The organism is Sphingobacterium olei (assembly GCF_005048855.1).
Lineage (GTDB): Bacteria > Bacteroidota > Bacteroidia > Sphingobacteriales > Sphingobacteriaceae > Sphingobacterium > Sphingobacterium olei.
This window is the reverse complement of sequence record NZ_SUME01000005.1, coordinates 461371-519041: the sequence shown is the minus strand read 5'-3', so window position 1 is coordinate 519041 and position 57671 is coordinate 461371. Positions and strand designations below refer to the sequence as shown.

Annotated in this window: 57 protein-coding genes (2 of these 57 only partly in view); 20 read left to right on the top strand and 37 right to left on the bottom strand. The window is 39.9% G+C overall.

Annotation, left to right across the window (positions count from 1 at the left end; genetic code table 11):
* On the bottom strand, positions 1–591 hold the 5' portion of the coding sequence (locus FAZ15_RS14495; protein WP_136902028.1) for a LytTR family transcriptional regulator DNA-binding domain-containing protein. It extends 438 nt beyond the left edge of the window; 591 of the gene's 1029 nt are visible here — the first part of the coding sequence; it begins with the start codon at positions 589–591; the stop codon falls past the left edge of the window.
* 342 nt (positions 592–933) lie between these two features.
* Here FAZ15_RS14495 and FAZ15_RS14490 point away from each other — a divergent pair, with 342 nt between their 5' ends.
* Together FAZ15_RS14490 and FAZ15_RS14485 are read left to right on the top strand one after the other, a co-directional pair.
* The gene (locus FAZ15_RS14490) at positions 934–1380 is read left to right on the top strand and encodes a hypothetical protein (RefSeq protein WP_136902027.1); all 447 of its coding nucleotides are present in this window, start codon (positions 934–936) and stop codon (positions 1378–1380) included.
* Positions 1381–1444: 64 nt separating this feature from the next.
* Complete coding sequence (locus tag FAZ15_RS14485) at positions 1445–2542, top strand: hypothetical protein (protein WP_136902026.1); 1098 nt, start codon at positions 1445–1447, stop codon at positions 2540–2542.
* 12 nt (positions 2543–2554) lie between these two features.
* Here FAZ15_RS14485 and FAZ15_RS14480 read toward each other — a convergent pair whose 3' ends face one another.
* From FAZ15_RS14480 to FAZ15_RS14455, 7 genes are all read right to left on the bottom strand, one after another.
* Positions 2555–3001 carry a GNAT family N-acetyltransferase gene (locus FAZ15_RS14480; protein WP_136902025.1) on the bottom strand — a complete coding sequence of 149 codons (447 nt, stop codon included), beginning with the start codon at positions 2999–3001 and terminating at the stop codon, positions 2555–2557.
* 92 nt (positions 3002–3093) lie between these two features.
* Positions 3094–3591 carry a VOC family protein gene (locus FAZ15_RS14475; protein WP_202912403.1) on the bottom strand — a complete coding sequence of 166 codons (498 nt, stop codon included), beginning with the start codon at positions 3589–3591 and terminating at the stop codon, positions 3094–3096.
* 78 nt (positions 3592–3669) lie between these two features.
* Positions 3670–4557, bottom strand: a complete 888-nt coding sequence (locus FAZ15_RS14470) for a helix-turn-helix domain-containing protein (protein ID WP_136902024.1) — start codon at positions 4555–4557, stop codon at positions 3670–3672.
* Between the two features lie 51 nt (positions 4558–4608).
* Positions 4609–4731 carry a hypothetical protein gene (locus FAZ15_RS23000; RefSeq protein WP_262709306.1) on the bottom strand — a complete coding sequence of 41 codons (123 nt, stop codon included), beginning with the start codon at positions 4729–4731 and terminating at the stop codon, positions 4609–4611.
* 87 nt (positions 4732–4818) lie between these two features.
* On the bottom strand, positions 4819–5049 hold the full coding sequence (locus FAZ15_RS14465) for a thioredoxin family protein (protein ID WP_136902023.1): 231 nt from the start codon (positions 5047–5049) through the stop codon (positions 4819–4821).
* Between the two features lie 23 nt (positions 5050–5072).
* Positions 5073–5972, bottom strand: a complete 900-nt coding sequence (locus FAZ15_RS14460) for a dihydrodipicolinate synthase family protein (RefSeq protein ID WP_136902022.1) — start codon at positions 5970–5972, stop codon at positions 5073–5075.
* A gap of 20 nt (positions 5973–5992) precedes the next feature.
* Positions 5993–6493, bottom strand: coding sequence for a cupin domain-containing protein (locus FAZ15_RS14455; protein ID WP_136902021.1), 501 nt, complete (start codon positions 6491–6493; stop codon positions 5993–5995).
* A gap of 102 nt (positions 6494–6595) precedes the next feature.
* On the opposite strand from FAZ15_RS14455, the gene pdxR reads away from it, so the two are divergent.
* Positions 6596–8017, top strand: coding sequence for a MocR-like pyridoxine biosynthesis transcription factor PdxR (gene pdxR / locus FAZ15_RS14450; RefSeq protein ID WP_136902020.1), 1422 nt, complete (start codon positions 6596–6598; stop codon positions 8015–8017).
* A 295-nt stretch (positions 8018–8312) separates the two neighbouring features.
* Here pdxR and FAZ15_RS14445 read toward each other — a convergent pair whose 3' ends face one another.
* The 10 genes from FAZ15_RS14445 to mobA form a co-directional block, all read right to left on the bottom strand.
* Positions 8313–10460, bottom strand: coding sequence for a cation:proton antiporter (locus FAZ15_RS14445; protein ID WP_136902019.1), 2148 nt, complete (start codon positions 10458–10460; stop codon positions 8313–8315).
* Between the two features lie 570 nt (positions 10461–11030).
* On the bottom strand, positions 11031–13307 hold the full coding sequence (locus FAZ15_RS14440; protein ID WP_136902018.1) for a cation:proton antiporter domain-containing protein: 2277 nt from the start codon (positions 13305–13307) through the stop codon (positions 11031–11033).
* Positions 13294–13497 (bottom strand): hypothetical protein, encoded by a 204-nt coding sequence (locus FAZ15_RS14435; RefSeq protein ID WP_136902017.1) that lies wholly within the window; start codon positions 13495–13497, stop codon positions 13294–13296. Before FAZ15_RS14435 ends, FAZ15_RS14440 begins: the two co-directional genes overlap by 14 nt.
* A gap of 13 nt (positions 13498–13510) precedes the next feature.
* Positions 13511–13915 carry a hypothetical protein gene (locus FAZ15_RS14430; RefSeq protein WP_136902016.1) on the bottom strand — a complete coding sequence of 135 codons (405 nt, stop codon included), beginning with the start codon at positions 13913–13915 and terminating at the stop codon, positions 13511–13513.
* A gap of 17 nt (positions 13916–13932) precedes the next feature.
* Positions 13933–14214 (bottom strand): hypothetical protein, encoded by a 282-nt coding sequence (locus FAZ15_RS14425; RefSeq protein WP_136902015.1) that lies wholly within the window; start codon positions 14212–14214, stop codon positions 13933–13935.
* A gap of 10 nt (positions 14215–14224) precedes the next feature.
* Positions 14225–14947 (bottom strand): hypothetical protein, encoded by a 723-nt coding sequence (locus FAZ15_RS14420; protein ID WP_136902014.1) that lies wholly within the window; start codon positions 14945–14947, stop codon positions 14225–14227.
* 137 nt (positions 14948–15084) lie between these two features.
* Entirely contained in the window at positions 15085–15810 is a 726-nt protein-coding gene (locus FAZ15_RS14415; RefSeq protein WP_136902013.1) for a LytR/AlgR family response regulator transcription factor, read from the bottom strand.
* The gene (locus FAZ15_RS14410) at positions 15776–16540 is read right to left on the bottom strand and encodes a sensor histidine kinase (RefSeq protein WP_136902012.1); all 765 of its coding nucleotides are present in this window, start codon (positions 16538–16540) and stop codon (positions 15776–15778) included. The genes FAZ15_RS14415 and FAZ15_RS14410 overlap by 35 nt, the downstream gene beginning before the upstream one ends.
* 826 nt (positions 16541–17366) lie before the next feature.
* Positions 17367–18638, bottom strand: a complete 1272-nt coding sequence (mobB, locus tag FAZ15_RS14405) for a conjugal transfer protein MobB (RefSeq protein WP_136902011.1) — start codon at positions 18636–18638, stop codon at positions 17367–17369.
* A 4-nt stretch (positions 18639–18642) separates the two neighbouring features.
* Positions 18643–19077, bottom strand: coding sequence for a conjugal transfer protein MobA (gene mobA / locus FAZ15_RS14400; protein WP_136902010.1), 435 nt, complete (start codon positions 19075–19077; stop codon positions 18643–18645).
* A gap of 546 nt (positions 19078–19623) precedes the next feature.
* Between mobA and FAZ15_RS14395 the strand changes: the two genes are divergently transcribed.
* The 5 genes from FAZ15_RS14395 (at position 19624) to FAZ15_RS14375 (ending at position 21686) form a co-directional block, all read left to right on the top strand.
* Complete coding sequence (locus FAZ15_RS14395) at positions 19624–20115, top strand: DUF3408 domain-containing protein (RefSeq protein ID WP_136902009.1); 492 nt, start codon at positions 19624–19626, stop codon at positions 20113–20115.
* A gap of 103 nt (positions 20116–20218) precedes the next feature.
* The gene (locus tag FAZ15_RS14390) at positions 20219–20518 is read left to right on the top strand and encodes a hypothetical protein (RefSeq protein WP_136902008.1); all 300 of its coding nucleotides are present in this window, start codon (positions 20219–20221) and stop codon (positions 20516–20518) included.
* Between the two features lie 109 nt (positions 20519–20627).
* Complete coding sequence (locus FAZ15_RS14385) at positions 20628–21011, top strand: hypothetical protein (protein WP_136902007.1); 384 nt, start codon at positions 20628–20630, stop codon at positions 21009–21011.
* A gap of 100 nt (positions 21012–21111) precedes the next feature.
* The gene (locus tag FAZ15_RS14380) at positions 21112–21408 is read left to right on the top strand and encodes a helix-turn-helix domain-containing protein (protein ID WP_136902006.1); all 297 of its coding nucleotides are present in this window, start codon (positions 21112–21114) and stop codon (positions 21406–21408) included.
* Positions 21405–21686, top strand: a complete 282-nt coding sequence (locus FAZ15_RS14375; protein WP_136902005.1) for a helix-turn-helix domain-containing protein — start codon at positions 21405–21407, stop codon at positions 21684–21686. Before FAZ15_RS14380 ends, FAZ15_RS14375 begins: the two co-directional genes overlap by 4 nt.
* Positions 21687–21690: 4 nt before the next feature.
* Here the strand turns inward: FAZ15_RS14375 and FAZ15_RS14370 are convergent, their stop codons facing one another.
* From FAZ15_RS14370 to FAZ15_RS22520, 4 genes are all read right to left on the bottom strand, one after another.
* On the bottom strand, positions 21691–22485 hold the full coding sequence (locus tag FAZ15_RS14370) for an LEM-3-like GIY-YIG domain-containing protein (protein ID WP_136902004.1): 795 nt from the start codon (positions 22483–22485) through the stop codon (positions 21691–21693).
* Between the two features lie 83 nt (positions 22486–22568).
* Positions 22569–23021, bottom strand: coding sequence for a site-specific integrase (locus FAZ15_RS22880; protein WP_238387266.1), 453 nt, complete (start codon positions 23019–23021; stop codon positions 22569–22571).
* Complete coding sequence (locus FAZ15_RS22875) at positions 23018–23416, bottom strand: Arm DNA-binding domain-containing protein (protein ID WP_238387265.1); 399 nt, start codon at positions 23414–23416, stop codon at positions 23018–23020. Before FAZ15_RS22875 ends, FAZ15_RS22880 begins: the two co-directional genes overlap by 4 nt.
* A 305-nt stretch (positions 23417–23721) precedes the next feature.
* Positions 23722–23922, bottom strand: a complete 201-nt coding sequence (locus tag FAZ15_RS22520; RefSeq protein ID WP_162304957.1) for a hypothetical protein — start codon at positions 23920–23922, stop codon at positions 23722–23724.
* Between the two features lie 52 nt (positions 23923–23974).
* Between FAZ15_RS22520 and FAZ15_RS14360 the strand changes: the two genes are divergently transcribed.
* The 3 genes from FAZ15_RS14360 to FAZ15_RS14355 are packed head-to-tail and all read left to right on the top strand — an operon-like array spanning position 23975 to position 25054.
* Positions 23975–24517 carry a MauE/DoxX family redox-associated membrane protein gene (locus FAZ15_RS14360; RefSeq protein WP_202912402.1) on the top strand — a complete coding sequence of 181 codons (543 nt, stop codon included), beginning with the start codon at positions 23975–23977 and terminating at the stop codon, positions 24515–24517.
* A gap of 21 nt (positions 24518–24538) precedes the next feature.
* Positions 24539–24688, top strand: coding sequence for a hypothetical protein (locus tag FAZ15_RS22870; protein ID WP_238387264.1), 150 nt, complete (start codon positions 24539–24541; stop codon positions 24686–24688).
* A gap of 21 nt (positions 24689–24709) precedes the next feature.
* Positions 24710–25054, top strand: a complete 345-nt coding sequence (locus FAZ15_RS14355; RefSeq protein WP_136822881.1) for a hypothetical protein — start codon at positions 24710–24712, stop codon at positions 25052–25054.
* Between the two features lie 50 nt (positions 25055–25104).
* Here the strand turns inward: FAZ15_RS14355 and FAZ15_RS14350 are convergent, their stop codons facing one another.
* From FAZ15_RS14350 to FAZ15_RS14340, 3 genes are read right to left on the bottom strand one after another with little or no spacing between them, the layout of a single operon-like run.
* Entirely contained in the window at positions 25105–26451 is a 1347-nt protein-coding gene (locus tag FAZ15_RS14350; protein WP_162304956.1) for a RagB/SusD family nutrient uptake outer membrane protein, read from the bottom strand.
* Positions 26452–26453: 2 nt separating this feature from the next.
* Positions 26454–29657, bottom strand: a complete 3204-nt coding sequence (locus FAZ15_RS14345) for a SusC/RagA family TonB-linked outer membrane protein (RefSeq protein ID WP_136902002.1) — start codon at positions 29655–29657, stop codon at positions 26454–26456.
* A complete protein-coding gene (locus FAZ15_RS14340) occupies positions 29647–30429 on the bottom strand; it encodes a TlpA family protein disulfide reductase (RefSeq protein WP_136902001.1) in 783 nt (260 codons plus the stop codon). The genes FAZ15_RS14345 and FAZ15_RS14340 overlap by 11 nt, the downstream gene beginning before the upstream one ends.
* Before the next feature lie 449 nt (positions 30430–30878).
* Between FAZ15_RS14340 and FAZ15_RS22515 the strand changes: the two genes are divergently transcribed.
* Together FAZ15_RS22515 and FAZ15_RS14335 are read left to right on the top strand one after the other, a co-directional pair.
* Entirely contained in the window at positions 30879–31022 is a 144-nt protein-coding gene (locus FAZ15_RS22515; RefSeq protein WP_162304955.1) for a hypothetical protein, read from the top strand.
* Between the two features lie 407 nt (positions 31023–31429).
* On the top strand, positions 31430–31894 hold the full coding sequence (locus tag FAZ15_RS14335) for a helix-turn-helix domain-containing protein (RefSeq protein WP_136902000.1): 465 nt from the start codon (positions 31430–31432) through the stop codon (positions 31892–31894).
* Between the two features lie 154 nt (positions 31895–32048).
* On the opposite strand, the gene FAZ15_RS14330 is transcribed toward FAZ15_RS14335, so the two are convergent.
* The 4 genes from FAZ15_RS14330 to FAZ15_RS14315 all read right to left on the bottom strand — a co-directional run bounded on the left by FAZ15_RS14330 (position 32049) and on the right by FAZ15_RS14315 (position 37017).
* On the bottom strand, positions 32049–32423 hold the full coding sequence (locus FAZ15_RS14330) for a hypothetical protein (RefSeq protein ID WP_136901999.1): 375 nt from the start codon (positions 32421–32423) through the stop codon (positions 32049–32051).
* 97 nt (positions 32424–32520) lie between these two features.
* Complete coding sequence (locus tag FAZ15_RS14325) at positions 32521–33015, bottom strand: hypothetical protein (RefSeq protein ID WP_136901998.1); 495 nt, start codon at positions 33013–33015, stop codon at positions 32521–32523.
* A gap of 121 nt (positions 33016–33136) precedes the next feature.
* Positions 33137–33571 carry a hypothetical protein gene (locus tag FAZ15_RS14320; protein ID WP_136901997.1) on the bottom strand — a complete coding sequence of 145 codons (435 nt, stop codon included), beginning with the start codon at positions 33569–33571 and terminating at the stop codon, positions 33137–33139.
* Positions 33562–37017 carry a DUF6443 domain-containing protein gene (locus tag FAZ15_RS14315; protein ID WP_162304954.1) on the bottom strand — a complete coding sequence of 1152 codons (3456 nt, stop codon included), beginning with the start codon at positions 37015–37017 and terminating at the stop codon, positions 33562–33564. The genes FAZ15_RS14320 and FAZ15_RS14315 overlap by 10 nt, the downstream gene beginning before the upstream one ends.
* Before the next feature lie 409 nt (positions 37018–37426).
* Here FAZ15_RS14315 and FAZ15_RS14310 point away from each other — a divergent pair, with 409 nt between their 5' ends.
* Positions 37427–41980, top strand: coding sequence for a hypothetical protein (locus FAZ15_RS14310; RefSeq protein ID WP_136901995.1), 4554 nt, complete (start codon positions 37427–37429; stop codon positions 41978–41980).
* Positions 41981–42303: 323 nt separating this feature from the next.
* On the top strand, positions 42304–42459 hold the full coding sequence (locus FAZ15_RS22510) for a hypothetical protein (protein WP_162304953.1): 156 nt from the start codon (positions 42304–42306) through the stop codon (positions 42457–42459).
* Positions 42460–42598: 139 nt separating this feature from the next.
* On the opposite strand, the gene FAZ15_RS14305 is transcribed toward FAZ15_RS22510, so the two are convergent.
* From FAZ15_RS14305 to FAZ15_RS14295, 3 genes are all read right to left on the bottom strand, one after another.
* A complete protein-coding gene (locus FAZ15_RS14305; protein ID WP_136901994.1) occupies positions 42599–43069 on the bottom strand; it encodes a hypothetical protein in 471 nt (156 codons plus the stop codon).
* A gap of 87 nt (positions 43070–43156) precedes the next feature.
* Positions 43157–44410 (bottom strand): serpin family protein, encoded by a 1254-nt coding sequence (locus FAZ15_RS14300; protein WP_136901993.1) that lies wholly within the window; start codon positions 44408–44410, stop codon positions 43157–43159.
* Between the two features lie 293 nt (positions 44411–44703).
* On the bottom strand, positions 44704–45006 hold the full coding sequence (locus FAZ15_RS14295) for a winged helix-turn-helix transcriptional regulator (RefSeq protein WP_136901992.1): 303 nt from the start codon (positions 45004–45006) through the stop codon (positions 44704–44706).
* A 221-nt stretch (positions 45007–45227) separates the two neighbouring features.
* Between FAZ15_RS14295 and FAZ15_RS14290 the strand changes: the two genes are divergently transcribed.
* The 5 genes from FAZ15_RS14290 (at position 45228) to FAZ15_RS14270 (ending at position 50937) form a co-directional block, all read left to right on the top strand.
* Positions 45228–45611 carry a DoxX family protein gene (locus FAZ15_RS14290; protein WP_136901991.1) on the top strand — a complete coding sequence of 128 codons (384 nt, stop codon included), beginning with the start codon at positions 45228–45230 and terminating at the stop codon, positions 45609–45611.
* 128 nt (positions 45612–45739) lie between these two features.
* Entirely contained in the window at positions 45740–48235 is a 2496-nt protein-coding gene (locus FAZ15_RS14285) for a cation-translocating P-type ATPase (RefSeq protein WP_136901990.1), read from the top strand.
* 85 nt (positions 48236–48320) lie between these two features.
* Positions 48321–49751 carry an L-lactate permease gene (locus tag FAZ15_RS14280; protein ID WP_136901989.1) on the top strand — a complete coding sequence of 477 codons (1431 nt, stop codon included), beginning with the start codon at positions 48321–48323 and terminating at the stop codon, positions 49749–49751.
* Positions 49752–49994: 243 nt separating this feature from the next.
* Positions 49995–50435, top strand: a complete 441-nt coding sequence (locus FAZ15_RS14275) for a tellurite resistance TerB family protein (protein WP_136901988.1) — start codon at positions 49995–49997, stop codon at positions 50433–50435.
* Positions 50436–50499: 64 nt separating this feature from the next.
* Complete coding sequence (locus tag FAZ15_RS14270) at positions 50500–50937, top strand: pyridoxamine 5'-phosphate oxidase family protein (RefSeq protein ID WP_136901987.1); 438 nt, start codon at positions 50500–50502, stop codon at positions 50935–50937.
* A gap of 511 nt (positions 50938–51448) precedes the next feature.
* Here the strand turns inward: FAZ15_RS14270 and FAZ15_RS14265 are convergent.
* The 5 genes in view from FAZ15_RS14265 to FAZ15_RS14245 are tightly spaced (at most 49 nt apart) and all read right to left on the bottom strand, a layout consistent with a single transcriptional unit that may run on beyond the window.
* Positions 51449–53047 carry a beta-N-acetylhexosaminidase gene (locus tag FAZ15_RS14265; RefSeq protein WP_136901986.1) on the bottom strand — a complete coding sequence of 533 codons (1599 nt, stop codon included), beginning with the start codon at positions 53045–53047 and terminating at the stop codon, positions 51449–51451.
* 10 nt (positions 53048–53057) lie between these two features.
* Positions 53058–53954, bottom strand: coding sequence for an alpha/beta hydrolase (locus tag FAZ15_RS14260; RefSeq protein WP_162304952.1), 897 nt, complete (start codon positions 53952–53954; stop codon positions 53058–53060).
* A gap of 49 nt (positions 53955–54003) precedes the next feature.
* Entirely contained in the window at positions 54004–55263 is a 1260-nt protein-coding gene (locus FAZ15_RS14255) for a cellulase family glycosylhydrolase (RefSeq protein WP_136901984.1), read from the bottom strand.
* 9 nt (positions 55264–55272) lie between these two features.
* The gene (locus FAZ15_RS14250) at positions 55273–56925 is read right to left on the bottom strand and encodes a RagB/SusD family nutrient uptake outer membrane protein (protein WP_136901983.1); all 1653 of its coding nucleotides are present in this window, start codon (positions 56923–56925) and stop codon (positions 55273–55275) included.
* Positions 56926–56950: 25 nt separating this feature from the next.
* Positions 56951–57671 carry the 3' portion of a SusC/RagA family TonB-linked outer membrane protein gene (locus FAZ15_RS14245; RefSeq protein ID WP_136901982.1) on the bottom strand. It continues 2357 nt past the right edge of the window, so only the last 721 of its 3078 coding nucleotides appear in the window; its start codon lies off the right edge, out of view — the gene reads right to left on this strand; it ends in the stop codon at positions 56951–56953.

Sequence of the window (57671 nt, the reverse complement as noted above, 5' to 3'; positions counted from 1 at the left end):
ATTATTTTCCCCCATTTGCCTGTGTAATTCTACGCTTTTGGCATCTGATGTACTGAGATTCTGGCGTAATTCCACTTCACGCAAAGATGAGTTCTCAAGCTGCTGGGTCAAGGTGTCGATCGTATGCTTGTTGCGCTTGTTCTCTTCGCGCCAATACAAAGCATAGTGGTATATATTGACACAGATTACACAGCACATCACCACCACAAAATCGCGTTCCAGATAGGCCGAGTTCCATAGATCTATATCTAAAAAATACCAATACACCAAACACACGGTTTGAAAAGCGATAAAGCCAAGGGTCAGTATGCCGAGTCCAATCTGATATAAGGTCCTTGATGTCTCATGCTGTATCCAGTCCATTTCCCGATCGAGTCTCAATGATAAGTGCCCCATGAGCAAGAACAGCAAAAACATCAATACAATCGTCATCAATAATGTAGAAAAATGATCCATCGAAGTAAAGCTATCCAAAAGCGATCCTTCGGTCGTATAAAATGTAATGATAAAAGCAGATAACCCAGTCTGTATTGCTAATCGAGATGGCAGACCGTAAGACGAGCGAAATATTCCGGCAAATAAATTTCTCATGTTTAGTATTAGTTTTTGTTGATAATCGACAAACTACAAAAAACATTAAATGTTTCAAAGACATTTGCTGAATATTTTTTTCTCGCTTTCTAACTTGCTATTTCTATAAGTCGTAAATTCCGTTTCATGGAATTTGGCGTCATTTCACCGATTTAAAAACCCTCTTTAAACGCTTAAAAGACACATTCTAATCCGTTTCACGGAAAATCACGAACATTTCACGGAAAACCCATCTCTAAAATTTGTTATTTTTTTGAAGGCTACTTTACCTTTGTTGTATCCTGGCCGGGGAACTAACGGAGCTTGCGAAGCCCCAATTAATCATTTATAAATAATAAATCAATGAAAGAATATTATTTCGACGCCGATGGCGTACAACAATGGCAGAACGACCTATACGCCTCAAGCCTACAGGCTCAACAGGCAGAGTATAATTTTATCGCCGCTAATTTCCCTTATTGGATCATCATGCGGTTTGGTTTAAGCGATGACCAGATAGACTATCTCAATCGTTTAGACGACTGCTTCATTATCGATGTGCAATGGAAGATCCTCTTTGCGATCGACCACCACCTGCCGATTAGACTAGAAAAGGAAACAGATGCAGAGACCACTACAAAAGTAGCCGAGAGCGAAGATTCTGTTAAGGTAACTGAGGTCAAAAACCGCGCTACGCAAACAGCAGAACAGCCCGCCGATGATGACGAGGAGTCCAGTGGAGAGGTTAGCAGCTGTAGCTACTCTACCGAAGGTGAAGTGGTAATCCGAATTTACTACCGCAAGGTATAAACAAAAACAAAAAGCGTCTATGGCACCATACCTTCAGCCATAGGCGCTTTATCTTCCATTTGCCATGATGACCACACTATTACCCCTAGAAAACGCCATAGATCAGCACCTGCGCAGCAATGGATCAGCCGCAGCACCAACCTTGGAAACTTTCACCACGCTATGTCAGCAGGTGCTCGTTGATATGTCCGTGGTGTACAAACAACATATGAGCAAAGCAGTGCTAGACCAGTCGACCAACCAAGCGCACCTGATACTCACACACCTCAGCGATAAATTATCAGATACAACTGCTGCACCCAATCATATGCGGGTCTTGCAGACACTAATCAACCAATTTGAACAGTACTATGGCCAGCATATCAAAGCCGAAAATCCTATCGCTCACTACCAGTCGCAGCAGTTGCAGACGTTGGTAGCAAGGCGGCTGCCCGACATCACTACGCAGTTGAAAAGAAAAGCCATACCCATCCCCTACCTCGATGAGTTAGTCTATGCGATGGCCTCACTTTTCCAGCCCGGCAAGCTACCCGAGTTGCAGCACTATCACCGCAGCTACATTACAAGGCTGCTCGATGCCCTGGAACATATGGCCAACGACCAGCGGGATAAGCCCTGGCCCGAACGCTTTATCTCGCTTTTGGTTAATATCGATTTCAATTACATGGGCTTTTATAACCGCTGGGCAGACCTACAAAATGCGCAATTGGATATTGCCTTAACCCAAGGGAATGTAGCCGCCATATTGATGCAGATGGATATGAAACTCGCCTGGTACCGTACCAAAACGCAACTTGCATACGATCCATACAACAGGTCGCTGCTTCATTACATGCAGGAATACTTACGTTTCAAAAAGAAAGAGATTAAGCTTAGCACGGAAAGCCAAGCATCAAGTGCCTACGCATTTATTCCGCTCCAGCTTAACGGCAACCAGGCGAAGCTCTTTTTTCATGCCTGTTATGCCGTCGGCTTATACGATGCCTCCAGTAAAGAAGAAGCCGCGAAATTTGTCGCCCAGCATATACGGACCGATTTCGGTACCGTCCTCAGTCCGCACAGCCTGCGTAAGTACGACAAGGATAAGCTGGCGCCCCATGCCGATTTTGTTATCCGGAAACTCAAAGCGATGACCAAGTACCTCGAAGACGATTTCAGGTAGGTTTAGTATTAGTTACTTCCACCAATAGTAATAATTGTGATTACCGTCGTATTCAAATCCGCAACGTGGATATAATTTGTTTCCGATGTCGTTTGTCTTTTCCGTTTCCAACATCAATCCGCAAGCTCCTGTTTCATCGCACCATTGTTTTGCCCGGTCTATCAGTGCTACCGAAAGTCCTTTACCTCTGTAATCAGGATGAACGAACAAATCACTCAATAGCCATTGCTTTTGAAGTTTGATGTAATGATAGAGCTTGTACAATTGTACGAAACCGACGGCCTTGTCTTCAACAAAAACAATGAAGATGTTAGATTGCTCATTGTCTAATCGTTCCTGTAAGAACTTTTTGCATTTTTCGTAATCCTCCTCCTGACGGTAAAATACCCGATAGAGATTAAATAATTCCGCTGTAGTGTCTAAATCTTTTAGCCCTACTTTTTTGATATTGTAATCCATTGCTTTTAACTATTTTGATTAATAGCACAAAAGTATCAGATTACAGGATCAGCTTGATGGTACAGTTTAGGGATAAGTAGGTAGTCCAATATTTACGGATTATATACTCCATTAAATAGAATAACCCGCCAACCGTCCGGGTCTTCGTATGTTTCGCTTTTGCCTTTCCAATAGGGATTTTCGGGTTCAACAGGCATTGTTCCTGCTTCTTGTATTCGTTCATTGGCTTTTTTATATTCGTTCGGATTGTCATAATAAAATACCAATAAATTCTCTTTTGTAGGCTCGGGCAAAGGTGTTTTATCTACGTGTTGGGTAAACTCCAAATGATATGTTTTATCGGGCATTCCCAACATTACACCATCATAACCTAAATGGTCTTCAAATTTGCCCAAAACCTCTAACCTTAATGCCTCGTGGTAAAATTTTACAACTTCTGTAAGGTTGTTGGTGGGTCTTGCTATTCTGAACTGTACAGCTTTCATTTCGTTTTCGTTATTAGAAGTTTTTGAAGCGGTTTGATTGTTACAGGAAGTAACAAAGGCTAACGCAAGAGCGGTCGCTATAACACTTAATGATTTTCGTTTCATAAAATTTGCTTTCATATTACGGGGCAAAATTCCGAACGAAAACTACATTAAACAATTACAGAAATTCGGTTTGTGTTGTCAATTTTCCTGTTTGCTCTGATAATGAACAGGAGATACACCTTTTATTCCTTTAAAAAAACGAGAAAAAGTTGAAGTAGAAGCGAAACCTAATTTATCGGAAACACATTTTATGGAGAGTTGGTAATATTTTAATAACAATTCGGCTTCCAAGACAATTCGGTTCTGAATGAGTGTCAAAGCTGATACACCTGTTTGATTTTTCACACATTCGCTGACGTACTTTGACGATAAGCACATCAAGTCTGCATATTCCTTTACTGTTTTGAACCGATGGAAATTCTTGTCTACCAATTTCCTAAACTCATACATTACTTTATACTGTCTGTTAATGAGCTTATCAGCGTTCAATAGGCATATTTCACAAACTCTGTTATAATCATAAAGTATCTGCAACACGTACAGTCGTGAAACTTCAAGGCAAAATGGTGATTGATTTTCTGTTTCTTCTTTTATTTTTCTGAATTTGTACCGTGTATCATTGAAGTCTTTTTCCTCCAAATTGAAAATTGGTGGATAATCGGGATTGATAAACAGCAATTCTTCCATAATCTCACTTTTTACAAATCCTTTCTTTACAAAATCAGATTTAAAAAGTAAGAAATACGCATCAAAATCATTGGAAAAATGTTTAACAGAAAAAACGGTATGTGGCGGAACAATAGAAATCGCAGATGATTCTATCGAAAAATCGTGATGACCAACCGTAATATCACATTTACCTTTTGTGCTTAAAATAACTAAATGAAAATTGAGTTTAACCGCATCAATAGGTTTCAAACATTCATTCACACGAAAGACCGAACAACTTGTATCTTCCGCATCGCCTGGCTGAAAACACAAGTGCTTTTTTATGAAATCTTCTATTTCGAAAAATTTTACAATCATATTCTACGCACTGAATATTACAAAGATACAAATTGCAGTATCTGCTGTCTGTCAATTTATCTGTTTGTTCCATTGGATATGTTTTGTATTGCCGTTCAATGTCAAGGTTTCTTCCACGTTTTCCGATTGCTCGTCTTGGGCTTCGGCAAGTTTGGTTTCTTCTTTAAGGTTCATATTATAATTTGCTTGTTTAACTTATCACTGAAACAATAATGTATAAAGCCCGAAAGTCTTTACTGCTTTCGGGCTGTTAGATGGTGGTTACTTTAAATCTTCGATGGAAGCACCAAAGTTGATATGTAACACGTTACCGTTAGACAAAACCAATGCAGGAACAGATTTTACACCTGCACCCGCTGCATCTTTTACTTTTGATTTGTCCGTTCCCAAATGGATTACTTCAACCTGATTTTCAGGTATGAGATTTAAAATGTCCGTTTCTGCACTTACGCAAACAGGACAACCTGCGTGATAAAAAATTGCTTTTGTCATTTTACTTTGTTTTAGAATTATATTTAATGTTGATAAACTTCGCCTTCAATAGCCGAAAGTATGCTGTCCAGTTTGGCTATTTCATTTTCATTAAGTGGTTTTAAAGGGCTTTTAAAATCACCTCCGCCAACTCCTAATATGTCTAAACCTGCCTTTATGGAGCGTGGAAGACCTTTTGCCTCAATGAATTTCAACAAATCAATCTGTTTGTAGAATATTCTTTGGGCTGTCTTCAAATCGTTTCCCTGTATGGCATCGTAAAGGGCAATGTTGAGTTCTGGTATCAGATTGGACGAAGCGGTACACCAACCCCGTGCACCTGCCGAAAAAGCGGACAATGCCAACGGATTGGAGCCATTGAAAAACGCTGCTTCGTCGCCCAGCTCTTTTCTCAAATAATGCATACGCTGAATATCACCTGTACTTTCCTTTATCATCGTCACGTTCGGAATTTCCAATAAGCGTTTCAGCAAGGCAGGCGACATATCTACACCGCCTGTGGCGGGATTGTTGTATGCCATGATGGGAATGGAAATTTTGGAAGCAACGGCATCGTAATGTTGCACAATTTCGTCATCGGTCAATTTCCAATAACTCATTGGGATAATCATTACCGCCGTTGCACCTGCTTTTTCGGCAAATTTTGCGTGATAAATAGTTCTCTCCGTCGTCAGGTTTGAAACCCCAACCAATGTGGGAACCCTACCTGCTACCTGTTGCATAGTCGCTTCGGTTATGGCTTCTTTCTCGGTATCGTTAAGATAAGGCATTACACCTGTACTTCCCAATGGGGCAATACCGTGAGTGCCTGCCGAAACCAAGCGTTCAACTTGTTTTTTGAATAATGGAATATCAACGTTTTCGTTGTTGTCGAATGGTGTGATCGGATATGCGATTACACCTTTAAATGGTACTTTGTCCATGTATTATCCTGTTTTAAAAGTTAAAAATCTCTTCCCTCTTCTTCACGTAATGCTACCCCTAAATTTTGCAGTTGCGGTGCATTTTCACAAGCAATGTATTTTGCACTTTCTGTTTCGCTTGTGTTTTGGTGCTGATGCCAAGCCCAAGACGGAATGTAAATAGCATCACCCGCTTCCCATTCTACAATTTCCTCTTCAACTTTAGTCCAACCTTTGCCCTCGATGACATACAAAACGGTTTCGTAGGTATGGCGGTGCAAATGTGTTTTCTGTCCCGGCAATAAACCACCAATGGTCATACTTACATTTTTGCTCGGTAAGTCCACAAAGAAAACAGGGTGCTTTCTTTCTTCCGAGAATTGGTTGTGTACGCCTGCGTTTTCAACGTTTTTGTGAATAACGTGTGACGGCTTCACATACGTGGGTCTTGCAAACGTCTGATGAAAATCTTTAGAACTGAATTGTTTTTGCTCTTCATGGATGGACTTTTTTACTTCTGTTGCTGTTTCTAATTTTGACATAACTGAAATCTTTTTATTGTTTTCTTGCATTATTGCGATACAAAAGTATTGTATCTTTGGACTGTCATAATGATACAGTTTTTACAAAAATAGATAGTCCAGATGTTGAGAAAATGGAATTTCGAAATACAGTTAGACCAGCAATCAGATAAAGCCATTTATCTGCAAATAGCCGATGCCATAATAAAAGATATTCATTCGGGCAGGTTAAAGCCCGGTGATGCTTTGCCCGGTAGTAGAAACCTTGCACAGCTTTTAAAAATCAACCGGAATACGGTTGTAGAAGCCCTAAATGTACTGCTTATTGAAGGTTGGCTTATTTCTAAAGAACGGCAGGGTACTTTTGTTGCTGATGCATTGCCTGATTTCAAAAGCGTACAAAAATCCAATCGAGGAACAGCTGCTATAGAAAATACGGCAATCAAACATTTTCATTTGCAGATTGATGACGGAAGCCCTGATAGTAAAATTGCACCTATTACAGAACTGGCAAGAGCATACCGCCAAATATTTAACCAAAAAGCGAGGTGGCAGATGATGGGCTACGGTAATGAATTGGGCGACTTGGAATTCAGAAAATCCATTATACAAATGCTCAATCATCAAAGAGGTATGCAGGTGAACGAACAAAATATCTGCATCACTCGTGGTAGTCAAATGGCCATGTATCTGACGGCTCAATGTCTGTTTACCAAAGATGATTATGTAATGATTGAAAATCCCGGATATAAACCCGCTTGGAAAGCGTTTGAAAGTGCGGGTGCAAAGCTATTGCCTGTAAGCGTAGATAAAGATGGTTTGCTGATTGACGGTGTTATTTCTTATCTGAAAGCCCATAAAAAAATTAAGGCAATTTACGTTACTCCACACCGCCAATATCCAACTACTGCAACATTGAGTTTGAAAAGAAGATTGGAATTGATAAGGCTTTCCAACAAATACGGTTTTACGATTATTGAAGATGATTACGATAATGAGTTTCATTTTGGGTATCGCCCTGTCTTGCCTTTGTCAAGTTTTACGGAACTGAAAAACTACGTTTACATTGGTACAATGAGCAAGGTTGTTGCACCTGCTCTGCGTATCGGTTATTTGGCAAGTAAGGACAGTTCTTTGATTGAAAAGGTAGGCAGTTTGCGAAAGATTATTGATGTGCAAAGCGACAGCATAATGGAACAGGCTGTTTTGCAACTGATCAAAGACGGTACAATAAAACGGCATATCAGAAAATCAACTAACCATTACAAAGCCAAAAGAGATTTTACAGCAACTATGCTTAATCAATACCTCAAGGACAAAGCAACATATGTTGTTCCCGATGGCGGTTTGGCATTTTGGATTGTTCCAAATAAGCAAATTGACTGGTTGCAGGTTTCCAAAAAACTAAAAAACAGAGGCATCACAATCATTAGGCCTGATACTTACAGCTTAGATAAAACCATAAACGGTATAAGATTAGGCTATGGCTCACTTTCCGAAAAAGAGTTAGAAGAGGGCATTATTGCTTTGTCTAAGCTGCTGTGATTTTAGAGCAGTATTGTCTTAAAAACTAACTTATATACTTTATCTGTTTTCAATCTTCGGTCTATATTTACTGAGAATTTATTTTAAAGTATTCAGGAAAAAGCTGTATCGATTGAATACTAGGCTTTTATAGTGGGTATCAAAGATAGTCAGGTAACGATTTGGTAACGGTGCTTATTGCTTTGCTTTTCAATGTGTTTCCGCTAGCTCATAGCAAATATACAAAATTATATTGCATTCCAAAATGGTAGAAGCATCGGTGAAAGTTCGACAGTTGCTTTTGCTCGTCTGGGTATTATTTTCGTCTGAATAATTTTGCAATCGTTTTTCCAATTTCATCTAGTTTCTCAAACGGTTCTATAAACGTTGGGTTTTTCAAGTCAATTTGTGAGGTGTCAGTTACTCCTGCCTGCATTGGGTAAATTAATATGTAACTCGTCTCTTTAAAATATTTGTTTAGATATAATGGTATTTTTATCATATTCCTATTGTATGAAGGTTTATCCTTTCTGCTTAATACAATTATAAGATTGTCGTCTTTCTGAAAATTTCTTGCAAGTATTAAAAAGTCGTCCCAATCATTAAAATCTTCAAATTCACATTCTATGGGGTGTTTAGATTGAATTTCTTGTATAAATTTTAGCGTTTCTTTTGTAGCATAAAAAACAAGTTTAGCACCTGAATTTCTTGCTATGTTCCATACTTTAATTATCCAAAACGGGAATCCAATTTCTTTTTCTGCATTTTCAGGGACTATTATAATGTGTCTTTTAAGTGTCGAAAAAGGTTGTGCAGCTTTGTATATCAATGTTGTTGTGTTGCATTTTGTCAAAATACCTTCGGTCAAGTTTCCTAAAAAAGAGTCGGAAATACCTTTGCTTATATGCAGTCCCAATATTAAATCTGTGATTTTATGTTCTTTAGCTACACTAGTAATTCCGTTCACAATATTTAGGTCGTAGCGTAGTAATTCGTGTATTACATTATCTGTTGCAGAAGCTGTAACTGCCGCTTTGCTTAATATTTTTTTGGCTTGTTTATCTGACGAGCCGTCCATTTTGTTATGGTCAACAATACTTAAAGCAAACAAACCATCTTTATTCTTCTTTGATTTTATAGTAACTCCCAAATTGATAAGTTCGTCTGTTGTTTCAATGTTACTTATTGGAATTAAAATTTTTTCCCGACTTTCTTCGTCATCAATTGTTGTGTCTGTACTATCCAAAAGTGCAATATTTTTAGCTCCTTTTTGAGCTACAAACGAAGCAATGGTGCAAGTGAAAAGTATCATCAAAATAGTTCCGTTCAAGATACTTTCACTCAATAGTCTGATTGGTTCGCCTGTTTCTGTTACTCCAACAACGATGTTGTAGCCAACTAAAACGGCTGCTAAGGTTGCGGCTGCTTGTGCGTTACTTAATCCAAAAATCAATCTTCGCTCGTCAACTGAAAACTTGTAGGTCTTTTGAGTTATCCAAGCTGCAAGAAATTTGGCTGTGGTAGCAACAACAATCATTACTGATGCTACCTTTATTGTCTCAAAATCTTTAAAAAATGCTCTATAATCAATAAGCATTCCTACGCCAATAAGAAAGAATGGAATAAAAATAGCGTTACCAACAAATTCAATTCTGTTCATTAAGGGTGATGTATGCGGAATCAATCGGTTAAGAGCCAATCCTGATAAAAAAGCTCCAATAATTGCTTCAATACCTGCCATTTCTGCGAGAACAGCACCAAGGTAAACCATTACCAAAACAAAAATATATTGGGAAACATTATCGTCAAATCGCTTGAAGAACCAACGTCCGATAATTGGAAAAAGCAACATTACAATCAATCCAAAAATGATGATAGAAACAGATAATCTTACCCAAAATTCAGTATTAACTTCTCCGGTTGTCATTCCTACAATTACTGCAAGAACCAAGAGGGCTAAAGTGTCCGTAATCATTGTGCCCCCCACTGTAATATTGACCGCTTTGTTTTTTGCTACACCCATTTTACTAATTAATGGGTAGGCAATGAGCGTATGAGAGGCAAACATACTCGCTAATAAAACAGAAGTAGCTAAGGAAAATTCTAATACATAAAGTCCTGCTAATGTTCCTAAAGTCATTGGAATAAGGAAAGTGTATAAGCCGAATACTACACTTTTTTTGCTGTTTTTCTTAAAGTCTGCTAAATCTATTTCCAAACCTGCAAGGAACATAATGTATAAAAGTCCTGCCGTGCCTGAAAGAATGATACTACTGTCTCTTTGCATTAGGTTAATTCCATTCGGTCCGATGACTGCACCTGCTATAATCAGTCCGAGAAGATGTGGAATTTTTATTTTGTTTAGAATTATCGGAGCGAACAGAATTATTACCAATATCAAAAGGAATTTCAATACCGGATTTGTCAGGGGTAAGGTTGTTTCAAATATGTTCAATAATATCATTCTTTACAGTTTTTCGTTTTTTTGTCGATTAATTGTAAGCTTCCCAAAACAAGCACTATATATTGGTCAAAAATATTCAATTAAAAGCTAACAATGACACCCTTTTTAGCTTTTAATTTTGCTTACGGTAATAAATGTCATATTATTTAAGGATATTACGAGTTCTGATATGGTTATAATTTTTCAGTTATATCCCTGACCTGATTTAGGTTTTAAAAAAAAAGCTTAAAAAACCGCGTCTGTAACTTGCGTTAATGTGTTCTATAAAGGCTATTGAGTGTATCTGCTGCGCTCAATTCCTTATCTGTTAATGATGGTTCAATTCAGGTTCTTTATCCACCCTGAATTTTGAGGGTTTGCTTTTTGTGGTTTAATACCCAAACTGTAAGGTTTGCCAGAAATTAAAATCTACTTCTAATCTACATCTATATGCCGTGTATTCTGGTGGTAATAATCAATTACAGTGAAAAGCTTAAAAACGCTTTTTGGTCTCCAATACCTACCAACAAAATAAAACACAAGCATATGAAAACAAAGTATAATTATTTCAATATGTTCGATTTGTTTGTATTATACACTTTCTTTTAAAATTAATGTTGATGGAATGTCAGAAAGCCAAAGACTTTTATAGTTAACTAATTTTTTCCAACTTTCTATGCTGACAATCATCAAATGTTGGCTTGCTAAAAATTCTTTGTCAATTATTCTTTCGTTAAGTAAGTTGATATGATTGGGAGCTTTTTGTTCAATGGCTCTTACTTTTTCTTTTAGTTCAGGATTGTTCTTGACTTGTCCTGCCACATCCAAAATGGTGATTTGTGATTCTGAATTTTTGATGAGTTTTTGAGCAAATTGAATTAAAAAAGTGTCATTCTCTGAAAATATCGGAATAAAAACAGTTGCAGCACTTGAAAAATCCTTGTCTAGCAGAATACCCACCGGAACTTTGCTCTTGCTTATAATATTACGGGTTCTTTCGTCAAACGGTGAGTTTTCAAACAAACTTTCCTTACCTGTTACCTGATTGAGTAGTTTTTCCGGGTTGATAAATCGAGTAGTGAAGCCCAAAATTTTTCCTAGTAAACTGCCTTCAAATATGGATTGCCCTAAACCAATCAACAGTAAGTCATAATCGCCTTTGTTGGCTACTTCTGTTATATCTGAATCGATGTCACTTGAGGTTTTAAATAATGTAGTAATTTTTTGATTTAGGTTTTCTGATTCTTCAATGATAGGAGTAAAACTTTCCTTTTCGTATTCTGCGACATTATAATGATGCAACTCGTTTGTAGGTGAAAGATGCATTGCCGTTATAGCAGCATTTCCGTTGAGATTTTTGATAAAGCTATTTGCCAATCTTAAAAGTGATATGCTACGTTCTGGATTTGCGAACGAAACTAACACCTTGAATTTATTGATTTGACTAATTTCTTGTGGGATTTCCTCTTGTTTTGATTTGAAAGCCCAATTAATCAAATCCAAAGCGGGGCCAGTCATAAAGGTTGTAACCAAGGCCATAATTACTGCCATTGTAAATATTTCGGGTGATAAAACACCAAGGTCATAACCAATATTTAGAACAACCAATTCCATTAAACCCCGTGTATTCATTAATGCTCCAATAGAGAGGCTATCTTTCCAATTTTGACCTACAAATTTTGCCGCTAAAGCACTACCTACAAATTTACCAACTATGGCAACTAGAATAATTAAACCTGTTACTTTCCATAAATATGGGTCGTTCAACAGTCCGATTTCAGTTCGTAAACCAGTAAAAACGAAGAATAACGGAAGTAGTAGAACCAAGGCAACATCTTCTACTTTTTCAATGAAAATATTTCTGAACTTAATGTTTTCAGGCATAATAGCACCAGCCATAAACGCCCCAAAAAGTGCATGAATGCCGATTACTTCAGTTGCGTAAGATGAAATAATCAACGTCAAAAAGAAAATAGCAACGATAGGTTTGCTCAAGCTCTCCTTTGTCTGATATAAATTTCCAATTCGAGCCAAAAATGGACGAACCACCTTTATCATCAGAAATACATAAAGCACAGCCAAGCCAATAACATACAAAGCACTTACAAAAGAACCTGCTTTTACAATAGCAATAACGGCAGCTAATATACACCAAGCGGTAATATCATCGGCAGCAGCACAGGTAATTACCACAGTTCCTAAACGGGTTTTACTTAAACCGCGTTCTTGTACAATTCGTGCTAAAACCGGAAAGGCGGTAATACTCATAGCAATCCCCATAAACAAGCCGAAGGATAAAAATTGCACGCCTTGTGGGGCAAAAGATTCATAGACGAAATAAGACAATCCCATACCCAAGGCAAAAGGAATAATGATACTTGCGTGACTGATGACTACTGCATCATGAGCTTTATTTCTTAGCACTTTTAAGTCCAATTCCATTCCAATAACGAACATAAAAAGTATCAAGCCTATTTGGCTAAGAAACTGTAAATTACCTAATGATGCCGTTGGAAAAAGAGTTGCAGAAAATTCAGGAAAGTACATTCCAATTAACGATGGCCCTAAAATGATACCTGCAATAATTTCACCAATTACAGTAGGTTGTCCGATTTTTTTGCAAATCCATCCAAATAAGCGAGCCGCAAAAATAATGGTAACAATTTGAGCCAAAAGAATAGCTAACGGATGTTCTAAATTATGAATGAGCGAATCAATAAATTCCTGCCATTGTGTTCTTCCTGTTTCGGGAATAACAATGTTTCTGCCTTGCTCTAATTTTGCACCTAGCAAAACAATCCAATACATCAATGCAGTGAACCCCCCGATGACACCTACATAAAAAAAGCTGCTTTTAAACTTCTTCATCTTTATTGCCTTTAGTTTTTAAATTATTCCCATTAATAGTATCTCTAAAATTAGATTGCTGCCACTCAATCAACTTTTCACTCTCTTTATCTGAAAGCATTGTTACAAATTTTTTATACTCTCTTTTGAAAATTTCCTTATCAAAAGAGACTTTTTTTAATATTGTTTTGGCATATTCGAGCATATTCATTTCTGTATGTTTTTCATTTTTTCTCCTGCCTTTTCCATTCATTTAATCTTAACCCTACTCCCAATCCCACGTGCCACTGACCGTTTTGTGTTGCGGTTTTTGCATTGTAATAAAGTGGAATTTGAACAGCCCACATCTTGTAACTGTAAGTAAATCCAATTCCAAGATTAGGAGTTACAAAAGCATTTTTGGGCGTTCCTTTGTCTTCTTTGAATCGAAGAGAAGGCAACATTCCAAGGATGAATTTTGAATTTTTGTAAGTCGCATTGATATTCGGACCCGTAAAATTCAAAAAAGCTCCATTTTCCACATACCCACTTATGAAAATGCCATCATATAAAGCGAACGATACTTTATCTTCTTGAGCAAAAGTTGATGTAGAGCTTAAAACTGTCATTATAAAAAGTATTTTTTTCATTTCAAGAAAAGTATTGATTAAATGACTTTGAAAATTCTTCTGTTCGGAATTACAAGACCTTGTTTTAGAATAACACTTTCATCTGTAACGCCCCAAATTGTGGTTTCAACGAATAGTTTATCTTTATCATCTTCAAAGTATATTTTTACTTTTACTTGTTCCAAATTGCCCAAAGCCATTGCTCTTTCTAATTCACTTTGGCGTTGTATTTGTTTCTTTTCCATTTTCACAATGTCATCCATAGGAAAATTCAATTTCCCTATATTCTCTTTGTCTATTTCCTTAAATTTCGTTTCCATAATCATCATATTAGAAGAGGTTCACTGTGTTTTTCAATTTGTTAATTCCTGACCTATATTGACTCATAATTGATTTGAACAATTCCCCACTTGATGGTGGTGTCAATACTATGGCATCTGCTCCCGATCTAATTGAAGTTTGGATATTTTCAATGGTTTTTCCACCCGTTGCAATTATGGGAAAACAAGGTACAGCAAAGTTGATGTGCTCAATTATTGAAGCCGTATTCGGACCACCTGTTACGTGAAAAATATCTACTCCCGCATTTACCCTGTCTTTGAATGAAAGCTCTTTGAGGGAAACGCTAGAAATAATTGGGATATTAATTTTTCGTTTAATCGCTTCAATATGATTGTTCTGAAATGGTTGATTAACGATGATAGCCGCTGCACCCAAACCTTCTGCTACTAATGCCATTTCTAAAGAAACTTTACCCTGAGTTAAACCACCGCCAACGCCACAAATCACAGGTTTCTCTGAAAAATCAATAAGTGATTTCATAATTTTCTGTGAGGGAGAAAATGGATAAACTGCTAAAACTGCATCAGCATCATTGTTTTCAATTAATGCCATATCGGTTGAAAATATAAATGATTTAATTGTTGTATTTCCAAATAATACGCCATTACATTTTTCAGCAATAACATTAGGCGTTGCAATTTTTTTGCTTTGGGTTTTGATGCAGAAAATACTTTTCCGAAAAATGAGGTTTTCTGCTTTCTCGTTTCCCAAATAGACCCAGTATTAATGTTTTCATCCATAGTAATGTAATTTTACATTACAAAGATGATGATTTATAAAGGTTGAAAAATCGTTAATGAGATGAAAGCCGTTCGAATTGTAATAAGACTGAAAAAGTTTGTAATGAATCAGATTTTGACTTTTTGAAGAAATTCGTTTCTATAATTCTCGCTTAAAGAAAGTTTGATATTTTTACCGTGTTCACTTATTAAATTAGTAGTGATTTTATCAAATGAAAATACTTGAACTGCTTTAATGGAAAGTATTTCTTTTTTGTTCACTCTGCAAAAATCACTTGTTGGAAGTAGTTCAGTCAGCTTATCAAATGTGATGTTTTTCAAAACGAATTCTTCTTTGTCAAATAGTCGGGCAACCTTGTCACGGCTATCAGTTTCAGATGCTTTGATGTATGCGATTTTATCAAAAAAAAGAATGGCTTTGCCTTTGTTAGTGTTTAGTTGAATGTATGTTTTATGATTTAATTCTTTTGAGCTCCCAATATGTTTTTTTGCTTTGTCAACTGCTTGCTTTAATCGGTCAATTTTTATTGGTTTCCTAATGTAATCAATTGCATTCAGGTCAAATGCTTCTGCGGCATAATCTTTATAAGCTGTCGCGAAAATTACAGGTTTGCCATTCAATAAATTGGCAATTTGTAAACCATTCATTTCAGGCATTTCAATGTCTAAAATACAAATGTCAAAATCTAATTTTGATGCTTCTTTAAGGAAAATATTAGGATTGTTAAATGCTTTTACAACTTCCAAATCAGGAAGCTGTTCGCAGAGCATTTTCAAGTAAGTTAGTCCTGGCAGCTCATCATCTAAGAGCAAGCATTTTAGCTTTGTGTTCAAGTAAATTAATTTTTAAATGTGCTATGTAAATATCTCCTTCCGTAAACCGGTCGAGTTTGAAATTGTCCGTATATATAATTTTTAACCGTTGTTCCAGAGTTTCAACACCAATGCCGCCTTTTTCTTTCTTCATTGCTTTTTTAGCAGACATTTTATTTGAAACGGTCAACGAAAAAACATTTTCCTTGAATTCAAAAACAACCGCAATAAAAGCGTCAGCACTTTGTAAATCAGCGTGTTTAAAAGCGTTTTCAATGAAATCTATGGAAACTAGCGGGGCTAATAATCTTTGTTCAAGCAAAGGTTCAGATTCATTTATTTTGGTTTTAATCTTCAATTCGAACAAAGGACTGATCTTTATTTTGTTGATTTCAATAAGATTTAAAGCAAAGTCTATCTCTTCTCTTGGTGTTACAAATTTGTTTCGGCTTTCATACAGAATGTAGTCCAAAACATTCGCCAATTTGTCAAGTGCAAAATAGGTCTGATAAGCGTGGGACTGAATGGAATTAAGAATGTTCTTAAATAGATGCGGATTAAGTTTTGATTCAAGGGTTTGTAACTCCAACTTGTTGATTTTGCTTTCTAATAGCTGAAATTTGTCGTCAGATTCCTTTCTTCTTTTCTCCGCTTTGGTCAGTCTGAAAATTAAGTAAAAAATTGTGAAAAGAAAGACTGTCCCAATTATTGAGATTAAAACTTCATTTGAAATGTTTGTTAAATTGGTCATTCAGTTGCAAAGTTAATTACTCAAGTCGACTTTCTGTCCGAGTATTGTTAAAAAGTTGCTTTGTCCGTTTTACTCACGGCATAAATTGATTTTAAATGGTATTCGTGATTGCTTCGCGGTTCTGAAGCGTTGGCAAATGTGTCGGAAAAAGCTAAATGTGCCTTTTGTTATTTTATCTCTCTTTAGTTTCTGTAATTTTCTCTTTAATATTGGCGATAACGCACAAATATCAGAAATTCTTACAAAATACACAAAGTTTACATCTATCAATTTGTTAATGACTGATGGTTTTACAGTAAGCGAAAACATCAATCACAAACTTGTTTTGCGATTATGTTATGGAATGGGTTTGCTTATAAGCTAAATCGTAAATTCAAAATTTACGGACATCGACAGGTGGGATATAAAAGTCCACATTCCTAGAGGAAATTGTAAAAAAGACTAGTCTGTAAATCCGCTACATTCGGTTTTAGAAAATTTACGTATTTATTATAAAGAATATCGTTCGAAAGATTTCCTTTTTGAAAGGCAATATGGTTTACATATATACCGTACAAAGTTCACAGCGCGTTTTCAAAAATAAAATAAAAAGGCAATAATAAACAAAAACATAGGCATTCATGAATTGAAGTACATCTTTAATACACATCTTTTGGGTCTTTAACGATATCCCTACCACACAGATTTATCTCAAGGATTTTGGACACATTTCTTGCTAAATTCGTTTCGCCTTTAGGCAGGATGTGAAAATCAAAGCTCTAAGTTTGAAATATCGAATATTGTAGCAGTGCCTAAAATATTTTAGATATAACAATAAAATGAATTTTTACCTCCTTTTCCTGATATATCGTTTAATTTTCTTTTGCATTTGATTAGCAAACTGTTCTTCTTCGTAATCCTCGCCTTGTGCATCTGGTAGCAAGCAGAACAATCCCAAATCATAATTAAGCGAATGTTCCTGCGAGGTAAACTCAAAAAGCTCTTTCGTTGGTAGATTGTCTATTGCGTTTGTATTGGAAACAGGGCTATCCTGTATCTTGGGTTCGGGTTTGTTTCCGTTGTTCCACCAATCGTTAAACAAATTTGCCGACAAGTTTCTATCTAACGCCGAACCGTTCCAAACGCTACGGCTTTCATGGTCGATAAAGGTCATACCGTAAATCCGTCTCTCATTGTTTCTGCGTACAACGGTATTGATGCCCTGCTCGGTCAATTGCTTTCTAAATTCACTTTCGCTGTTTGTCGTGTGTATGGCAAGCTCAACAGTATTTTTCAGAACTGACCTTGCAGGATCGCTTTTCATTTTTTCTTTGAACTGTTCAAAGTGTTTTTGAAGCTGTGCAACTCCTGCATCTTTTCCGAACAGCGATGCCTTGAACGGATTGCCTGCCTTATTTCCGTTTTCATCCAATGCCACATAGACCAATCCGTTTACGTTTTGTCCGTTCCGCTCGCCTTTGACTTCTTCTGCCGTGATGTTGAATAGCGACAATAGAGCATTATAACTTCCCATCGTCGGAAAGCTGTAATACTTCGGCAGATGACGGACTACCGAAGCGATCTGGCTTTTGATGTCTCCAACCTTATAATCCACAGGCCTGAAAACTTTGTGACTCTGATTTTGTTCTTTTTCGGTTGCTTTTTGTAGGTTGTATTTCGTTTCCAGATCACGGCAAATTGCCATTGAACGCGGATAGTCGTAATCATCGGGGATTTTTCTGCCGTCAATGCCCACGCAGGTCGAAACGATGTGTATATGCGTGCGGTCAATGTCTGTATGCTTGAAAACAATATAGGGCTGATTGCCGTAGCCCATACGCTTCATATACTCCTGTGCCATTGCTGTAAATTGCTCATCGCTTACCTTGTCTTTCGGGTCGGGATTCAATGAAATATGCCGTACTGTTTTTTCCGTTTTGATGTTTGCCGACAGATACGGCTCAAAATACTGATTAAAATACTGGGTGGAATACCTACTGTCCACCGTGTCAGGTATCTTGTTCAGCAACAAAACCGCTCCGTTTTCCTTTTCAACTTTCTGCTGATTGTACAAAATCGCACCGTACATATTGCTTCCTTTTCCGATTTTTGCAATCATAATTTTACGCTTTTTTCAGATACTTTGCTTCAAATTCTGTGGTCAGGGCAACAACTTTCAGCAACAGTTCTTTCATTTCTACTGTCTGTTTTTCCAATTTGTAGAGGTATGTGGACGCTTTTTTCTCCGAAAAATTGGTATTCAACAGCTTAACAAGCTGATTATAATTGGTTGCTATTCCCCTGAACTGACTGAAAAACCGGGTCAGCCCTGCATGATATTCAACTGCATCCATATCAATTTTTACGGTCTTAACCGTCTTTTGAAAGATACAAGCCGTAATAAAATGAGCCATTACTTTCATTCCCGATTGGTCAAAGAGGGCAAGAAATTTGGCGTTTTCCTCTGCATTCAGGTTAATGGAATACCGATTGACCGCAGGGTCAATCTTTGGTTTCCTTCCTGTTTTCCTAATCTGTTTTCTGTTTTTCTCTTCCATAATAAATCCATTTTAATTTTAAACAAACGGGCGACTTCGGAGCCGTTTCCAGCTCCCTGCAAGGGCAAGTGCCTTTGAGTGCCGAAATTCATTTCGAGGACCTCAAAGGATAACTTGCTCTGAACACGGGTTCAGAAAATCCGTTTTGCAAACGGATTGGAATTAGCAGGGAAAACCCATCGCTTCCGATTACAAAGTTCGATAAGACTATTTGAATAACAGTCACTTACAATTACGTCAAATAAAGCCAATGAACGCCAAATAGTACCACCTCTATACGGATTGGGACTGCTTTCATTTCTTTTGTATATAGTTAGTTGGCTGATTGGTTATATCCTTATTAAAGTAACTAAACAGCATAAATCCCGACAGCTAATCTGCGTGATTGAATGCAGACGAATTACAGTTTTTTGAGTTAATGAACTAGCCAATTAAGGGTATGCAGGTGCGTAGATAAATAGGTGGTTACATAGATACACCAGTATATACAGCTGAATACTTAACTAGGGAAACAGCTAATTGGATATAATATTAAAATTGAGAAATATGATACACGAAGAAAACAAAAATCAGCAACCCGAAAAAGAGGATTTTATGGAAATGATTATCGGTAACGATAAGAAAAATCCCCAACAGGAAAAACAAACATTAACAAATCGGGACGACTTTGCCAAACCCGATGTGGATGAGGAAGCCTTTATGCAGGTAATAGCAGGGGACGAACCTGCGGAAACCGAAACGGAACAAACCAAACCTTCAGCGAAGACCACGAAAAAAAGTACCTCCAAGCCAAAGAAGCTGAACAAAGAGGATTATTGCGAACAGTTTTTTAAAATCCCGAACACAACGGCAAGCAAAGGAAAATCGGTCTATGTACGGCAGGAACACCACGATAGGTTTAACAGGCTTACCAACATTATGGGCATTGACAAGCTGACAATTTATGCGTATCTCGACAACATTATCGAATACCACTTTCAGGAGTTCGGTGAATTGATTAGTGAAATCTATAACGAGAAACACAAACCGTTGTTTTGATTGTGGTGCGGTGTCGGGCGTGGTGCGGAGCTCCTCCTTAAAATTATTTTCCAAAACAAAAAAAAACAGAAAAAAAAGAAAGCCATTCAAACAAGGCGGACAGGTGTTAAAACCAAAAGGAAACGGAATAAGTCCCGAAGGGTGGCAGGACAAACAGAACAACTCGGCGAAGCCACCATATTTGCCCTGCCATTATGCCGTAAGCTTTTGGTTGGGCGGTGCGGTGGCTGTCCGCCTTATCTTTGCTTCCTTTTGTTCTTTTTTTAATCCCATTCCAATAAATGAAAGGTTACTAAAACACGTATGGGCTAAGGAATTGGGTGTTTTTGGTATGCTTTCCCTTATCCGTACAAAACTTTTTAAATGTGAAGGGGCTTTGCGAGGAAAATTTAAAGTGTTTTGAGGATTGCTTTCCATTTATATTGTGCCAACACAAGCCAAAGACTGCCACTAAATGCCATAGGGAAACAAAGCGATTCCTTGTGTTCTATATTGGGCAAAATTTTGAACCTATGGCACAAAAAGCAACAACCGACAAAGAGCGAAAAGAGAAAGAGCAACTCACGAAAAAAGAGCATAACCCTTTGATACAGGTTGATAAGCACGGCGACCCGATTTCCAATTTCATCGCCAACTTTAAACGCCAATTCAGGGAAGCAAAAGGATTATTAAATTGGGACAAGCTGTTCGGTGGCAAACGTACTGAACCGCCAAAACAACCTGCCGAACCCGAAAGCGTGATAGGTGCAACAAAAATGGTTATCCGTTCGGATTACGAAAACGCTGACAACAGTCAAGCTGTAAAAGTCAATAAAAAGCCTGCGTTGAGAATGGGCAATACAATCAAAACGCAACAGGCTCGCCCGAAAAACAACAAACCAAAGTTGGGATTATAGCCGAGTATTTGGCAACTGAACGCCAAATACCGCCACTGAACGCAACATTAGAATAACCTATGTGAATAGCTTTTATTTTCGAAGTTTAAATGACGTGGATATGGAAATAACAGTTTTAGACATTCAGATTTTAAAGGCACTGCATAGGGAAGCAAGGGAAGTCTCCAATTTGATTAAGGAAATGACCGCACCCTACAAGGCATTGCAACAGGCAACGAAATGGCTCGACCAGCAGGAAGCCTGCCAACTGCTGAACATCAGCAAACGGACATTGCAGACATACAGGGCAAAGGGTATTCTTGGGGCAACGCAGATCAATCGGAAGACGTATTTCAGATTGTCCGAAGTGGAATTACTGATGCAAGGAGAGCGACCATTAAAAAAGCAAAAGAAATGAAACAGATTGGAGATTCAAACGAAGATATGCTTGCCTTGCTGGAAGCTGTGGTAGGCATCAAAAATGAACTGCTGTATATCAGGGAGTATTTCCATCCTTTATTAAAAGGGGAAATCTATCTGTCAGGCGAACAGGTCTGCGAGATGTTACACATCAGCAAACGAACGTTGCAACAGTACAGGGATGACGGACTACTACCTTTTATCAAGCTCGAACGGAAAATCCTTTTCCGAGAAAGCGATATTGTGAAAGTGTTAGAAGATAATTATCAGCGTTAGTCGATTAACGCCCGTTATTTGTAGTGGGGATTTTTTCAAAATAGCGAATTGGATTTGCCATTCCTCTAATTTTAGAAACTTCTTTATTCATATATATATCAAGAATTTCTTTTGAAGTAACTTCTGAACCTTCAAATCCCCATCTTTTTACACCTCTATTTTCAATATCCTGAACCCATTTTTCAGGTTTAAATACCGCTCTAATTACACCTTTATATTCTGCTAAAACAAAATCTGAATTTTCTGCTCTGTTTTTGTCTAATACCCACCAACCTCTAGTTGCTTCATAAATATTTGGTCTGTCATAAATTGGGTTCTCACTTTTCTTTTTTCGTTTATTATCGTATGTTTTGTTTATATTGATTACCAAAATGTTATGTTTAATATCTTCATTTTTTAATACTTCACAATTGTAAAGTATTTCACACTCATTAACAGTTTTTATCCCTTGATTAAACGAATAATGTCCTGCAACAATATTTGAAATTTTCGCAATCTCCGCAAAATCCTTAAAAGTTAAAAAATCAATTAAAACAGATTCAACTATTAGTGCTTCATTTTCTTCTAATCCGTGTCTAACTATAAAGTGTTTTACTTTTAGATTTTCTAATTTAATCGCTCTTATAATCTCTAATTTTTCAGTTCCGCTTGGGTTGAATATCGCTTCATTAATATGAAAAAAAACACGATTTCCATAACCTTTTCCGACATAGAATATTTTATTATCTCTTGGGTCTATTAAAATATAAACATAAGATTTTAATTCTTCTTGCGCCTTTTGTGAAAATTGTTCAATCATATTTTGATGTTTTATTGACTTCAAAAATACAAAAAAGCCAATGCAGTTTCTTGCATTGGCTTTCTTTAATCACTTCATTGGTTTTATAGTTGCGAAACAAAAGACTGTTCCATACCCTTGAATTTATGCGATACCTTTTGCATATCCTTACCAACTTTCTCATTAAGTATCTTGGCATAAATCTGTGTGGTGGCAATGTTTTTATGCCCTAGCATTTTGCTCAAACTCTCCAATGGAACACCCTCGCTCAAAAACAATGTTGCGAAGGTATGACGTGCTAAATGAAAGGTTACTTTCTTTTCTTTAAGGCAATCAATCAATTGAGATATTCTTTTTAAGCTGTCATTACAAACCGTATTTGATGGTACAGGAAATACCTTTCCGTCCTTTGACAATCCTGCATATTTTTCAATAATCATTTTTGGAATATCTAAGAGCATCACGTTTGATGACGTAGCTGTTTTCTTTCTTCGCACAATAATCCACTGGTTACCGTCAAAGAAATCTTGAAGATTGCTGTTTTTAAGCCCTTTCATATCTGAATATTGACCTTTTTCTCATAGTCGGATAAGAACTGTTCATAGAACTTAAAAAAGGTCAGTTCTCCGCTTTCCATTCCAAGAAAAGCGTTTTTGAGTTTAGCACTGTTTACAGTGCCCTCGTTCTTCAGGGTTTTGGAATAGCAATCTTCTATACCCAAACGTATCTTGTCAAGTTTGCCGTTCGTGTCTTGGGCTTCTCGGCTTTTACCTAAAACCCTTCCGTACTTCAAATCCCAATTTGTTGCGGAAATATCCAGCTTTGTACTGAATGCAGACTGTTTGCCGTTTACGGTAATCCTGCACATAACCGTAACTTTTCCGTTTTTCTTTGGGGCGTTCTTTTTAAGGTAGAACAATACCTTAAATGTTGATTTTTTTGTCGTTTCCATACTCACAATTCTTAATGATAAAATTAAACCTATGTGAGCTACGGAACAATATGAGAAACTATGCAGAAAGCTGAAATACAGTATTTTAAAACGATTGTTTCTAATGTTTAAAAGTAACGTTTTAGTAACCTTACTTTTGCCAAACCTCGCTTTTTACTGCTTTTTACCTCATTACCAAAAAATCATAAAACGGCTGTAAAGCCTTTATTTACAACCGTTTTGCCTGTTATTAATCTTTGATGTATTTTTACTGAAACTTTATTTTAAAAAACTAGGGGACTCCCCCCAGCTCCCCCCTTAAGCCGCTACCCATTAGGCACCAAAAACAGTGCGCATACCACCAAAAACCCAAATATCAATAAGAATCCAGATACTCCCAAAAATAGCCTAAATTTCCCCCTACGCCTAGGCACACCCTTCCTCATTGCCCAGAAACGGCGGTACACCTCTGAAATCTGTCCCCCCGCATCCCCACTTTCATGCTCTACCTTTGATTTATCAAACACAATAAAAGGCAAATCTGCGGATTAACAAATTCGCACATCAGCAACAACGCATATGAGAACACGACAATACATAGTACAAGCAATCACCGTAGCCTTACTCCTACTGTGGATCCCCGTATCGATCGATAAATTAATAAATTTTCAACAGTTTAAATACGGAATCCTTCAGCAACCATTAAGCTATACCATTGCTTGGATAGTTATCTACACCTTGCCTGTTTTAGAAATTTCGATAGTCATTTTGCTGGTGATACAGAATCTCCGTCATTCAGCGAAACGAAGTAACGTGGGAATCTGGAGATTTCATTTAACAAATCCCTTTCTCCTATCGTCCGTGTTGATGGCAGCCTTTACCGGTTATGTCGGGTTGGCTCTTTTAGGCGCATGGGGCAAGGTACCCTGTGCATGCGGATCGGTGATCAGCGGGATGAGCTGGATGCAGCACTTTTGGTTTAACTTACTCTTTCTAACCATCAGCATTACAGGCGTTATACTACACAAGAGTCTAACATTTTTTTCATCGCCTTTGCGAGATGTGAATTCGAACGGAGGTGAGAACACAAACATAAAGCCCGATAGGCTTCAAAGAGAATAGCACAACTATTTACAGCGGAACTTGGATTCTAGGTTAGTCCGGGCAAAGGGTTTGTCGCCAAAAGACATTTCAGACTATCCCAAGCGCTTGCCCCGGCACCGTACAGAAAATGGGCAAGCGCAGGATAGGAAGGATCTAGGGAACACAGCTGTTCCCTACCAAAAACAGTAAAAACAAATAAACACAAGCAAAATGCTTAAAACACTCAAAAAAAATGCAATGGCCTTAGCAGCTATGGCGATTGCAGCAACAAGTTTAACGATGATGTCGTTTGAAACTTCGGCGGTACAAACATCGTACTTCTACGAGTACACATCTAATTCCACCAATCAGAGTGATATCGAAGATATCAATAACTACCAGCGGTCGGAAGCAAGTTGTGAACCAGGGGAGCACGTATGTGGGGTAAATTTGCCCACCAATACAGGAAATGGCAATGCGCCAGCTCCGACAGAATTCGATGCTGTAAAAAGCCAACTTTGGGCAGCTGAGCAAGCGGGTTCAACCACTAATCCTCAAATTTCAATGAAGGAATAAGTGTAGTGCAAGACCGCCCTCCCATCAATCGAAGGGAGGGCGATCTTGTTTTAAGGATTTTGCTCTATCCCACTGAACAGTATGGATTCCCGAAGAATTTTAAACACGTATCGCTCACCATTTGGCTCAAGTGCTAACATATCATCATCATCAAGTTTTCTTTTCAGCGTTTTTTTAAATCTATTTTCCTGATTCAAGCGTTTCAAATCCGACCATCGTAAACAACGAAAAAGTAACTCCTTTCTCCTTTCTAAAAGAATAACATGCAAGAGCTCATCTTTGTCTAAACCAGTTAACTCGACAAACCTCTCTTTTTGCCAACGGTGTTTCAGTAGGGTATTCAAATCGACAAGCGCCTTGTCAATGTCTCCTGCACGCGCGTTGCATTCAGCTCTGATCAAGAACATTTCGTCGGTGGCAAGTCCGACAAATTGAATTGCAGCACTAGCACCCGAATAATGCCCTTTGAACCCCTTTGTACCATCCGCATTATGTATGAAAAATGCCTTCAATCGCAAGTCGTCCATATCATAGGTTTGAACCAGCAAGGTATCAACCCGGCCCCGCGCACGATTAAGCAGATTAGAGACCGATGCCTGCACATCAAGGATCACTTCATCGTTCCGCACTTTAAAAGGTATATTTTGTGCGGTGTTTAGCGCGTTGTAATCCACCAACGTTGATTGAATACGCAGACATGAATCCGCATACAGACCTGCTTTCGCATAGCTACCCATAGCCAGGTGGATCCGCGCAAGTAAGCCGTATCCCGCAGCCTTGTTTGGTTGAAATTTGTTTGACAATCCTTCGTCTAATGAAGGAATAGCCGCTTCAATATCTTTTATAATAAAATCATAAGTTTCTTTTACACTTGCACGTTGCGGCACCTTGTTGATATCAGCGGTCCGTTTTAAAGGGATACCTAAGTCTGTCTGAGCCGACCCTGCCATATACGGTTTACAAAACAGATCTGCTAGCGCATAATGATAGAATGCACGCCAAAACAGGGCCATCGCGTATAGTTTCTTCTTTTTTTCTAAATCAGCTGTTTTAACGTGGTCTAATGTCTCAAGGATTATATTCGCTGAGAATATGGCTGAGTACGGGAAAGACCAGAATGGGCCGACGTCATCGTTCGGTTCCCATCGGTAAGTTCTTCGCTCCCGCTCAGATGCACCATTTAAATGCTGAACACTGACGAAAAAGTTGTCCGACGCAATCTCGGAAGCGTAGGGATATACGGCATTGAATTTACCATAATCTTTTAGCAGTAGTTCGACATCCTCCGTTGAAGAGGGTGAGGCAATCTTAGCCGAGCTTTTTTCGTCGAGAAATGTCTCGCAGGAAGAAAGCGCCCTTGTTGAAATGGCTAGCAATATTATAATATAGAATTTCATGATCATAAGTTTAGTTGGATACCTAGTGAAAAATTGATAGGTCGGCGAAATCCGATCGAGTTTTCTGGATCGACGTTGAAAGTATTTGCTTTCCATAGCATAACATTCATGTTATCGACGAACGCATGGCATGAAAGCGAGCGAATTAAAGAGATCCCTGTAGCATGCACCTGATATTGCAGCCGCAGTTCATTTAGTCGGATATGGTCAGCCTTTTGCACATTTATGTCTGCATATCTATAAAAATTATCTCGACGCGAATTAGCAGGGTATTGGATGGAGGGAACATTTGTGTGAACTTCGTCTCCAGATTCTCTCCATCGGTTTACGTACTCTAAATTCCCGTTCGATTCCCCATACTGAAACAGTGTGCCATAATTCAGCGCATGCTTTCGAAAATAATGTCCGAACTTATAGTTCAGTCCGGCTAGCAGACTCCAGTTTTTCCATCGGAATGTGTTCCTCCACGATCCGAAAAACGGCGGAAGAGAAGGACCGTGCAATATTTGATCTTCGATCGTGTTTAATTGCATTGCAATATAGTCCTCGCTTACCTCATCGTTGAGGTAACCCCTTGGGTTTCCGTTCTCAGGGTTCAGACCTGCCCAGCGATAACTGGCTATGAGATAGGGATTATATCCTTCTACGGGAAAGATACCCTGTCCTGATGAGACCAGACCATCCAGTGAGGGGGGATCAAGATTCTGTGTGACTTTGAAATCAGCATAACTGAATAGAAGCATACTGCTCCAGTTAAAACGTCTTTCGATTAGAGAAGCCGATAGGCTAATATCAAGCCCACTCCCCACGATAGCCGCCGAATTCTTTGGCTGTATCGACATTCCGACGATCGGATCCAGCTTCGTGGAATTGAAAAGATCTGTAGACTTCTTCTTGTAGTATTCAATGTTACCTTTTAATCTGTTTGCGGAAAATGCTTCGAAATCAAGCCCTACGTTCGTAGTTCTAACAGTTTCCCACCGCAACGATGGATTGGGCCCCATAGACACGGTTGCAAAATTCTCATTGACAGGGCTCCATGCCCCGCCATAATAGTTGATCTGTGTAAGTGCTGTAGCATTTAACGGGATATTCCCGCTATATCCGTAAGTTGCTCTAAGTGATAATTTCTTTATTGCGGAAAATTCAAAAAAATCTTCCTTTGACAGATGCCATAATCCACCAACCGACCAAAGCGGATTCCACTTTTGATTTGTCGATACACCAAACAGGTTCGAAGCATCCCTACGCACGCTTCCTGTCACAGTATATCTATTGCTATATGTATATGCTCCATTTCCGTACAATGAAATGAACCTATTTACATATCTGTTAAGATTTGCTCCGAAGGGGATGTAATTCCAGCCGAATAGGTTGTTGAAACTAGCATATTGCGTAGTAGGGTCTATATTGGTAAATGTGAGTTTATCCTTATCATAACCATACAATATGCTCGTTGCGGACTCATTTTTGAGATCCCTTGCTTCCGATCCGATAATTGCATTTACCTCATGCCTTCCAAAGCTTCGATGGAAATCAATCTGTGCTCTTATATTATATGAAGAACTGGTATTTTCAGAAGATTCCCGAATAGCGCCCCGTGGTATGTGATTTTCGACATCACCTGAAGTAATTTGCGTAAACCTGTTATTGAGGTTTCGTGTATAGTAGCTGTCCTGATGATTCAAATGGTTAGATTCACCATTTCCAAACTGCTTTTGAAATTTTATCTTACCGGTAAATCCATATTTCCAGCTATAATCCATTCCCCAATTAATGATAATATCATTCGAACGAGTCACCTTATCAGATAAAGCCAGTTCTTGAAGCGGGCGATACTTCCAATCCAAAAGCTGCCCGCCCCCAGCCGTGTCCGTAAAAAGGCTGCGATAATAGATATCAAGTGGTAATGCATCCCCCGATGGCGTCGCCAGCTGGCTATACCCCGAAATGCCCCTGAAGTCGCCATATCCACCAGGACTGTTGTTGGTATTGTTTTGAAAAGCCATCCATATCCCCACCTGCATATTAAGCTTATCAGTAAATTGGATTGTATTATTGGACCGCAAATTAAATCGCTGATTCGCATCTCCTATCCGATGTTCTAGATTCTTATCAAACCCAGCAGATAACACAAAACTTAAGCGGTCACGGCTGCCCGACATAGTGGCTGCGTATTGCTGATTTGCTACCCGTCGGTAGAGGTAGTTTTGCATATCATGCCTAAAATCTTCTCGTTTTAAAGCGTCGAGACGCTCTTCGAGTGCATTGTCCGATAGATAACCCAATCGGTTCTCTTCCATAAGCTCTGCTACTAAAGGGATAGAGGGGCTACTTAACATAGAAAACCGAGCCGTATAATATCCTTTTTCATACAGCATCCTTTCCATCTCTACATATTCGGGCGTAGGCAAATGGTTTGAGGTGAATAGGTCGGGGCGTGGCGAGACAGTCATATTGGAGATCACGCTGGTCGATAAACGCTGTCCCACCCTAGCTGTTTTGCTTTTGATTACAATAACACCATTGCCTGCGCGCGCTCCCCAGATCGATGCGGCGGCGGCGTCTCTTAAGATAGAGATAGATTCAATATCATTAGGATTGAGAGCATCCAGGTCCCCTTCAAACGGAAAATTATCCAGAATGACCAAAGGCTTCATTGATTCCGACCCGAGAGAAGAAAGTCCCCTGATCTGTACCGTGGGATTATCCGGATTCAAATTATTTGTTAATAGCCCATTTGTTAATCCATCCAACCTGCTCATCACGTTCGAGCCAATTCGTTGGTTCCAAAGCGAACTGTCAATGAAGGCATACGATCCGGTTGCCCGCTCTTTCGGTATACTCTGAAATCCGGATTCAATAACCACCTCCTCTATAACATTGTTAGATCGCCGCAACTCCATCATCAGGGGGAGCGCCGTAGTATCATTGACAGGATGTCGAACTTCTTCATAATCGATACCAGAAAATATCAGGGTATCAAAAGGATAGCGGAGCAAAAGATAAAATGCTCCTGTACTATCCGATTGCGATCTCGTAAGACTTCTGGAGAATCTCATATTTATACCCTCAATTGTCTTTCCGGATTTTTCATCAATTACCTCTCCCCAAATCCTTTTGACACCGGTCTGTGCGTTACTATTAATCGCGGACACACATAGGAAAAAGAAACATAGTACCGCAGTCAGTAGTTTAGTTGCCATAACGATCACCTCCTTCTTTCAGCAACAGCTGTTGTAACCGTCCATGGTTTAGTTCCTTTTTTCCAGTAATAGCAAGTACCTCGCCTTTCTCATTTAACCAGATCAAACGAGGGTATACTTTTGGCTGAAAGTATTTGGTTATTATTTTATCATTATATATACTTGGGACTGCGAAACTGCCCGTTACCCCTCGACCTTGCTGCTCCATGATATACAGAATACGTAAGCGGTCATCTTTACTTGACGCTGGATTCACTAGAAGAATTTGTAGATCATCCCTAAAAACATTTTGGATGCTGTCTAATGAAGGAAAAGAATTTATGCAACTGCTGCACCAGCTACTCCAAAAATCCAGTATAATAAGCTTCTTATCGCGGTAGTCGTTGAGTGTGATGGTATCCTTACCATCGGGATGGTTTACGACCTGTAATGGCAGGTTCCACAGCGCCTCGGGGATCGTATCCCCGATCTGGAGCGGTTTGATTACAGCTAACCCATTGGCGGCAGCCTGCTCTCCAGCAGACTGCGCCTGGGCCTCACTAAACAACACGATGAAACATATCATTCCTATTAAAGAAAGGTTATACCGCCTCCTCCTGCTGCTACCCTCATCACTACGAGGAGCGGAGTGACGCGATAATCTCTCAGACAATTCTTCTGTAGCAACGTCATCGCGTTGCGCGCAGCGCTGTAGCGATCTTTTTGTTGTAATTATTGCAGCGCGTATCGTTCGCAATAGCGCATAGCATTCCCCTTTGCGTAATTTTCGCATTATTTTTGGTGGTTGTGAGACATTCTAAAAAGTGTGTATTTTTATTTTGTCATTATCCATAGTGTTTGGATCCCTCCAAAGTCGGGATGACAAAAAAAACTACTCCGTTCTTTTCAGATACCTCTGTTTCATAAATTAATTCCTAAAAAAGATCCTATTGGGCGCTACTCACGGGGGTGTTCACGTAGGTCAATAATACGGTATCCAGGCGCAGGATCGGGTGGTTTCTGTCCGGCTATTCCGGAGATTTGATGATGTTTTTAAAAAGTTGTTTTTTCATTGTTTCAAATTATTTGTGTTTGTAATTTATTTCAAAAACCGACCCTTCTATACCTTTAGCTGTGCGATGATTTGCATAACCGCGAAAAAGACGCTACTTTTATATTGCTAAATAATAAATTGTATGGGTCCTTCTGTGCCATTATGCCATGCATACATATTTGGTATACATGGAAGGATCGGTATCGAATGAAAACGAGCGACCAAGGCATTTCTTATTGCCGGAGAACCGCTTTGGTGCATCTGCTATTTTAGATAAGCAGTCTTCGTTAGCATCCGAATATCGTGTACTATTTATTCGAGCGGATGGATAAGAGTACTATTGTCGCAAAGGCGACGGCAGAATTGCACTTCGCAGAAGTGTCGTTGTGTTTGAGGGGTTAGTACGGGTTTCCTTTTCATCGCATCATTTTTTAAGCGGTTAGTAAAAAATAAAATGAGTCTTTGGAAGAGAGAGGGCATTAAAAAAGGAAAAGCTCCTACCTTCCTCCGTCAAATGGTACCAGCAAGGACCGACACGGATTCCAGTAGGAGCTTCTCCCATAAATTGTACAAAGATATACAAAATCGGGAATATGCTCCTAAAGGCCTCGTGTCATTAAAATTGCTGGTTTTTTTGACGAGACGCAGATCAGAATAAACTGACCAATACAAAGATAACAATCTAAAATAAAAACAACAACAAATGTTGCAGTTTTTTTTTAAAAAAATCTCTTTAAATATGACTAGACATCTTAGTTCAATTGCTTTTAAAGCTACAGTTGAAAAAATAATCAGAAATAGGAATGAGGAATCAGAAGCTATTTTAGAACTCATTAGTGGGATAATTGGTGATCGCAGTTTTATAATGGGAAAGGTTTTCAATGCTGTTGCAAATATCGCTGAAATTGATATTGATCTTCTCTGCAGTGAACTTTTTGAAGATTACAAATGGGAATTAGTTATAGACCTAAGTAAAGCTAAGACCAAATTGCAAGCATTTATTATGATTTATGCAAATTCTAATAACAGTATTTCTACCGCCTCTGGGATGGAGAAGTCTCGATTCAGTAGACTCCAAAATGGAGAGCTGCAAGAACTATATGCGGACGAAGTCTACGGTCTAGCGAAAGCCTTTGGCCTCAAACCCAGCCAACTGTTTAACTACTTTTACGGCGACGGGGAGCGGCCGGTAGTCGGGTTGTAAAAAACTAATCAGTATAAATAGCCAATTATGCTGCATTCTTATTTGCCATTTACCGATGCTAACACCGGAAGCATTTCGGTGTTTTGACGCGCCCCACTACCAAGAATTTATCCGGCTAAAACAAAAAAAGAGGCTGTCTCAAAATTTAAACTAATTAATTACATTTTATACTTCTTATAAGCGGTGTTATTCGGAAAATATTTTCTTCTTCAAATTCATTACTCAATGACCAATAATTTATTAAATCAATAAAAATTGCTTTTTCAGATTCTAAAATCAAATTGATGGCATCCCAACTTTCATCAGTTTGTAAATCATTCTCGTTTAGAAAATCTTCATACGACGCAAGAACAAGAGACATTACAGCTACTTTATTATCAGTAGACACATCACGCCGATGATAAAATTCAAGAAAGTCATTAATTCTTTGAGAATCTGCCATTTCTATATCCCAGTCCTGTTCTGCACCTGTAAAAGGTAATGATAATTCCTTACTAAGTTGTTCAAGTGCTTCTTTTTTCAGTATCATAATCAAAAATTAAGGAATTAACAGGTACGCTGTTTTACGATCATAAATTTTTATAGTGCCTTTTGTACCCGTCCAGCCCTATTGTGTCTCTACCTCCTTATCGGCATGTTTTTTCTAGTTTTTCAAAATCTTCAATTAGATGACAGTTAAGTCCACTTTTCTCTAATGAATTTTTTAAAAAAAACAATATTTTTTTTATTTCTTTTTCGAAATCACTAACAGGCAATGTGTTTTCATTTACCTTATTAAGCAGATCTTGTGTCCCCCCATTTACAGTTTCCCATTCTGATTTAATATTGACAGAACTATTTATTTTTTTCATTTTCCAAATAGAAACAAATGTATTAGAAGCCCAATGTATTTCTAATTTATCACCTTTATCATCTTTCAGGAAATGTAATATTCTTATAAAATCAAGAACCATCAACGATATATCATATTTGTAAGTTAATGGAATAAATATATTATTCCATATCAAAATGAGATATTCGGTATCTAAAGGAAAAATACTTTCAATAGCATCTTCTAAATTTATGATTTCTTCCTCAATTAGTGACAGTACCTCTGGATTACTTATTTGTATTTTAATCATAACTTAATAATTACTTGATTAGTGGGTAGCCATGAAAGGTTCCAGTCCTGTTCTATACCTGTAAAAGGTAATGATAATTCTTTACTAAGTTGTTCATAAACTTGCCTATATCTTTAAATCCTTATAACATTTTTTTTATTTCATCGGCAGAGTATTCTTGATATATGTTGCAGCTAATAGTTAGTGTTAGTTCTTTTCCGTTATTATTCAAAAAATCGATATCAACATGTTCAGCTTCAGCAATTCCGTCTCGATAAAATTTTAGAATATAATGTAAAATATAATCAAGGCTATCATTTGATATCTGCCCCTTAAAAACTCCGTTATCGAGAGCTACGGATTCACAATATGAAAACCGATCTCCACTTGATTTAAATAGGATGAAAAAATTTCTAAATTTTAAACCTATTGCATTTATAAGGTTCTCTTTTAATAAAAAAAGTGACATACACAATTCAACGCCAACAATTTGGTTAAGATGCAATTTAAGTTGTATTTGCTCGCTAAAATTTTTGATACTAATTTCTGCTTCTATATTAATCTGTTTCATTCCCATCTCAAATGATAGTTTTGTAATACTTCTCCCGTCTTGGGGTTTAATTCTTCTATATGTATATGTTTATCATCAACATCGCCAGGTTTAGCGCGATATTGCCATTTACCATCACTACTTCTCCATTTATTAGTTTCTATTTCCACTGGATTTTTACCCAATTTTGTCTTTGCTAAATTTCTTGCTTCTCTCTCTGACTTAAAATAAGCACTATAATTTTTGGTATTCTTTGTTGCAAAATCTTTAACAAACTTCATCTTAGCGGCAAGTTTAGCCTGACTGCCACCGGGCACGAAAGCTGCGAGAGATAAAGTTATCCCAACGCCATTGCCCTGGTAAATATTGCTACCTAACGAAATAAGATCGCCGACCTGCGCCAAACCAGGAATTTCGCTTGAGCCCACAATATCTCCAGTGCGCTCCCATTCCTCGGCAGTCTGCGGTCCCGCTGAAGGCCGGTACGGATTTGGCCCAAACAGGTGCCGGTGTGAGGGGGCTACATATCTGGTAAAACCTGTTCCCGCCCAGAATGCTTTATAGCTCGCCTCGGCAATATCCCAGATCATATCATCTGTGAGCCGATAGGCTGCGACCTTTACCTCGGGAAGGCGTGTATAATACATGTCCTCGCCGGGAAAATACTGCATCAGATAGCCCTGCAGAAAATTTTGGGCTGCCATTCCCGTATAAGTCGCACCCCAATCGAGAGACGCAGTCTGCCGACCATCTGGATCGATGTAATATATAGGGTCATTCATCGCATACACATACGGCGAGAAACTGTGGTACTTATCTGCCAGCGGATCCACCACGTTCCATCTCCCTACCTCTGCATCGTAAAAACGCGCTCCGTAATCGTACTGCCCTTCCAGTGTGTAAGAACTTCCAAAGGTGTGGCTACCGCCTGCAAGCTCGTCCAGCCTTTCCTTTCCGTTATAAAGATACTTATTAATTCCAGAGGTAAGGATACCTTTACGTTTGCCGAACGGAAAATAATCGTCCTTCTGGATGACGGTAGCGCTTGCCGCGCCAGAAGGCTGTAAAGTTGCACGCACATTGCCCAAGTGGTCCGTCAGGTTATACCGGTACAAATAGATATTATTGCTCTCGTCGCGCTGTAGATACCCATCTTCCGTATGGATCATCTCAATCTTACTCGCTGCACTACCCAGCTTGTTGTACTCAATACCCGACACGTAATCACGTTGTGTCGCCGTACCTCCAACAGTAGTTGTCTTGCGCTGCATCGATCCTGTCGCATTATACATGTAAACTACGCTTGTGCCAGTCTTTGTCGCAGTTTTGGGCAGGTCAAGCTGGTTGTACGTAAACGCCATACCCGTGCGGTCTGTTGTCGCATTCCCATTGACATCATAAGTATAGCTTCCCGTAATACCTCCTGATAAACCTGTAAGCCGGTTGCCCGTGTAGGCATAACTGGTTGTCGCTGCATTATTCCGCTTGAGCGTCAAGATATTCCCCATGTTGTCATAGGTCAGCACTTCGCTCATGGTTATACCCGTACTGATTCCACTGAGCAGCCTATCCAGCTTATCATAGGCATATACAAAACGGTTGGGTGTAGCAGTAGTACCATGGCCCCAGTGCTGTTCGGAGATGTTGCCATTGTACTGCGCAACAGCTGTTGCAGTTGGATCGTTGTAGCGTAGCACTTCGGTAAAGTGTGGCGAGCCTATCTTCGTTATCCAGCTCCGCTCATTGTAGCTATAATCTACCTGAGTGATAAAGTTTGTGCCATTGTCCACGCTGTGCAGCTTCTTATGCCGAAGCTGTCCGATCTCATTATAGACAAGATGGCTCTGTATAATTTCAGACTGGGTGTTGACCGTCTTTTTCGTATCCACAAGCCTGCCCATATGATCGTAGGTATAAGCCGTGAGAATACTGGTTACCGCTCCACTGGGTGAAGCTTTGTGATCGTGCCTACTTGTCATCACCTCCCCGATATAGCTATAGGTATTGGTCAGGTAATCTGTACCGCCGAGATGGTTTTGGGAAGCCTGCTGTATCACCCTGCCCTTATCATCATAGTAACTTACCGTGAGCAACGGTGCCGTACCGTCGTCTTTATAAATAATATTGCCGGTGGAAAGGCCCTGTGTCAGTAAACTGTGCGTTACATTCTGCACGGGAAGAGTTGAAGCGCCCGTAAAACTATAGTTATCATAATAACTGACCGATAGCGGTTTAACCGTGACACCTGTCCCCGCGACCGGAAATGTGGTATTGGCATAGCTGGCAGCTCCCTTACGGTCCTCCCACAGCGGGCCCGCAAAATTATCCACCAGTGTACGGATCTGTGCCAGCGTAGTCTGCGCAGTATTGGTGTAGAGACCTATAGAAACAGCACGGCCAAGTTTATCATACCGTGCATAGCTCCATTCCTTACGTATGCGCTGCGCAGCATCCTGGCTAAGGATCATTTGATCCGCCTTATTATAGACCATATATTCCCAGCCCTTGCCCGGCACCTTCTTCTGTATCAGGTTCCGGCGTCCGTCATAGCGGTAGGCATAGATAAAATTCTCAAAAGCGGCCACACTCTCTGTAAAGCTGCTCAATACGGCCTGCCCGTCTTCGTTAACCGCCGGAGGTAGTATGTACCTCAGATTACCCAGGTCATCATAGACGTAGTAGGTAGAAAGGCTCTTGACATTGCTTTCCCATACCCGCTCTAATACAACACGGCCATCGACGTCTTTAAATGTTTCACGGGTGCCGCCCTTACCATCGGCAACTTTCCAGTTCTCATCCCTTATAACGGTCTTGAACAACCTGTCCGTTTGGTAACTAACCGCAGCGGCCCCGTTATCGGTGGCATTCACGCGCCAGTACTTTACCTCGTTAGCTGCGTTCGTACCATATTCCATCTTCTGCGTATGTCCCGTAGTACTGTTGGGGACAGGTTGCCAGGCTGCTCCGGGCGCCCCCTGTTCCAGTACACGGTTCAGCGGACCTGCTTCGAATACCGTTTTAGCATGTGCCGTATTGTTTGGCATGGCGGTCACGCCAGGCGCGAGCCAACCGGTGGTTGCTGTCCCAGGGGTAGTATAGAAAAGGTTCTGATCGGTGAGTGCCGAGGCCTTATAGCCACCGTCGCTGCCCGCAAGCGTAGCTGAATACGGCAGGTAGGACTTATCCTCCCTGCCGAGGTTGTCGTATACCACTGGTGTGACCAGATCTCTTTTGGAGGGGCTTCCCTGCCATACAATGACCTGTGTTGGTCTTCCCATTCCATCCAGATACTTAACGGTCTTGTTGACCGATTCGACAGGCAGGCCCAGTAGACTTTCTGGAGTCTGCTTACCTTCTACTTTAACCGTAGTCTCTACAATATAATTTCTGGTTGTTGTCGGCACCTGGGCTGATCCCCGGTTAAAACCTAAAAACAGAAGCGATAAAATGATGTAAATGGGAAGGGTTTTCATGGTGGATATCATATACTATGGAGAGAGTAATATATTAACTAAGCGGTTATATATGCGGGGGAATATCATATTTAGCGAAAACTCATAAGTGTCTGGCATTAAAAAACTAACCATATCGGCGAAAATAATGCACTGGGCAAAATTAGACGTTCGTTCTTATAGATAGCAATTAGTTATATACAAATATGTAATAAATATTCTAATAAGTGAAAAAAATATGATACACTTTCAAGAATATAGCCGACATTATTCGGTAATATTAAAAAAAACATCAATTTCATTCGAAAAAGCGGTTAAACATCCACTTGAAAGAGACATCTCCCAAACTATTTGTAAAATAAAATATGTTCCTATAAAATAACTGGAATAAAGTTCCTATTTTAGTGTAAAAATTGACCTTACTGATTTTATGATAAAACTTCAAGCCATCCTCTCTCTAATATTGTGTATAAATGTCAACTTGCTCGCGCAGGATATTCAGCCCGGGACGGCAACTTCTGCCATGATGGACTACAGGGGAAATACCAGTGTCGATTTTGCGACGGGAAAACTGAACTATACTGTTCCCCTTTTCGACGTGCAGTCGGAGGGGTTCAATCTGCCGGTAGCGCTCAACTACAGCCCAGGGATCAAAAACGGAGAAAAACCCCGTAACGCGGGCTTGGGGTGGACATTGGGCTTCGGATCAAGTGTAATCGGGAGAACGACCCGGGGGGTGGCTATAGACGAAGACCAGGATATCGGCATACTCAACAATCCCGTGCCGGCGGGCAATATAGGTGATCCCGTATTCGACCAGTATCTGGCGAAGGCAAACGCCGGAAAGATCGACAGTGAGTCTGATCTGTTTACGGTAAACGTACAGGGGGCCGCCATTAACTTTATATTGATAAAAAACGGTACAGTGATACAGGCAAAACCCTTACAGAAAACAGACGTGGATATCGTGCCCATCATGGTAGGACATGAATTAAGAAACTGGATCGTGACCGACGGCGGGGGGAATATATATGAGTTCACCAAATCCCAGCCCGGGTATATACAGACACCAACAAATTCACCACTGGTCCCCAGCACACAATCGGCAATTACGTCCTGGTACATCTCAAAAATCAGACCTTTCAACGGAGGGGATATCGATTTTACATATATGTCGGAGGAGTATGCCGAGGTACCAGAAGAAAAGATAATGGCAGCTGTCAAATATAACCCAGTGTTACAGGTTCCGGATCTGAACAATCCTTCTTTAAGTCAGCAGCTCCAATCGCTCTCCGGCCTCGGTGCTGAAACAGCCGCGGCCGCGCTCCAACTTTCCAAGAAAATAGAACTGATAAAAGATGCTGCCAAACGCGCCGGTGAGCCTGCTAGGCCGGGAGAAATTACTCCGAACGGTAATTTTATAAATCCCTACGATGTGTCAGAATATACTGGAGTGATAAATCTGTACAATCAGCATCTCAATCACATTATTTCCAATAATGGTTATGCCGATTATCAAATGTACAACATCCTGAACCAGATGTATACATTGACCACGAATAAATTCAGCGATGTTAGTGTTATCAGCCAGAAAGGAATGTTTGTGAACAAGCTTATTCAGAAAATCACATTCCCGACAGGCGAGATATCGTTCAGCTATCAAAAAATTGTACCCCTCGTTAAACCACCTTTCTACACCTGCAATAAAATAACTTTTAGAAATACGCTGGGGGAACACGTTCATTCCGTCCATCTCGAGGTAAGCAACCATGGGTATCTAAAAAATATCTGGTGGTTAAACAGTAACGGAAAAGAAAAGAACTGGTTGAACATGGACTACTATTTTGAGGATCACCCCTACCAGAATTTCAGTGAGCATGCGACAGATTATTGGGGTTATTACAATGGAAAAACAACAAATTCATCTCTTTTTGCGGCAGATCCTGCTTATACCGTATTAAACCCAGGGTCGCCCTCGGGGCACGCCCATATATTTGCGCCAGGCGGTAAGGTTGAGGAACTAAATTCGGCCGACCGTAAGCCGGATCCCGTCTATTCGATCGCAAGGAGCCTGAAGACCATCACTTCCAAAACCGGGAGCAAGGTAGACTTCACCTATGAAGGCAACGACATCTATTCTGCCGACGCGGATACCAATATTCCGATCGGAGGCCTGCGGATTAAGGCTTTGACCGTGAGTGATGCTACCTCTAACCGGACGACTACGTATCGATACGCCTTCCCTAAATCAGGTGACCCTACTACTTTTCGTTCCACCGGAAGGCTGAATGAATGGCATACGACCGTATTCAGCTGGCCCTATATGTTCTCAACAGGAATGGACACCTATACTTATACCCATCCGGGCTATCGCGGGGGGCTCTATAATGACCAAAGTAACCACAATGTGCTATACCACTACGTAGAAGAAGTATTGCCAGACAACTCCGTTATCGCTTATAAATTTCCCGAAATAGACCCGGCATATTATTCCTCAAATTCACCGATGCCAGACCATAATTCCGAACTCGACAGAGCACTACTGGCAAAGATATACTATAATGCCGACGGTAAGATCGTTCAGATCGACCGCACAAAATATGCCTATCCCACCTCGCTTATTAAGAAGAGGCTGCCCGAATTCGATAAACTGAAAACAGCCTATCCCTATTTCATCGATGCCGGTGCGGTGCAGCCTGAACTGTGGCGACAGATAAAAAAGGAGCCTGTACACTTTAACCAGCAGGAATTATTAAAAAGTTATCCTAATGCCGTAGATCCAAGGTATAGCGTTAGTGTTGGTTCTTACTCGTTTTCCGTTAACCCATATAATAGCTATTACTACGGTCAGTGGTCGAGACGCGAGAATCACCAGCAGTTGGCCCTGATTTATAATATGCTTCTGGAATCAGCGCTGCAGCCGGCTGAGCAGGAAACACTAATGTTTACAGATTACGACCTCGCTGCATTCAACAGCTCGGCCAACACCTCGACATTGCCCAACGAGAAGCCATACGTATACGACCGCCTAATGCGCTACGCGCCCGCAAGGCGGATCACAACAGCTACGGTATTTACCTATAACGGTCCCAAATCCCTCTACCCGACATCCATCAGGACGGTAGATAGCGGAAATGGGTATACCCTGACCAAAAACAAGTACGCATGGGACTACACCCTGCCATCAGACCACGTCATCAGCAAGATGCAACAGATGCATCGCTTCAACGAAGTGATCGAGACACAGACCTGGAAATCCACGGACAATGGGGTCACTTACAAGCTTGCCGAAGCAGGGACCAGTGAATATGGCCATCAAACTGTAGAAGGGAAAACCTACATTTATCCCATAAAAAAATACAATACCAACCTCGGTCAGCTTCTGCAACTGCCCAACACGAATTATACCGAGTCTTCTTCCACGACGTTTCCTTACACATCCCAGTTCTGGGAGGGGAAGAATATATATGCGCTGGAAGGATCGTACGATTGGAACGTAAATGATGGATTCCTGCGTACAGGTCAGATTAATGATAAATTCAGCAATGCCAGATCCGCGGTAGTTTATGGCGGCAATGGACTGAAGATCTTAGAAGCCTCAGATGTGAAAAGTGAACATATCTTCGCTGAGGATCTCTCTCCAGTTGTAACACACAGTTATTACTTTGAAAGAGACGGCGTTTTTGATAACGCCATTCTATACAAAGACACGCTCACTTTCGCGTACCTTAACGCTTTGACCATTCCACAAATATACACGGTACCAAGGTACTATACTTCATTAAACTACTACAAACTGGCGACAGACGCACGAGATGTACTACAGAACTACAGTAATACCCACTATGCTCACTATAGCCTGATGATGGATAAGCAAATTTTCCGGAGTTTCAAGGCTATTTTCGAATGCATAGCCGAACGGAAAGGCGGTGAGGAACTTTCACCGCTACTGGGACGGTTCTATTACGACTATGTACAATCTAATTATTTAAGTAGCGAATTTGGTCAAATAACGACCGAATTGTGGCCTAAAGGTGTAAATTTATTCGCCATGTGGTGGGTAGTTGACCAGCTGATGTTGACTTCAAAGGGAGGAGAAGGAATCATGAAAATGGCCAATTACGAGGCTCTTATAAAAAACAGCTCTGCCGACAGGGATTATTTGTTTAATGACGATAAAACATACCAGCTTAGTATAAATAGCGAAGTCTTATCCAACAGGTTTATTGACTTCCATTACCTATTTTCCAACAATAGCGTATCGCATGCTACAATCAAGGCCAAAGTATTGTACACCAATGGTACGTCATCTGCAGTAAGCAGTATCCCTTTATCTGTCCTCAACAAACTCAATAAGAAGGCTATCGATCTTCATTCATTTACCAACCACCAGAACATTGTTGCGCTTCAGATCCTGATACCTACCCATGATCTACGTCATACTTATGCTTACGTAGCCGCCATGCCTACGGGTACGTTATTTAAAGGATACTCCTATCTACCAAACGACAAGCATTACCTTACCTTAGATCATAACTGTAGATTGGAAGAGTATTTCTATAACGAACTCGGAAATTACCACTTTACGAAGAATGAAAAAAAGGAGATTACGCAAATGATCGAAGAGCATACAGCTGTTCATGATGCACAGATGCCGAAATTTATAAAAGTAAAGATCAGCAATGCCTGCAGAAACGATATTTCCATGACCCCGCGCGTGCTGTCTATGAAATTATACTATCCGGCAACTTTCAGTCAATATAACCCGGATTTCGACATCCCGTTAAATATTTTCCCTGGCCAACAGGACTCCTTTGGGATATCCTCAGGTAATTATCGTCTTACTCTGGAAACCGAACCCGCCACCTATGAATTAAAAATAAACAATGTTTCTATCCCACATAATTCCACAGGCTTACACATGTACAACATAGATATGACAAACCTCAACGATCTTGACATCGTTTTACAGACCATACATTAGATTTATGTTTGAATTTAGTGCTAATGAATCGGAATATGCCCTTCGAGGTCAGAAAGTAACTGTCCATCGAGATCTTGCCGATCTCGATGGACGTTGAGACCTAACAAATAAAACGAAACTTATACCGGTTTCGAGATAATATTAAATTAAGGCTGGGGAACTACTTCTACAGAAACGGAGAACAGTCAGTAGCAAGGATAAAAATTTAAACATTTAAGACAACACAGAGGTTTTAACACCACATTATCAATGCATTAACGCAATAACACTGCTTGGATTCAACAAATTACCTACCTTTGCGTCTAGTATTAAAACAATTTATTATGTCTATTGCAATAAAGAACATTCCTGTGCTCAACGAAGATGCTGCTATTTCATTCGATAGCAATGCAAAAGCTGCTATTGCAAAAAAATCATCCATTAAATTTACGAAACAGTTAGCTGTCGCTGCGAAAATTTTAGAAAAAGCTAAAATCTAACAATCTCAACACTGAGCTTTTAAATCCATTATCAATGACTGATTTTTCAAAAATATATCTTGCATGGCGTAAGGGGAAAGGTTCCCGTAGGCATATTGTTGGGGGTGGAGGGCCACTAACTCGCAATTTTCGTTTCTAACTATTCGACATACTTTGGATACATTTTCATGTTACGCATCGCTTCAGTTGGTGGATAGCGCAATGTGTAATCGAGCTTTTGCAGGTCAAAGATACTTAGATCATAACGTCTAAGAATCATATACCGCTCGTTTACAACTTCACGAGGATACTTCGACAGTGTATCAGCGTTAATAATAAAAAAGAAAATTGTATCTTTTGGAATCCCCTTGTAAATTTTTTCCCAAGAAAGCCCCCCTCCGGCTACTTCTTTCTTTTGATCGGGGTATATGATCAGGTTGTTATGTTCCTCGAAGTAGATAATTGAATCTGGATAGGAATGCACTGTATTCCTATTCATGTGAAAGTAAATATTTTCATCCGAGTTATTTTGCAGAGAAAGTGGGTAGTAGTAGTCCATCGCACATTTACTGGCTAATAGTAAACACGACAGACAGACCAAAGCAGATTTAAATAATAATTTGTATTTCATATCTTATCTTTTTTACCCGGTCTATATACAAATGTAGTTAACGTGCTTTGTATCCACGGAAGTCGAATAGAAAAATTCGTATACCTGTTATTTCTTAGTCGCGTCTCTAGTTGGGTCATTGATCTGGCCTGCAAAAAGCACCAGCCCGGAAGATGCCTCCCGGATAAAAAATAAAAAAGGTTCGTCAAAGCGGATGACAATAGGCTCCTGCGGTTGCGGCATGGAGGTTAGCTCAATGCCAACGATCGTAACAGCGGCCGCCTCGGTTCCTTCTTCACTAACCTCTACAAAGGCTTTGTGCTTTACATCGCTGATATACACTCCGCCATTTTCTGTGATTCCTGTAAAATCGGCCCCGACATTAAAAGGTTTAACCATACCGAAGCTGACCAGCATCGGTGCTAATGAACTCTCATAACTGATTTTGAATTTTGGTAGATGCACCTTGGCCTTGGTTCCCCGCAAACCCTCCACCAACGATTTGATCGCTGCTGGGTCTTGAAAAGTAGCCTTCAGATTGTCCAATGATTTCCCCGGTTTGGATTTGACAAGGACCATATCAAATTTTCGGTCTGTATAGGGTAATTGAATGGCCTCATAATCCGTTGTGGAAGCCGTATTGAAGGTGTGTTCGGTCTCCATGAAATCAGTTTGGATCACCTCTCCATCGGATTTTTTAAAATCTTCCTTCTTGGTCTTGCTCTTGTCGAATTTATAGTCCCAAGCTCCTTTGAAATAGATAGCATTGATGAGGTACATAACGACGTCGCCAGGAATCTGATCTAGGATACTTGGAATTTTTGTCTTTGTCTTCTCGTTCACCCATCCATTTATTCTATTTAGGGCCTGCGGATTTGAAAAGTCCAAAGGTGATATTTCGGCATTGAAATAGTTTCTGTTCATATCCAGAAAACTATTACGTACGCTAAATTCGTTCGTGTACCAAATTGAATTGGCTATCTCGATGTTAGTCTTCGCATTCAGATACGGCAAATCCGTAATAAGCTTTTTGTAGTATGCATTGACCAACTCTGCATCTATTCCGTCCATATTCAATGCTTTCTGCATTTGACTTAAAGTTTCGCCTTTCGCGCCGTTACTGGTCATGGTAAGTGCTGCCCCCACACTCAATGGTGAAAAGAACAGGTTTTCATTTGCCGTGATATTCCCGGAGAGTTGGGCCATCATATCAAAAGCAAATTCATTATTTAAATCGACAAGCTGCTTTTCGGCGGCGGTCAATTCGAGGTTTCGCTCGTCAAAAGGTATATCTTTCTTCTCACAGGATGAGAAAAGCACAAGTGTCGCGAAAATTATCCATAAAGTGGTTTTCCTGTTCATAATCGTGTATAGTTATCATGCTAAAACGAAGCCTGGATATAAAATGCTACAGCGAAAATATCGTTGAAGCCACAAGCTGCGGCCTCAATGTCTCATCCCGCATGTCGCCATCATGCATAATATATATTTTGGAAGGTCTTAATGCTGACGGCAGCCTAATTAATATGGAAGATATTACGATTGAGTGATGGGGATTAAATAGCGACTTTATAATGTTTAACCTATTATTTTAACTTTTCGATTTTGCTTCGCAGAGTCCTTCGGAGTTCCTCAATGGACAGCTTTGTAAACTGTCAGGTTTTTATGCGATTGTCGGCATTTTTCGTTCCCCAATTCGACATTAAAAGGAGTATATCTTCTAAAGTCTTCCCCTTATCCGACAGTCCATACTCCACTCGTGGTGGAACCTCAGGATGTGCAATCCGGTTAATCAGGCCATCCTTCTCAAGTTCCTTTAACTGATTAATTAACATCTTTTCAGATATCCCAATCAGCTTTCTTTTAAGTTCACCGTATCTTAGTTTACCGTTATCTAGCAAAAATCCCAAAATACTTAGCTTCCATCTTCCCGACAATACCGAAATGGCATAAGCCATACCGCAATTAGTTTCTAAATTGTTTTTTTCTGAAAGTGTCTATTTCTCAAAGGCCATCAAGAACTTTCATGCCTGTTGGTGATTCAATGGATCATGAAAGTTTTGTTAATCGTATTGCTGGAGGTTTGTTTTCGCATTTCTAACTTTTTTGTTAGTACCTGATTATTTGGCAGGTACTTGTCTATTATAAAAGTACACAATACTTTAGCAAAAAAAAGATTATGATTATACAAATTATTCACTGGACCGCATTTACTTATTATGTATACCTATTCGGTTACGCAAGTCTTTTCAAAGTTTTCAAGAAACAAAGCATGATGGATGGGATGAAAGATTTAGGGTTCAATGAAAGTTGGACTTTATTTATTGGCTATGCCGAACTTTTAGGTGTGGTAGCTTTAATCATTGGCATATTCCATCATGAATTAAAAAATGCTGCTGTAATATGGTTATTCCTTTTTGCTGTCGGAGCCTTAATGGTTCATTTTGCACATCATGATTACCAATATTATTACAGTTCATTGTTCGGGTGTATCGCCGCTGTAGTTAACGGACAGATTGAGATATTAGTAAACGACAATAAAGTACCAAATTTTCATAAATAATAAAGTCAGGCTGGCAGCGAACATATTCTGAAAAACATTGTTTCTTATATAGTCAATAGATAGTCAATAAGAAATGATTGTTCTATCGAAAATACCCATCTAATTTTATATACTTAAGCGACTTCTTTATGACCTATAATATTCCCAGTCATCTTAAAGGTCTAAGTCAGGACGAGGTAAATAGTGCTAGAGCCCAGTATGGGTATAATCAACTGGAGGAAAGCCATAAAAGCACTTGGTTTGAGTTGCTAGTGGGGATTTTAAAAGAGCCCATGTTGATCTTGCTGATCGTTATTTCACTTATCTATGTAATTGTGGGAGATTATGCCGAGGCGGCTTTTATGTTGGTGGCCATTGCAGTGGTTACGGCTATTTCGTTTTATCAGGATAATCGTAGCAAGAAGGCTTTGGAAGAGCTAGAAAAACTTAATGAGCCCCTAAGCGTAGTAATCAGAAACGCTCAGGTGTTAAAGATTCCAACACGGGACATCGTTGTAGGCGACTTCTGTATTACGGAGGAAGGGCGTATTATAAATGCTGATGGACGTATCTTGCACAGTAATGATTTTTCAGTCAACGAATCATCCCTTACAGGAGAGAGTTTTTCAGTTTTCAAAGATAGTACAACAGCAGATAATTTAGTTTATAGCGGAACAATCACAGTTTCAGGACTTGCTGTTTTTCAAGTACAGAAGATAGGCAAAGAGACACGCGTTGGCAAGATCGGTGAATCCATACGGACTATAAAAGAAGAGATTTCGCCTTTGCATATCCAGATCCAAAAATTTGTTAAAACGATGGCAATCGTTGGAATTGTCGTTTTCTTGCTGGTGTGCCTGTTTAGTTATATTGACACCAAAAATTTAGTAGGAAGTCTACTCAATGGACTGACATTGGCCATGTCCGTATTGCCCGAAGAAATTCCTGTTGCATTTACCACTTTTATGGCCCTGGGAGCATGGAAGCTTATGCGTGAGGGAATTATCATAAAAAGAAGCAGTATTGTCGAAACCTTAGGGAGCACAACAGTAATCTGTACCGACAAAACAGGTACCATTACTGCAAACATCATGCAATTAAATCACCTGTATGATTATCGCTCCGATACCGCTTATGCCAAAGATGAATTTGACAATGAAGTCCTCAATGAGCTTATAGATTATGCAATGTGGAGTAGTGAACCACTACCGTTTGATCCCATGGAAATCACCCTACATACAATATACGAGCAAACGCATAAAAAAGATCTTAGAAAGAGCTATCAGCTCTTTCATGAGTATCCCCTTGAAGGAAGACCTCCAATGATGACACATCTTTTTGAAAATAGCAAAAAGGAAAGGATCATCGCAGCTAAGGGGGCACCTGAGGCTATACTCCGTGTTTGTCAACTCACCGACCTCGAAAGAGATAAGATAAGAAAGATTATCGAAACTTTTGCGCAGCAGGGATATCGAATTCTTGGTATTGCTAAATCACATTTTGAAGGAGACAACTTCCCTGCAAAACAGCAGGATTTTGCGTTTGATTTTTTGGGACTTACGGTTTTTTATGATCCTCCTAAAGAAGGCATTCAGAATGTCTTTGAACAGATTTATGCTGCGGGAATCAAAGTGAAGGTGATTACAGGAGATAATTCCGAAACAACAAAAGCGATTGCATTGCAGGCAGGAATTACCAATGATGCTCCAGCAGTTAATGGTAGTGAAATCGTTGGAAAGTCCGAAGACGAAATCATGACCATAGCCGAGCGGACAACCCTATTTACTCGAATGTTTCCCGATGCAAAACTTGCGGTCGTCAATGCGCTGAAAAAGAAAGGTGAGGTCGTGGCTATGCTTGGAGATGGCGTAAATGATGGCCCAGCATTGAAAGCAGCCCATATTGGAGTGGCTATGGGCAGTAAAGGTACCGAGATCGCTAAATCAGCTGCCGCATTGATCATTACAAATGACGACTTGCAGAAACTTATTGTCGGCATTGCTGCTGGTCGCAGAATTTATACCAATATTAAAAAGGCGGTTCAATATATTATTTCCATTCATATTCCCATTATACTGATCGTATCCTTGCCATTGTTTTTAGGCTGGATCTTTCCACAGATTTTTACCCCTGTCCATGTGATCTTTCTCGAATTAGTGATGGGACCTACCTGTTCTATTGTTTATGAAAACGAACCCATTGAAAAAAACACCATGAAACAACCTCCACGTGCTCTGGGGAAGACTTTTCTGAGTATAAATGAACTCGGGAGAAGTATCGTTCAAGGGATAGCAATTACGCTTGGGATTTTGTTTATTTATCAGTTTACTGTCCAGCATGGCGGAAGCGAAGAAAAAACAAGAGCGATGGTTTTCTGCACCCTGATTTTTGCAAATATATTGTTGAGTTATGCCAACCGTTCTTTCTATTATAGTATAATTGAAAGCTTTAAAAACCGTAACCTTTTGCTCGTAGGTATCTCTTTTATTGTACTAATCTTACTATTTGTTATATTGTACTGTAGGCCAGTTGCGTCATTTTTTGACGTGACGGCACTTAGCGGATCTGAATTGGCTATTGCACTTGCCGTTGCGGGTATTTCCGTTTTATGGTTTGAAATCTACAAACTGGCTAAACGGATGTAGAAAATAAAAGCTTAAAATAAATTTATAAATAATTAAAATCAGCATGAAAAAATATTTTTTGGTTTCGGGTATAAATTATTAGCATATGATATTGGAAAACTGGACTTTAGTCATATCATTTACGATGCTACTCTTCGGGGTATTTGTCCTCAGAAAATTATGGCTGGGCGCTTTAGGTGCAATCCTGTTTGTACTCCTATCCAAAACCATCCTGTTGCCAGATGTTGATTTTGCTCATGGCCCATTAATTTCTGGAAGTATCATTTCAGTAGAACTAGCGCTTTTGCTGTTTGGGGCTTACCTGTTCTATAACACGTTATCCGCAAACGGTCATTTTTCAAAGTTTATGGAAGTGACCTCTTCCCTGTCCTCGAAACTCTTCGTATTAATTATTTTGTGTGTATTTATGGGTAGTTTTATGGAAGGGATTGCCGGTTTTGGAATTCCAGCCATGCTCATAGCTCCCCTGCTGATCACGCTGGGATTTAAACCGTTAACCAGTATTGTCCTGCCCTTAACAGCGAATACAACAGCTGTTACATTTGGGGCTTTGGGCACACCGCTAAAAGTGGGTTTGGGAATTTATGAATCCGATTCAACGGTGGTGTTTACCTTATTGTTGAATAGCTTACCGGCATTAGCAATGCCCTTCTTATTGGCATTTTTATACAGCAAAACGGAACAAGCAGACGTGCAATGGAAAAAGAATTGGGGCATGCTGTTGGGAGCGGGGTTTTCTTTTGCAGTACCCTACCTGCTCACCGGTTTGTTGAGTGTCGAATACCCATCAGTAGTTGCTGGATTTGTCGGCTTGCTATTATTTGCTTCTTTCTTTGTGCCTAAAAACGAAAATCCTCCCTTCATTTTTTGGATGAAGACATTTTATCCCTATTTCCTTTTTGTCATTTTCCTGCTGGTCGCCAAGTATTTTCTGTCCAGCTTTTACTGGAATATCGATGGAAGTATCAGACCGCTGCCACTCTATCAGCCCGGACTTGTTTTTATAATGACGAGCATTTTCTATCTCTGCATCATTCAGAAAAATAAGCTTGTTTTTCAGCTTGGCAGTCAAATCAAAGAAACCTTTCTGAAAACCGGTAAAGCAACGACCACTATTTTTCTGCTCGTTTGCCTTTCGCAATTGATTCAGGAAGATCTGTCCGGCATTACGCAACAGTATTACCATGGATTAAATGAGACCACAAAGATTTTTGTCAACCCACTTATTGGCGTAATGGGTAGTTTTATAAGTGGGAGTGCGACCATGAGTAATTTATTGTTTGGCGAAGCTATAAAATCAGCGGAATCCATTGGGGGGACTTTACCACTTTTTCTCGCATTGTTACATAGCGGAAGCGCCATAGGCAATAGCATTTCTTTACAAAACATCATTATGGTAAAGTCGGTTGTTAAGGAACCAACGATAGGGTATGCAAGCATATTACAATACAGCCTCCTTGTTGTAGGACTTTATGTGTTCACTATTATTTTACTCTCATTTCTAATCATTAAATAGATACAATGAAGCATCAAGATTTTCTCAAATTAATGGGATTGCGGAGAAACTACTCACCAAATCAAAATAAAAAATGGCATCGTTTTTAGTAAATTACACAGCCGAGTAAAAGACGAAATAAGCGATTTTGTACACGCTTTATGCTTGTTAGGAAGAAAGTTATCCTAACCAAACAGCAGGCAGCTGGGAAAGCATAAAACAATTAAAGCAGAAAATTGTTAAAATTTAAAAGACTATTCAATTATGCACTCATCTGAAAAATGGTTAGAATTCTACAGAAAACTGGGTTTTCTGTTCTACAGTGTAGCCGCTTCTGACAAACGAATTACGTCGTCAGAAATCGAAATGTTAAAAAAAGAACTCAGGGAAAATTGGCTAGATGTTGAAGACTCCAGAGACGACTTTGACACTGATGCAGCATATCAAGTGGAAGCTATTTTTGACTGGTTGCAGGAGGAGGCTCCTTCCTCTTGGGATGCTTTTGGAGAGTTTGAGGCTTTCATTGATGAAAATCCCGATTTTGTCAACATGGAACTTAAAGTTCGAATCATGAAAACCGCAGATCAGATTACCACTGCATTCTCCGGCAGGAACAAGGCAGAATTAACGATACTCCAGCAGCTAAATAGGTTATTGAATATTAGCCAAAGTGCAGGGGCGTATCATTCTCCGGATAACTTATAGATATCCATAAAAAGTGAAAACCAAGGAATTTACATAATTTTAGTGAACGATAGTTAATGATATCATGCTAGGAGAACTGGATAAAAAAGAAATTGTGGACTTATTGCAAAGCCAATTCATCGGACGCCTAGGCTGTCATTTAAATGGTAAAACATATATAGTACCGATCAATTATTTATATCAAAACAATGCGATCTATGCCCACTCGGGCGAGGGTAAAAAAATAGAGATAATGCGGGAAAACCCACTTGTATGTTTTCAGGTTGATGATATAAAAAGTATGTTCAAATGGAAAAGCGCTATTCTTTGGGGTACTTTTGAGGAATTGAAAGGAAAGGAACGTCAACAAGTGATGCAGAGCCTAATTTTACGTATCATGCCTAATACGAACGAAATAGGACGAGACGCTTCTCATGGCATTAGTCCAGATCTTCATAGCGATCTTGTTGTTTACAGAATTAATATTGAAGAAGGAACAGGTCGATACGAATCTCATGAGTGAAAGGTTGCGGAGTTATCCTGCTGCTTGACAAATGTTTTGTTAAACCTAAACTAGAAAAAGACAAATACGCCATTAAGAAGTTAAACGAAGATTTCATCGAATTTAAAGATTTTGGTTTTAAAGTAGCTATCATTCAGGAGTTTCCTACTCCCATGAAAGTGAAGTGCCAAACCCAAGCTTTGTGCATCTATAAATTAACCTTCTCTACGACCTGCACCTGCATAAATCTCCGCTCCGGCCGGTATATGCTAATCGCCGGCGCATGGACTCTGTACCGTGCCTATTAATATAGAAGGTATTATGATTGAGTGATGGGGATTAAATAGCGACTTTATAATGTTTAACCTTTCTACTTCTTCAATCGACAATAACAAAAGTCTTTAAAAACTGGTAAATAAGGCTTAATTTTATTTTACTAACGTTGAAATAGAATTTTATTATGACCGAAAAAAAGAACAAAGATTTTAGGGTGCTCGAATAGGACTTTATCTTCTGCTCCGATGGATGGAAACTATTTTATTGAATTATTAAAGGAGATACCTTTTAAGCGCCATCTATCTTTCAAAAAACGAAGTGATGTTGTAAACTGCGAAAAATCTTTTCTATCGTTTTGTGTCCACCCCACTTCTGCTGTAGCAGCCAACCTTGGAAAGAGCAGGTATTCTAGGCGCTCTTCCGTCGCCACAAATTCGCTCCACAGCTGGCAGCTCACACCCAACACTTTACCCGGCAAACCCGCTAACGAATTTGGTACAGGCTCGAATTCATATACCTTACTTAGCGGCGTGGCTTCGTAATTGAAATAATTGTATTCATGAAAAGCATTTACAATATCATAGCCATCTTGGGCAGCGCGTACCATAAGGGCCTCATTCCCCATCCAAAAATGAATGATGGTGTTTGCGGCAAGACTTTCGCTAACAACATAATCATGTGCGTCATTATTGAAATGATCCATTATTTTCTCTCCTAAAATATCATTCCAGCCCATCATACGCTTGCCCTTACCATTCAAAAAATGAGACAAATCGTTCGTAAACCTGGTCTGCACATCAGCGGGAGATTTCAAACCTTCTTTTGCCATCAGCTTTTGAATGGCTTCAGAGGCCCGCCATTGGTCGTATTTAACTTCATCACCTCCAATATGAACAATATTTGAGGGGAACAATTCCATCACCTCTGTCAACACATCCTCAACAAAAGTAATTACATTCGGATCAGCTACGTTATAAACCTGATCAAGTACACCCCAATAACCGGGCACCCTGATTTGCTGTGAAGAGCTTCCTAGCCAAGGATATGCTGCGATGGCCGCACTTGTATGGCCTGGCATATCGATTTCTGGAATGATGGTGATATGTAGATCTGCTGCATATTTGACAATCTCACGGATATCGTTCTGCGTATAAAATCCGGCATGAGGTGTTCCATCGTAGATAAATTTATCCGTTCCCCAACCGTCAATCATTGTCGAGTCACGACGTCCTCCAATACTCGTAAGCAAAGGGTACTTATTTATTTGAATGCGCCAACCCTGGTCGTCTGTGAGATGCCAATGAAAGGTATTCATTTTAAGCAACGCCATCTCGTCTAGTAATTTCTTCACCGTACCCTTTCCTTTGAAATGCCGGGCTTCGTCCAACATAAAGGCCCGCCATCCGAAACGTGGGACATCCCGCATTTGCATACAGGGTAGATTAAATCCCCCCAAGGTAGACCCTTGCTGCATCATGAGCTGCCGTAAACTTTGAATGCCATAAAATATTCCTCTTGAATGGGCTGCCCGAATAGAGATTTCATGCGTAGAAATATGCAGCACATATCCTTCATTTTTTAATTCGTTTTCCAATGTCTCGTCAATAGCGAGTTTAATCCATTTTTTATCATCATTCGCTCCTACCGGTTTATGGCCTAACGCCTCCACAAATAATTTCTCCAAATACATCCCTTCTTTTTTCAGCTCCCTTGGCCACATGACCGCAGTTCGATGATCCAACTTAAATTCTCCTGAAAATACTTCTAGTTGGTTAGGACGGGGGATAATTTGCGCACACGCAGTCTGATGAGCCACACCAACTAGTATAAATAGTATAAAGATTCGAAATATCATAGTTATAATTTTAATTTATCAATCGTATTAAAGACATGGATTCCATCCAATTCAACCCCCGTCCAAACCATTCTTCAAAAGAAGGCCAAGTCAAAAATCCGTGTTCGCCTTTCGCGTAAATGTGTATGCTTGCTGCGACGTTACTTCGACGAAGCGCATTAAAAAACAGCAAGCTGTTTTCCACTGGCACCACTTCGTCGACCGCTGCGTGCACTAAAAATGTCGGCGGGGTCGTATGATCCACATTCAGATTAGCAGAGAAATAGGTAATCAATTGTTCATTGGGCTGGGAGCCGATCAAATTGGCCCTTGACCCTAAATGAGCGAAATCCTTTTCAAAGCTGATTACCGGGTTAATGAGTAACATGAAGTCGGGTTTTAACGATGTATTCTCCAGGTTAGCAATGTGACGGTCGTTATGATGCACACCAGCCATCGCTGCAAGGTGTCCTCCTGCAGAAAACCCCATTAATCCTATACGGTTAGGATTAACCCTCAAGGACTGCGCTCCATCTCTCACCCGCTTTATCGCCTGCTGCACATCTTGAAGAGGACCAATCGCTTTATTGCACATCGTCCTATCACTCGGTAGTCGGTATATTAATACAAAGGCTGTTATGCCATGTGCGTTAAGCGCTTTAGCAATGTCAGTACCTTCCCTTTCGGTAAGCAAAACGTGGTATCCACCACCCGGACAAATGATTACAGCCGTGCCATTTGCAATTGCTTCAGGAGGATAGAACGCGATCAAACTGGGTTCCGAAATTTCGAACGACAGCATACCTACCACGGAGTCCTTCTTACTATATGCATTATTAACTGCGGATTTCGTATTTGGTATTTCCCGATGATATAACGCTAACGATTGCTGTCCAAAAGCAATCTCTTCACTACACAGTAGTATCATTAAGATGATAAAAATGTTTCGAGATAACATAAATCCCCGTATTTGGATGTTATTCATATTGAGTCAAATTCCCTTTCCCATTATAAATCGTTTGCAACGCATACGCCTTGGCTTTGGGTGAAAATCCTTTTCCTTGAGAAGGTTCCCGGAAGTAACCAAAGTGAACTTCTCCTTTGCCCCCCCATTGGTTTGCAAACTCGCATTCAAATAACCTAAATGCAGTCATGTTTTTCACATAAGACATATCCGTTCTTGTATAGTTAAAGGCCATCTCCATGTCCTTTATTTGTTCCATTTCCGTGTTCCCATCACCGTAATCGGTAAAGCCAAACTCCGTAAAAAAGACAGCTTTTCCTTGATCGCCGTACAAAGTACTAATTTCATAAATTTGATTGTTCGCTTTTACCCAGTCTCCATTGACTCCACCCGTATTGACATAAGGATGCCATGCCAGATTTTCAAAATAATCATTCGGATCTTTCGAGGAGGCTGCCCCAAACGGGTAATCTCCAGACTGAATGAGGTCATAGATTCCTGTCATGAAAGACCTCAGATCCCCGCTTCCCAGGCCACCCGTACCCGGGCTGTAGCCTGGCATAACCGTTTTGGTATTCGGATTTCCTCTTTTAATTCCCCTAGAAGCATAATACATATAATTAACGTTCTGTTGAATTAATTCCGTCCGTGTAAACCCTCCTGTTCCTTCGCTACCAAAAGCGCCATCAAATCCATTCGGATGATAAAATACATTTGCGTTGAACTCATTTCCCATTTCCCAATATTCAATCTCTGGAAACGTCTTCGCGATAAGCGCCCATGTATCGGCGACCGCCGATAACCATTTACCGTAATCTTTATCATTTATGCGGGGCGCACTGTACGGGCTATCGGGAACAAAGCCTGAGTTATTGGGGAATACCATACACATGCCAATGATCTGCTTTACCCCATTATTTTTAAGTTTGTTAATCGCCGATTTGTAATAACTAACGAGTTGCTCATTATACCCCTCTCCGTTTTCAAACGTGCCATTATTCATCATTAATCGAAAACTTTGTGCGCCGATTGCTCCCACCAAGTTTGCCGCTTTATCGAGATCGAACCCCCGAACTTGGAAATAATTGTTCAACGGATCTGGGTTTCCCACCTCCCAGAGCGGTTCGACAATACCAAATAATATAGATCCATCATCCACGACATCAGGTATTTCTGGCGGTTGAGGTTCGGGATGTTCGGCTTTATTTGAGCAGTTGCCCATGAGCAATAGAAAAGCCAATCCTACTAGTACATTCAATCTATTCAAGTTCATAAGATCATATTAATTCGTATACCCGTCATTCTGGTCAAGTGCCCGTTGTCTGTTGATTACACTCTGAGGGATTGGAAACAAATCGAAGGCTGGTCTATATATCCGCTCCCCTATTATATTTGGCCAATAAAAGGTACCGTTATCGTTGACATCGATAATCACACCGCGCGCTTCTTTCATTACTTGTTCGCCTATTCGCCAGCGACGGATATCCCAAAAACGCTGTCCTTCAAAAGCCAACTCAACCCGGCGTTCGTGGCGAATCCGTTCACGCATTGCTTCTTTATCCAAATTACCAGTTAACGGAGGCATATCTATACCTGTTCGGGTTCGGACTTCGTTCACAGCGGCGTAAACACTTGCATCAGGTGCTTCTAGCCATTCATTTTGTGCTTCAGCATAACACAAAAGCACATCTTCATAGCGCATGTAGACCCAATAATGCTCGCCTGAAATCGCGTTCGGGGTAATATTACCATTTTCGTCAACTGTTTTCCGGAGATAATAACTCGTCTGCGTTTGGGCCAATCCACCCCAGCGCTGTACCCCATCGGTACCCGAATTTAAGTAGGTACGAACGGTAATATCTTTCCATGTTGCACCATCATATAAGATGGACATGGCTAATCTCGGATCTCTTCCCACATAGGGCGCAAACTCATTAAATCCAGAGCCGGGGTCAAAAATCCCAAGTCCAGTTTCCTTCATTTCATACGCATCGACCAAGTTCTGTAAGGGCTGAACACGAGCACTACCGCCCAAGCTGGGCAAAAAATTCAATGACACCCATCTGGTTTCGTTCAAGCTAGACTGAAATATCAAATTCGGTGAGGTGCGGGAATGAAAAAGACTCTCGTAATTGCCGTCTACCCGATAGAAGTTTAGATCCATTACCGCCTGTGCGGCAGCAGCAGCATTCTTCCACTTTTCTGGGTTATTTTCTGGGTTATGCAGTTTACTGGCCAGGTAGAGCTGCGCCTTTGCTTTCAACATTAATGCGGCGCCTTTGGTTCCCCGTCCAATATTGTTTGCACTGTTCTCAAGAAGCAATAATTCCACAGCCTTATCGCAGTCCGATGAAATAAAATCAACAATTTCTTCGGCCGTATTTCGCGGAAGATTCAACTCATCATTAATATTCAATACATGATCCACCAATGGAACACCGCCATAGCGTTTAAACAGTTCCATATAGTACCAAGCCCGAAGAAAATACCCTTCTCCCTTCATTCGGCTTTTCCCTGCTTCTTCCGTGGGATTAGTTGTCGGGAGATGATCGATTTTTTCCAAGAAAATATTGACTGCGCGTATAGACTCATACATACCCGTCCACCTATCCATCGGATTGTAATTGGCATTGATCAGCCCCTGCGTAAATTCGTGAGGCCCTCCGGCAAGCTGCACCGAAGATAGCGCCTCATCAGATACCGACGCATAGGTTAGGGTTGGGTGATCTCCTGGATTGCCGGGAAACCATTCCGTGGGAATACGAGCATATAGGTTAGAAACATATTGTTCGACCTGACGGTAGCTACCAAAAACCTCATCTTCGGAAAGTCCACCCACAGGAGACCTGTCGAGGTAGTCATTCACATTGCATGAATGAAATGTACATATGGCTACAAAAGCTATTTTCGAAAGTATTTTATTATTAAATATCATCGCTATTTATCTAGGTATTCAATGGTCAAAAATTAACAGATAGTCCAAAATTAAAAATTCGCATCGGAGGATGAACCGCACCATACCCATTGTCGTTCTCCGGGTCGAGCAATTTGGCCTCTGTCCATGTAAACAAATTCATCGCGGTGGAATACAGCCTTAGCGTCTTAAAGGATCGGTTTTTGAACAACGCAACGTTTTCGAAAGTATAACCAATCTCAACGTTCTTTAGCCTTATGTAACTGGTATTATCCATGTAGAAAGTACTGGCCCTATGGTTGTTTGAGTTACCCCCGTAATGTAGTGCAGGGTAAGTGGCGGTGGATGCTGTTTCCGGCGTCCAGCGACCTTGGTGGTAAGGGGTTGCCTTTCCTCCACCGTAAAACTCATAATATCCCACACTTACAGGCTGTCTATTTGCATTTGCTGCCCCTTGAAATAAGAAACTCATATCCAACTTATTCCAGGTAAACCCTCCAGCAAAGCCAAAGAAAACTTCCGGAACAGTGCTACGACCGATCGCACCTTCATCATTCCCGTCAATAACGCCGTCGTCATTGAGATCCTTATATTTTATATCTCCAGGGATTACATTCCCAAACTGCGTGGGACTATTGTCAATCTCTTCTTGGCTATTAAAAAAACCCAAGCTTGTTAATCCATAGAGCTGACCAATAGGATGGTCCGTTCTCGCCAACCAGGGATAATCTGGCGTAGCCTCATCCATGAATAGAATTTTATTCTTA

Coding starts and splice junctions, on each gene's coding strand:
- FAZ15_RS14490 (WP_136902027.1), top strand. CDS start 934: ATGAAAGAATATTATTTCGACGCCGATGGCGTACAACAATGGCAGAAC.
- FAZ15_RS14485 (WP_136902026.1), top strand. CDS start 1,445: ATGATGACCACACTATTACCCCTAGAAAACGCCATAGATCAGCACCTG.
- FAZ15_RS14480 (WP_136902025.1), bottom strand. CDS start 3,001: ATGGATTACAATATCAAAAAAGTAGGGCTAAAAGATTTAGACACTACA.
- FAZ15_RS14475 (WP_202912403.1), bottom strand. CDS start 3,591: ATGAAACGAAAATCATTAAGTGTTATAGCGACCGCTCTTGCGTTAGCC.
- FAZ15_RS14470 (WP_136902024.1), bottom strand. CDS start 4,557: ATGATTGTAAAATTTTTCGAAATAGAAGATTTCATAAAAAAGCACTTG.
- FAZ15_RS23000 (WP_262709306.1), bottom strand. CDS start 4,731: ATGAACCTTAAAGAAGAAACCAAACTTGCCGAAGCCCAAGACGAGCAA.
- FAZ15_RS14465 (WP_136902023.1), bottom strand. CDS start 5,049: ATGACAAAAGCAATTTTTTATCACGCAGGTTGTCCTGTTTGCGTAAGT.
- FAZ15_RS14460 (WP_136902022.1), bottom strand. CDS start 5,972: ATGGACAAAGTACCATTTAAAGGTGTAATCGCATATCCGATCACACCA.
- FAZ15_RS14455 (WP_136902021.1), bottom strand. CDS start 6,493: ATGTCAAAATTAGAAACAGCAACAGAAGTAAAAAAGTCCATCCATGAA.
- pdxR (WP_136902020.1), top strand. CDS start 6,596: ATGTTGAGAAAATGGAATTTCGAAATACAGTTAGACCAGCAATCAGAT.
- FAZ15_RS14445 (WP_136902019.1), bottom strand. CDS start 10,460: ATGATATTATTGAACATATTTGAAACAACCTTACCCCTGACAAATCCG.
- FAZ15_RS14440 (WP_136902018.1), bottom strand. CDS start 13,307: ATGAAGAAGTTTAAAAGCAGCTTTTTTTATGTAGGTGTCATCGGGGGG.
- FAZ15_RS14435 (WP_136902017.1), bottom strand. CDS start 13,497: ATGAATATGCTCGAATATGCCAAAACAATATTAAAAAAAGTCTCTTTT.
- FAZ15_RS14430 (WP_136902016.1), bottom strand. CDS start 13,915: ATGAAAAAAATACTTTTTATAATGACAGTTTTAAGCTCTACATCAACT.
- FAZ15_RS14425 (WP_136902015.1), bottom strand. CDS start 14,214: ATGGAAACGAAATTTAAGGAAATAGACAAAGAGAATATAGGGAAATTG.
- FAZ15_RS14410 (WP_136902012.1), bottom strand. CDS start 16,540: ATGACCAATTTAACAAACATTTCAAATGAAGTTTTAATCTCAATAATT.
- mobB (WP_136902011.1), bottom strand. CDS start 18,638: ATGATTGCAAAAATCGGAAAAGGAAGCAATATGTACGGTGCGATTTTG.
- mobA (WP_136902010.1), bottom strand. CDS start 19,077: ATGGAAGAGAAAAACAGAAAACAGATTAGGAAAACAGGAAGGAAACCA.
- FAZ15_RS14395 (WP_136902009.1), top strand. CDS start 19,624: ATGATACACGAAGAAAACAAAAATCAGCAACCCGAAAAAGAGGATTTT.
- FAZ15_RS14385 (WP_136902007.1), top strand. CDS start 20,628: ATGGCACAAAAAGCAACAACCGACAAAGAGCGAAAAGAGAAAGAGCAA.
- FAZ15_RS14380 (WP_136902006.1), top strand. CDS start 21,112: ATGGAAATAACAGTTTTAGACATTCAGATTTTAAAGGCACTGCATAGG.
- FAZ15_RS14375 (WP_136902005.1), top strand. CDS start 21,405: ATGAAACAGATTGGAGATTCAAACGAAGATATGCTTGCCTTGCTGGAA.
- FAZ15_RS14370 (WP_136902004.1), bottom strand. CDS start 22,485: ATGATTGAACAATTTTCACAAAAGGCGCAAGAAGAATTAAAATCTTAT.
- FAZ15_RS22880 (WP_238387266.1), bottom strand. CDS start 23,021: ATGAAAGGGCTTAAAAACAGCAATCTTCAAGATTTCTTTGACGGTAAC.
- FAZ15_RS22875 (WP_238387265.1), bottom strand. CDS start 23,416: ATGGAAACGACAAAAAAATCAACATTTAAGGTATTGTTCTACCTTAAA.
- FAZ15_RS14360 (WP_202912402.1), top strand. CDS start 23,975: ATGAGAACACGACAATACATAGTACAAGCAATCACCGTAGCCTTACTC.
- FAZ15_RS14355 (WP_136822881.1), top strand. CDS start 24,710: ATGCTTAAAACACTCAAAAAAAATGCAATGGCCTTAGCAGCTATGGCG.
- FAZ15_RS14350 (WP_162304956.1), bottom strand. CDS start 26,451: ATGAAATTCTATATTATAATATTGCTAGCCATTTCAACAAGGGCGCTT.
- FAZ15_RS14345 (WP_136902002.1), bottom strand. CDS start 29,657: ATGGCAACTAAACTACTGACTGCGGTACTATGTTTCTTTTTCCTATGT.
- FAZ15_RS14340 (WP_136902001.1), bottom strand. CDS start 30,429: ATGCGAAAATTACGCAAAGGGGAATGCTATGCGCTATTGCGAACGATA.
- FAZ15_RS22515 (WP_162304955.1), top strand. CDS start 30,879: ATGGAAGGATCGGTATCGAATGAAAACGAGCGACCAAGGCATTTCTTA.
- FAZ15_RS14335 (WP_136902000.1), top strand. CDS start 31,430: ATGACTAGACATCTTAGTTCAATTGCTTTTAAAGCTACAGTTGAAAAA.
- FAZ15_RS14330 (WP_136901999.1), bottom strand. CDS start 32,423: ATGATACTGAAAAAAGAAGCACTTGAACAACTTAGTAAGGAATTATCA.
- FAZ15_RS14325 (WP_136901998.1), bottom strand. CDS start 33,015: ATGATTAAAATACAAATAAGTAATCCAGAGGTACTGTCACTAATTGAG.
- FAZ15_RS14320 (WP_136901997.1), bottom strand. CDS start 33,571: ATGGGAATGAAACAGATTAATATAGAAGCAGAAATTAGTATCAAAAAT.
- FAZ15_RS14315 (WP_162304954.1), bottom strand. CDS start 37,017: ATGAAAACCCTTCCCATTTACATCATTTTATCGCTTCTGTTTTTAGGT.
- FAZ15_RS14310 (WP_136901995.1), top strand. CDS start 37,427: ATGATAAAACTTCAAGCCATCCTCTCTCTAATATTGTGTATAAATGTC.
- FAZ15_RS22510 (WP_162304953.1), top strand. CDS start 42,304: ATGTCTATTGCAATAAAGAACATTCCTGTGCTCAACGAAGATGCTGCT.
- FAZ15_RS14305 (WP_136901994.1), bottom strand. CDS start 43,069: ATGAAATACAAATTATTATTTAAATCTGCTTTGGTCTGTCTGTCGTGT.
- FAZ15_RS14300 (WP_136901993.1), bottom strand. CDS start 44,410: ATGAACAGGAAAACCACTTTATGGATAATTTTCGCGACACTTGTGCTT.
- FAZ15_RS14295 (WP_136901992.1), bottom strand. CDS start 45,006: ATGGCTTATGCCATTTCGGTATTGTCGGGAAGATGGAAGCTAAGTATT.
- FAZ15_RS14290 (WP_136901991.1), top strand. CDS start 45,228: ATGATTATACAAATTATTCACTGGACCGCATTTACTTATTATGTATAC.
- FAZ15_RS14285 (WP_136901990.1), top strand. CDS start 45,740: ATGACCTATAATATTCCCAGTCATCTTAAAGGTCTAAGTCAGGACGAG.
- FAZ15_RS14280 (WP_136901989.1), top strand. CDS start 48,321: ATGATATTGGAAAACTGGACTTTAGTCATATCATTTACGATGCTACTC.
- FAZ15_RS14275 (WP_136901988.1), top strand. CDS start 49,995: ATGCACTCATCTGAAAAATGGTTAGAATTCTACAGAAAACTGGGTTTT.
- FAZ15_RS14270 (WP_136901987.1), top strand. CDS start 50,500: ATGCTAGGAGAACTGGATAAAAAAGAAATTGTGGACTTATTGCAAAGC.
- FAZ15_RS14265 (WP_136901986.1), bottom strand. CDS start 53,047: ATGATATTTCGAATCTTTATACTATTTATACTAGTTGGTGTGGCTCAT.
- FAZ15_RS14260 (WP_162304952.1), bottom strand. CDS start 53,954: ATGATACTACTGTGTAGTGAAGAGATTGCTTTTGGACAGCAATCGTTA.
- FAZ15_RS14255 (WP_136901984.1), bottom strand. CDS start 55,263: ATGAACTTGAATAGATTGAATGTACTAGTAGGATTGGCTTTTCTATTG.
- FAZ15_RS14250 (WP_136901983.1), bottom strand. CDS start 56,925: ATGATATTTAATAATAAAATACTTTCGAAAATAGCTTTTGTAGCCATA.